The sequence below is a fragment of the Gordonia oleivorans genome (assembly GCF_040044975.1).
GTDB lineage: Bacteria > Actinomycetota > Actinomycetes > Mycobacteriales > Mycobacteriaceae > Gordonia > Gordonia oleivorans.
In genome coordinates this window covers 57672-107277 of the sequence record NZ_JBDZDI010000019.1, presented here as the reverse complement: position 1 = coordinate 107277, position 49606 = coordinate 57672, and the positions used below count along the sequence as shown (strand labels likewise).

The window sequence follows — 49606 nt, the reverse complement described above, 5'->3', positions numbered from 1 at the left end:
CGCGGACGTCGTCGTCGGACAGGACGACGATCTCGTTGGCGATGATGCGGATACGTTCCAGGGAGTGATCACCGTCCAGGAACGCCGCAGTCACCGTCGGGAGCGTCGACAGCAGAAAGCTCAACGTCATCCACGCCGTCGCTTGCGGCACCGACACTCCGAGAGCGGTGGATACCTTGCCGGTGGCACTCTTGTCGACGGCACCGGTGGTGTGCACGTTGGTCATGTGACCCGAGAGCAGCATCTCGTCGTACACGGTGTGCCCGATCCGCGCCGCGGAGAGCACCTTCCGCGCGATCACCTGCCGTTCCTGGCGCTGCAGAGATCGAGCCAGAGCGGTGGCCGCCTCGACGGGAAGGTGATCGATCATGGCTGCGTCGTCGGCGGTCATCGACAGTTCCGGAACTTGATTGGTCTGAATCATTGTGTCGGCCATGGTGTTCACCCCCTCTGCTCCGTCGGATCAACTGAACTGAGTCAAGTGTAGCGACGACCACTGACAAAACTGATCGCCGTGGAAGCGGTTGGGGGTGAACGCTGTCCGCGTCGGGAGATCTGTGTTCAGTTGGCGGCGGGCTGGTTTGGCTGTCGGGTTGCGGAGGTCTCGACACGGTCCTGCGCTATCGCTCCGGACCGGCTCGACCAGCGGGAGGGCTACTCGGGCAGAGGGACGCACGGACCGGCTCGACCAACGGAGGGTGCGTGCGCTTGACCAGCGGGCGTTGCCCACCGCTGGCCGAGTGGGGCGGAGCTTGCGGAGCCCCGTATCGAGGCCACCATGGTGAGTGGAAGCTGTTGCTTACGTGCTGTTTTCAGCTCACGGAAGTGGTCTCGACCTCGACAAGCTCGGCCCGGCGGATACGCGACGAGCTCGCTTCGCTCGCGCGGCGCACTCGGCCAGCGGGGGAAGCTGCCGCTCGAGCAGGGTCACGCCCCGCCCGACTCCGAACCCGCCGCCACCAATCCACGCCGACGCATCAACGGACCGATCTGCGGCGTGTGGCCGATCAGGTGCTCATGCGCCACAAGTGGATCCACGCTGTCGCCGCGCGACAAGGTGGAGTCGGCGAACCGTTTGCCGTTGTCGCGCAGCAGGCCACCCTCGGCGAGGAACCACTGTTCGGTCTCGGCGTCGAGGACCTCGGACCAGATGTAGGAGTAGTAGCCGGCCGAGTAGCCGCCGCCGAAGATGTGGTTGAAGTAGGCGCTGCGGTACCGCGGTGGGATCAACTCGGTACCGACGCCGGCCTCATGTAATGCGTTGGCCTCGAACACCTCCACGTTCTCGACGGCCGCGGCCTGCTCGACGGACAGCCGGTGCCAGGCCAGGTCGAGGGCGGAGGCCGCCAGGTATTCGATGGTGCCGTGCGCGGTGTCGGCGCCGGCATTGGCGCGCGCCGCGTCCGCGAGTTCGGCCGGGATGGGCTCCCCTGTCTCATGATGGCGTGCATAGTTCGCCAACACGTCGGGATGCAGCGCCCACATCTCGTTGACCTGCGACGGGAATTCGACGAAGTCCCGCGGCACCGAGGTTCCCGACTGCGAGGGGTAGTCCACCGCCGACAGCAGCCCGTGCAGCGCGTGACCGAACTCGTGGAAGAGGGTGGTGAGCTGATCGACACTCAGGAGTGCCGGCGAATCCCCATCGGGTTTGGGCACATTGAGCACGTTGACGATGATCGGCTGGGTTGCCAGGATCGTCGACTGATCGACGATGTTGCTCATCCATGCCCCGCCCCGCTTGGACGGCCGCGCGTAATAGTCGCCGAGGAACAAGCCGATGCTCGTGCCGTGCTCATCGAAGACCTCCCAGACGCGGACGTCGGGATGGTAGGCGTGCAGATCGGGTCGTTCGGTGAAGCTCAGTCCGTAGAGTTTGCCCGCCGCGTAGAACACCCCGCGGGTGATCACGGTGTCGAGGTCGCAGTAGTCGGCGAAGGCATCGAGATCGATCTCCGACGACGACCGCCGCTGACGCGCAAGCCAATACGTGACGTCGGCGGCCCCGATCTCCGCATCGGGGTCGACCGAGCGCGCGAACTCGGTCAGGGAGGTGAGTTCGGCACCACCGGCACGCATCGCAGCCGTGATCAGCTCCCCGAGCAGATCATCCACGGCCGCCGGATTCGGTGCCGTCTGTTCGGCGATGACATACCCCGCATGATCGCGGTAGCCGAGCAACTCGGCACGCCGTGCCCGCAGGCGCACGATCTCCAGAACGGTCTCGCGCGTGTCGAAGTCATTGCCACGCGAACACCGACCGACCGATGCGTCGAACACCCGCTGCCGCGTGCCGACATCACCCAACTCGGTCAGCACCGACTGACTCGTCGGGAGTTCCAACGTCAGGAGGTAACCCGATTCGTGACCGGCGTCCGCCGCGGCACGGCGGGCCGAGGCGATCGCGCCCTTCGACATCCCCGCGAGTTCGGCGACATCGGTGACGAGGACCGCCGAATCGTTGGTGTCGTCGAGGATCTTCTGCGAGAACGTGGTGCTCAGGTACGCCAGACGCGACGAGATCTGACGCATCTCATCCTGTTCGGTCCCGTTGAGTCCGGCGCCCGCCCGCACCGCGTCGCGGTAGCGGGTATCGAGCAACCGTCGCTGTGCCTCGGTCAGGCCGAGATCGTCCGCCTTCTCGTGCAGGGATGAGATCCGTTCGAACAGTTCCGGATTCATCGCGATGGAGTTCGCATGATCGGTCAGCCGGGTCGAGAGTTCCTGCGAGATCTCGTTGCGCTTCGGGTTCGTGTCCGGGCCGACGAGATTGAAGAAGATCCCCGAGGCCCGCGCCAGGTCGCGGCCGGAGAACTCCAGCGCCTCGATGGTGTTGGCGAAGGTGGGTGCCACCGGGTTGCCGGCGATCTCGGCGATCTCGTCGAGATGCGTGGCCATCGCCTCACCGAAGGCCGGCAGAAAATCGTCGTCGGTGATCGACGCGAAGTCGGGCAATCCGTGCGGCAGATCGCTATGGGCCAGAACAGGATTGACTGCAGGTCCGGCTGAGGTCATCACTTCCCCTTCGGTTTGTCACCCATCGAGTCGGTCGACAACGCCGCAACGAAAGCCTCCTGCGGCACATCCACGCGACCGATGGTCTTCATGCGCTTCTTGCCTTCTTTTTGCTTCTCGAGCAGCTTGCGCTTACGGCTGATGTCGCCGCCGTAGCACTTGGCGAGCACGTCCTTGCGGATTGCCCGGATGTTCTCGCGCGCAATGATCTTCGAGCCGATGGCGGCCTGCACCGGCACCTCGAACTGCTGCCGCGGGATGAGTTCCTTGAGTTTGGTGGCCATCTTGTTGCCGTAGGTGAACGCCGCGTCGCGGTGCACGATGGCACTGAAGGCGTCGACCGCCTCACCCTGCAACAGGATGTCGACCTTCACCAGATCGGCCTCCTGCTCGCCGGCCTCCTCGTAGTCGAGGCTGGCGTAACCGCGGGTCCGCGATTTCAGCGAGTCGAAGAAGTCGAAGATGATCTCGGCCATCGGCATCGTGTACCGCATCTCGACGCGGGTTTCCGACAGGTAATCCATGCCGCCCAGTTCACCGCGCCGCGACTGACACAGTTCCATGATCGCGCCGATGAACTCACTCGGCGCGATGATGGTGGTCTTGACGATGGGCTCGAAGATGTTGCGGGCCTTGCCGTCCGGCCAGTCCGACGGATTGGTCACGACGTGCTCTTCGCCGTCCTCCATGACCACCCGGTAGACGACGTTGGGGGCGGTGGAGATCAGGTTCAGGTCGAACTCGCGCTCGAGGCGTTCCCGGGTGATCTCCATGTGCAGCAAACCCAGGAAACCGCAACGGAATCCGAATCCGAGCGCCACGGAGGTCTCCGGCTCGTAGGTGAGCGCGGCGTCGTTGAGTTGCAGCTTGTCCAGCGCATCACGCAGCACGGGGTAGTCCGAACCGTCCACCGGGTACAGACCCGAGTAGACCATCGGACGCGGTTCCCGGTAGCCGGTCAGCGGCTCGGTGGCACCGTGCCGGGCGGTGGTCACCGTGTCACCGACCTTGGACTGACGCACGTCCTTCACGCCGGTGATGAGGTAACCGACCTCACCGACGCCGAGTCCCTTGGACGGTTTCGGCTCCGGCGAGACGATGCCCACCTCGAGCAATTCGTGGGTGGCGCCGGTCGACATCATCGCGATCTTCTCGCGAGGCACGATCTTGCCGTCGACCACACGCACGTAGGTGACCACGCCCCGGTAGGTGTCGTAGACCGAGTCGAAGATCATCGCGCGGGCCGGGGCATCGGGATCGCCCTGCGGCGCCGGTACCTGCCGGATCACCTCGTCGAGCAGCTCCGGGACGCCCACGCCGGTCTTGCCGGACACCCGCAGCACCTCGTCGGGTTCGCACCCGATGATGTGCGCGATCTCGCCGGCGTACCGGTCGGGGTCGGCGGCGGGCAGATCGATCTTGTTAAGGACCGGGATGATGGTGAGGTCGTTCTCCATCGCCAGGTACAGATTCGCCAGGGTCTGTGCCTCGATCCCCTGGGCCGCGTCGACGAGCAGCACCGCACCCTCGCACGCCTCGAGCGCCCGGGACACCTCGTAGGTGAAGTCGACGTGGCCGGGGGTGTCGATGAGGTGCAGGACGTAGTCGTCGTCGCCGACCTTCCAGGGCAGCCGGACGTTCTGCGCCTTGATGGTGATGCCGCGTTCCCGCTCGATGTCCATCCGGTCGAGGTACTGGGCACGCATCTCGCGTTCCTCGACGACGCCGGTCAACTGCAGCATGCGATCGGCCAGCGTCGACTTGCCATGGTCGATGTGGGCGATGATGCAGAAGTTCCGGATCTGCGCGGGATCGGTGAAGGTGGTGTCGGCGAAACTGGGAATGTGGATCGGCTCCTCGTTGGCTGACGGGGGGTGACCCCGACAGCTGATGCGGTCTTCGCTCCAGTTTCTCATGACCTCGCAGGTGCCCGTCGGCGACGGTGGCGCCCGGCACGCCGCCGGTGCACACCGTCGTGACCCCACGTCGTGACTAAGTTGTCATCCATGACCGTCCAGTCCCGCTCCGCCGACGGCGTCGTCGCCGATGTGCACCGACCCGACACCGAACCGATCGGCGTCGTGATCCTCGCGCACGGCGCCGGCGGCAACCGCGACGCGAAGATCCTGCACGCCTACGCCGACGAGTTCTGCCGCCGCGGCTACGCGGTGGCACGGATCGACCTGCCGTATCGGCAACGACGGCCCAAGGGCCCACCGAGTCCGTCGACGGCCGCCGCCGACCGTGACGGCATCCAAGCGGCGATCGCACTGCTGCGCGACGAGGCCGCCGGACCGCTCATCGTCGGCGGACACTCCTATGGCGGCCGCCAGGCGTCGATGGTGATCGCCGAGGACGGCGGCGGCGCTGACCTGCTGCTCCTCAGCAGCTACCCACTGCATCCGCCCGGTAAACCCGAACGGGCCCGTACCGAGCACCTGCCCGACATCACCGTCCCGACGGTGATCGTGCACGGCTCGACCGACCCGTTCGCCACCACCGACGAGATCACCGCCGCCATGGCACTGATCGGCGCGCCGCACCGGCTCGTCGAGATCGACAAGGCCGGGCACGACCTCAAACCCGACCGCAAGCCCACCGCTCCCCTGGCCGCCGACGCGGTCGCCGACCTGCTCACCAAAGGAACCCGATGACCCCGACGCCGCAGCACCGGCCCACCGCCGACCTCGCGCGCCACGTCGTCTACGCCCCCGACCTCGACGGCGCCGCCGACCCGGGCGAGATCGTGTGGACGTGGGTGGTCTACGAGGACGACCCACATCAGGGCAAGGACCGGCCGGTCCTGGTGGTGGGCCGCACTGCCCGCGCCGACGCCGCCGACATACTGCTCGGGCTGATGTTGTCGAGCCGGGACCGCCGACGCGACGACGAGAACTGGATGGAACTCGGCAGCGGCACATGGGATGCCGAGGGCCGCGACAGTTTCGTCCGCCTCGACCGCATCATCCTCGTCGCCGAAACCGGCATCCGTCGCGAGGGCGCGATCCTCGAGCGCGCGCGCTTCGATCGCATCGCCGCCCGGCTGCGCAGCGAATACGGCTGGGCCTGAGCACGGCCGGCCCTGAGGGCCCGCGGCTCAGGCCAGTCGGGTGATCTCCACGACGACGTCGAGATCGGTGGCCTGTCCACCGGTGTAGATGCCCTTGAGCGGCGACACGTCGGAGTAGTCGCGTCCGACCCCCACCGAGACATGCTGTTCGCTGATCGGGGTGTCGTTGGTCGGGTCGTACCCCCACCAACCACCGGTCCACGCCTCGATCCACGCGTGACTCTGCCCCTCGACGGTCTTGTTGATCGCCGCATTCGGCTTCGGATGCAGGTAGCCCGAGACGTATCGCGACGGGATGCCCAGGCCACGCAGCATCAGCAGGGTCAGGTGGGCGTAGTCCTGGCACACACCCTTGCGTTCGTTCCACGCGTCGACCGCGGTGGTGTGCACGCCGGTGGTGCCCGGAACGTACTCCATCTCCTGATGGACGTACCGGCAGATCGTCTCCACCGCCTCCTCCGGATCCAGCCCCTTGGTCAGGCGCCGGGCGGTAGCCACCAACGACCGGTTGCGTGGCACATAGGCGGTGTTGGACAGCATCTCGTCGTAGCGGTCCTCGACCTCCGCGTTGCGGATGCCCTCCCAATCGCGTTTGCGGTCGTCGTCGGGGCGTTCGCCGGCCTCGGTCTCCACCACCGACATCCCCGACACCTCGAGTTCCTCGTGCGGGGCGTGCAGGTCGAAGGCGGTGACCGCCGACCCCCAGTAGTCGGTGTATCGGTAGGAGCGGGTGGCGGGCACCGTCTCGACGCGGTTGACGATGACGTTCTGCCGGTTGTCGCTGCGCGGAGTCAACCGGGCCTCGTTGTACGACGAGGTCACCGGGCTCTTGTAGGCGAAGCCCGTCGAATGCACGACCCTCAGTCGCCAGCTCACAGTTCACTCTCCTCGATGACGTGCTCTTCGCCGTCGCTCACCCGGGCATCGGCCCACGACACATATGGCGACACATGGAAGTACTGGTTGGTGACGGCCTCGTTGACCGCTCGGCAGGTGTCCTGCAGGTCGAGTAGGCGGTCCTGCAGGCCGTCGAGCAGATCGCCCGGCTCCAGGAATTCCAGCGAGCTACGTGCCCGACCCAGCAGGAGCACCGCCTCGGCCTGGGCGCCGGTGCGGCTGGGGCCCTTCTCCAGGTCGGCGAGGTTGTGTTCGGCGACCGACAGGGCATGGAACACCGACCGCGGGAACAGGCGATCGAGCAACATGAACTCGACGATGTTCTCGGCGTTGAGCACGCCTCGGTAGGTGCGCAGGAAGGTGTCGTGGGCCCCCGCCGACACCAGCACGTTGACCCACGCGGGCGAACCGGCCCGGTCACCGGCACGGGCCAGCAGCATGCGGATCGTCATGTCGACGCGTTCCACCGACCGCCCCAGCAGCAGGTATCGGTAGCCGTCGTCGTGGCTGAGGGTGGCGTCCGCCAGGCCGGCGAACATCGCGGCACGATTCTTGACGTAGCTGAGGAACTCGTGCGGACCGAGGCGCCGGGCCCGGCGCTCGGAGTCGGCGAGGCCGTTGTACGTCGTGTTGAGGCACTCCCACATCTCGCTGGAGGTGACCTCCCGGGCGCCGCGGGCATTCTCGCGGGCCGACCGGATCAGATCGACGATCGATCCGACGGCATCCTTGTTGTAGGCGACCCGCTCGGTCAGCGCCCACACGTCGAGTTCGTCGTCGATGTCGGGAACCTCGAGACCGAGGACCTGGATCACCAGGCGCACGTGTTCGTCGACATCGGCCGTGGTGTCCTCGAGCAGCTGATGAATCGCCACGTCGAGGATGCGGGCCATGTCGTCGGCTCGTTCGACGTACCGTCCGATCCAGTAGAGCGACTCGGCGTTACGCGCGAGCATCATCGGAGATCACCGCCTTGTCGGGAACGCTTCTGCGACTGGGATTGGGATTGGGACTGCGACTGGGATTGCGGGTGACCCTGCCCCGACTGCTGTTGTTGCTGCGTCTGCTGGAGCAGCGGATCCGGGGCACTCTCGGCCGGGCGTGCCGCGGCCACCCCGCTCTTGTTGACCACCTTCACCCCGGCGAGTTCACGCTCCCCCTCGGAGCTGCGCGAGGCCAGCACCCAGGTGTCCTTCGATCCACCGCCCTGGCTGGAGTTGACCACCAGCGACCCCTCCGGCAGGGCGACTCGGGTCAACCCGCCGGGCAGCACCCACACCGACTCGCCGTCGTTGACCGCGAAGGGCCGCAGATCCACGTGCCGCGGGCTGAGCTGATCGCCGGCCTTCGTCGGCACCGTCGACAACTGCACCACCGGCTGCGCGATCCAGCCGCGCGGATCGCTGCGGACCTTGCGCGCCAGGGTGTCGAGTTCGGCCTTGGTGGCGTCGGGACCGAAGACGATCCCGTATCCACCGGAACCCTCCACCGGCTTGACGACGAGTTCGTCGATGCGATCGAGGACCTCCTCGCATTCCTCGGGCAACCAGCATCGCAGGGTGTCGACGTTGGAGATGATCGGTTTCTCACCGAGGTAGTAGTCGATGATCTCGGGCACATAGGTGTAGATCAGTTTGTCGTCACCGACGCCGTTGCCGACCGCCGAGGAGATCACCACGTTGCCCGCCCGTGCGGCGTTGAGCAGGCCCGCCACGCCGAGCATCGAATCCGGACGGAACTGCATCGGGTCGAGGAAGTCGTCGTCGATGCGTCGGTAGATGACGTCGACGCGTTGCTCACCCTCGGTGGTGCGCATGTAGACCACGTTGTCGCGACAGAACAGGTCTCGGCCTTCGACGAGCTCGACGCCCATGAGCCGGGCGAGCAGCGAATGCTCGAAGTAGGCGGAGTTGGCCACACCCGGGGTGAGCACGACGATGTTGGGGTCGGCCTCGTTGAAGGCCGCCGATGCGCGCAGGGCGCGCAGCAGGTGGCCTGGGTAGTCGGCCACGGCCCGGACCCGGTGGGAGGAGAACAGGTCGGGGAAAACCCGTGCCATGGTGCGCCGGTTCTCCATGACGTAGGACACGCCCGAGGGCGATCGCAGGTTGTCCTCCAGCACCCGGAAGTCGCCGTTGGCATCGCGGATCAGGTCGATGCCGGCGACGTGGATACGAACCCCGTTGGGCGGACGGATGTTTGCGGCCTGCCGATGGAAATGTTCACACGAGTGCACCAGACGTTTGGGCAGCACACCGTCACGCAGGATCTCCTGCTCTCCGTAGATGTCGTCGAGGAACAGTTCCAGTGCCTGCACCCGCTGGGTGATCCCGGCCTCGAGTTTGGACCACTCCGATGCCGAAATCACGCGTGGCACAACATCCAACGGGAAGGGACGTTCCTTTCCCGACAGCGAGAAGGTGACGCCCTGATCGATGAAGGCGCGTCCGAGCGCGTCGATACGCGCGTCGATGTCGGCGCGTTCGGATTGCGCCATGACCTTGAAGATGCCGCGGTAGGCCGGGCGGACCTCGCCGTCGGCGTCGAACATCTCGTCAAAGGCCCGGCCGAACGACTTGGCATTCTTGTAGCCCGCAAAAATCCCTGTCGCCGTGGGATTTTCGGACACCTTGACCGATTTCGACCGACCGCCCCGCCCATTCGACGCCGACTTGGCATCCGCGGACTTCGGGGTGGAGGCCTTTCCGGCGGCAGTCTTGCGCGCCTTCTTGGCCGACGAATCAGTCGATGTAGGGCTCATGGGTGACATGTTGCCTCAGATCGCCCGACTCGGCATGGTGGTCGGGCCGCGCGTCGCGGCCACCACCACCATCACGCGTCCCGCGAAACCCTCCGCAGGCCGAGCAGGCGTCGTCGGGAGCGCCGCACGACATCCTTCGCCCGCGTGCGCAGACGCCGCGCTTCGACCGGGATCGGCATGACCTTGATCACCTCGGCCAACGTGTCCAGTGCCACATCGAGGACCTCGTCGGTGGACGGTTCGAGCGTCGCCGAGTCGACGTCACGGCTCACCCCGAGATCGGTGATGCTGCCGACCACCCGATATCCCGCCGAGGTGATCGCCGCGGTCATCGCCTGGGCCTGACTGGCCGCCCACACCCGGTGCGATGCCGAGAGTCCCTGCGCCGGCCCCCGGGGTTGAGCGCCCATGATCTGCGCGACGACGATCTTCTTGACGATGTTCTCGTAGCGCTGCCACTCGATGTCCTCGGGCTGCAGCCGCAGGTTGAGCGCGCGGACGCAATCCGCCTGCGCGGCCGACAACGACAGGTTCAGCTCGGCCACCTCAACGGTCAACGGGTCGGGATCGACGCCGAGGACACCCAGGAATCGCTCCCACAGGCCGTCACCTGCCACCCCGCGGGTGCGTGGCACCGTCACCACGTGGACCCGATCGCCGCCGACCTGCGCGGCCCATCGCGCCAGGATCGCGACGTAGTCCTGGAATTCCCAGAAGGGTTCCTCCTCGACCGCCACACCGGCGGGCAGGTCGGCGGGAGCGGGTTGCCCCGGCCCCGGCCGCGAATGCGCACGCACCGACTCGACGAACTCGGTGAACGAGGCCCGGCGCTGATTCTTCACATTCTCCTGCCACGACGACGGAAGCTGGCGGGCGAGGTCACGAACGGTGGCGATCACGTGCACCTCGTCGGCGAAGGACACGTCGTCGAGCAGGGTCGCGATCTGTGCCTCGTTGGCCGTCGAAAACAACTCGTGAGAGATCAACGACGACCCCGGCCACGCCTTCATCTGAGCGACCATCGTCGGCCAGACGTCGGCGAACGCCGGATCGACCCAGTCCAGATACCGCTCGGGCTGCAGATGAACGGCGGCGTGGAAGTGATCAGCCATCGAGTTGCCCGGATACAGCAGTCCGGACTCCCGCAGCGCGAGGTCACGGTTACGCCAGAGCCGGTTCTGCACATGGGTGGTGCCGGTCTTGGGAAGTCCTACATGGATGTATACAACTGACATGATGGGAGTCACCGTAGCGGTGATTCCCCTACGTTCACTGTGCACCGCCCCGGAGGTGCTCCCGCGACGATTTGGGTGCGCCGGTTTCCGGCTGGTAAACTCGATCGCTGTCGCAGTGTCGATCCGGACCGTCCCTGGCCACCGTATCCGACCTGCTCGGGGCTGGACCCGGACGCGGCGCGCGAGCGCAACTCCGGAACCCGCCGACGAAGACCAGACACCGAACGACCAACAACACCGAACGAACAGACGAGGTAGACACGCGTGGCAAACATCAAGTCGCAGATCAAGCGTAACCGGACCAACGAGGTCCGCCGTCAGCGCAACCAGTCGGTGCGCTCGTCGCTGCGTACCGCCATCCGCGGATTCCGCGAGGCCGTCGACGCCGGCGACAAGGACAAGGCCGGCGAGCTCCTCGCCAGCACCAGCCGCAAGCTGGACAAGGCTGCCGGCAAGGGCGTCATCCACGCCAACCAGGCCGCCAACAAGAAGTCGGCGATGGCGCTGGCTCTCAACAAGCTCTGATCCTCGACTGAGCCGACAACGGCCCGCAGCGCGCCCCAACCGAGCGGCAGCGCCGGGACGTTGACACGCACCTTCCACCCCGGTGACTCCCACGCGGTCACCGGGGTGGAGTGCGTGGTGGCGCCACGACATGTCGACGCGACGCCGAGCACTGGAGCAGGTCGGGCGACGATGCGCCGGAATTCGCCTCGCTCAGCCGGCGCGGCGCCGGCCACCCGGACGCAGCGAGGCCACCCGCGCCACGGCGTCCGTCAGTGCGAAGTCCGCGTCGGCAGCCTGACCCTTCACATCCCCGTTGAGGCCGGCCACCACGACCACCGCCGCGGCGATCGACTCCGAATCCCACGCCCGGCCCTGCGCCTGGGCGTTCTTCACGCGTTTCGGTGACATGCCGAGTTCGGCGGCCGCGGAGGCGTCGACGTTGCCCAGGGCCCGGACCCGGGCGATGGCGTGCACGGCCTCGGCGAGCGCATCGGCGAGGAGCACGCGGGGGACACCGTGATGCATCGCCCAGGCCAACGACTCCAGCGCTCCCGACCGATCCCCCGCCACGGCCCTGTCGGCCACCTCGAATCCCGTCACCTCCGGCCGGCCCTGGTAGTACAGACGCACCGAGTCCTCGTCGACCTTGCCGCCGGTGTCGGCCACCAACTGACTGCACGCCGCGGCCAGTTCTCGAAGCTGAGCCCCCACCGACTCGACGATCAATTCCACGACGTCGTTGGACACCCGCACCCCCAGGGTGCGGAACTCGTTGCGTACGAAGGCAATCCGCTCCGACGGCCACCGGGGCGCGACACATTCGTGTTCGACGGCACCGGCCTTGCGCAGATCGCCGGCCAACGCCTTGGCCCGGCCGCCGCCGGTGTGGATCACCAGCAGGGTGATGCCGTCGGGCAGAGCGCGTGCCGTCTCGGCGATCAGCGCGGCCGGTTGTTTCCCCGCCTCGGCGGCGGACTCGATCACCACGATCCGCTCGTCGGCGAACAACGACGGACTGAGCAGTTCGGCCAGCTCGGGACCGGTGACATCACCGGCCCGCACCCGGGTCACGGGCACGTCGACCCCACTCGCCGCCGAGCGTTCGGCGGCGACGGCGTCGACGACGCGGCCGGTCAGGAAATCGTCGTCGCCGGTGAGCAGATGCAGACGTTCGGTCACGGCGCCCATCGTGCCAGACCGCGCCGACACCGGGCGAGGGCTCCTCGCCCCACCGCAACGCCATGCGGTGCACCGAACCGGATGAGGACCGCCGCCACCACCGTGGCCACCCCGACCCACAGCGCGCCCATCGCACCGTCGGGCACCTCGAACACCGCCCACCGCAGCCCACCGAGGTGACGCGCGCAGCCGATCAGCCACCACATCTCCGGTGCCATCGTGCGAATCAGGAACTCCGAGACCATGATCGGCAGCCCGTCGTCGACGCCGAAGGCACCGACGACCGCCGCCGACGTGCCCACCAGCCCGATCACCGCCACCACCGGCGCCACCGCCACATTGGCCACCACCGACACCACACTCACGGTCCCCGTCAGATACGCGATCATCGGCGCGGACACGAGTTGCGCGGCGATGGCCATCGCCGCCAGCTCCGCCACCCCGGCCGGAACCCGAATTCGCCGCAGTCCGTCGCGCAATCCCGGCGCCAGCACAACCAGTCCCGCGGTCGCCACCACCGACAGCACGAATCCCGGTTCCCTGGACAACTCCGGCCACCACAACACCGCACCGATCACCGCGGCACCGAGCGCCGGCAACGCCTGCGCGCGCCGCGCCGACAGCACCGCCAGCAGGCCGACGGCGCCCATGATCGCGGCACGCAGCACGCTCGGCGACGGCCGCACCAGAATCACGAATCCGAGGATCGTCACCGCCCCCGCGACGGCGACCACCCGGGGCGAACCACCCGCGAGCCGCACGGCCACGATCACCACACCCACCACCAGCGAGAAGTTGGCGCCGGAGACGGCCGTGAGATGGAGCAGTCCGGCGGCGCGGAAGTCCTCCCGCAGATCCTCGGACACCGCGCTCTCGTCTCCGAGGACGAGCCCGGGAAACAGTCCCGACGCGTCGGGGGCCAACGCACGGGACGCGCTCTGCTGCAGACGGTTCCTGATGTGGGAAGCGGCCCGCTGCAGCGGCGGCGGACGGCCGAGGAGGTGGGGCGCTCCGACCGCGTCAAGTCGGGCCACCGACAGGGTGGCGGGGCGGGGTGGACGCACCGAGACCACCACCTGCAACCGCTGTCCGGGCACCAGCCCCACCCAGTCCTCGGTTCGTCCGGTGAGTTCGGCACTCGCCCGCCGGACCGGCCGACGGGCCAGGGTCTCGATCTCGACCCGGGCCCGGATCCGTCCCGCCGCCGCCGGACCGAACGCGGTCGGATCCTCACGCAGCGTGATCACCATCGTCGTCTTGCCGTGCACGTCGGTGACGGGGTGACGATCGGACACTTCCAACCGCAACGCGATGGCAGTCGCGGCGCTCACCGCCAGTCCCGCACAGATCACCACGGGGCCGACGAGATCCCACCGCAGGGTCCCGGACCACCACAGCCCGGCCATCACGACCCCGCCGACCGCGGCGATCACGGCCACCGTCATCGCTCCGGCCGGCGAACACGACAGGCAGAGCGCCGTCACCGCCCAGACCACCACCGCGGGCCCCACCAACCGCGCATCCGCGTCCCGCATTCACACGGTGACCAGATCGCGCAGCTTGGCCAGGCGGGCCGGACCGATTCCGTCGACCTCGCCGAGCTGATCCACCGAAGAGAATCCCCCACTGCGGCTGCGCCACTCGATGATCGCCTTGGCGGTCACCGGCCCGACACCCGGCAACGCATCCAATTCGGTTTCCGACGCCGTGTTCAGATTGACCAGCCCACCACCGGACGCCGTCGCACCCGACCCACCCGCGCCGGAGCCCGGTGCCCCGCTTGATGCGGTCCCGGAATCCGTTGCGCTCGAAGCGGTTCCCGCGCCCGACACGACAGCACTGCGCATCGTCATCCGACCTTCCGGCCCGGCATACCCGACCAGCACCTGATCGCCGTCCCGCAGCACCTGCGCCAGATTGAGCGACACGGTGTCGGCACCCGCGCGCGCACCGCCCGCGGCCGCGATCGCATCGGCCACCCGGGCCGAGGAGCGCAGCGTCACCAGTCCCGGACGGTGGACGAGCCCGACGACGCTGACCACCAGGGTGGCCGTCGGCGTCGGCGGTGCCACCACCTCCGAGGATGCCGAGGCGCCCGGTGACGCCGGCGCCGGTGCCGGCGGTGAACTCGCCCCCGGTGCCGGGAAGTCCACGGCCGGGGCCGCTTCCGATGTCCGAAGAAGTCCGAATCCTGCTGCGGCACAGGCGATGATGCCGATCAGAATGATGGCGATGGCCGCCGGGGGCGCCACCGCGAACCGCCGCGCCGGCGGATCGCCGTCCGGCTCGTCATCGTCGTCCCGCCCGTCGGGATCATCGAGGTCACCGATCCCGAAACCGGTCGGACCGGGCGACGACGACAACGGCGACGACGAACGAGGCGATCCGCCGGCCGGGGTCAGCCAGGCCGGCGTCGCCACCACGGGCCACCCGTCGCCATCACCGCCCGGGCCAGGCCCCGCGTCACCATCCACATCTTCCTCGGTGGAATCATGTTCGGGCGCAACATATTCTGGAGGAACATACTCTGGAGGCACGTACTCTGGAGGCACATGGTCGGGCTCGCCGTGGTCCGGTGCACGATAGTCCGGCACTCGGGAATCCGCATCGCCCGGATCGGGGCCGTCACCTCCCGCCGCTGCGCGGCCGACCACCTGCCGGGCGGGGACCGCGGCCAATCGATCCAGCGCGGATCGGCGTCGAGGGTTGCGGTGACCGCCATCGCCGCCCGATCGAGGGATCTGTGCCGAATCGCTCATGGCGACGACGGTAGGAGATCACCCTCGCCCCGATCGTGCGGATTCCGCCCGGCCCGCCCGATCCTGTGGACGCAGGCCCGATTGTGGACAGTCGCTCGTCGCGCAACGCGGTGCCGTCGGTGTCAGGACAGGTCGTCGGCGCCCACGATCGGGTCGAGATGGCTGGTCAGCACCACCCCGACCGCGCCCGGCCCGATGTGGCTGCCGAGGATCGGTCCCAGATCGACGGTCAGCTGAGATGTCACCCCGCGGAGTCGACCGCGCAGCGTCTCGGCGACCTCGGCCGCGAGGTCGGGGGCCTGACAGTGCTGGATACCGAGGGTCATCGGGCGGCCGTCGGCGAACTCGACGGCGGCGTCGACCATCCGCGACATCGCCTTCGAGAAGGTACGCTGCCTCTCCCGCAGGACCAGCAAGCCGTCGTCGATCGCCAGGATCGGTTTGATCGACAGGGCCGATCCCAGCAGTTTGCTGGCCGCGCTGATCCGTCCGCTGTTGCGCAGATTGTCGAGATTCTGCACACAGATCATCGACTCCGTCACCGACGCCTGCCGGATCGCGGCCTCATACACCCGGTCGCGATCGTCACCGGCCGCGGCCCCCTGAGCGGCCCCGATGGCCGCGAACCCCAGTCCCAGCCCCACCGCACGCGAGTCCACCACCCGGATCTGCCCGGGATACTCCTCGGCCGCCAACCGCGCCGCACTCCAGGTGCCGGACAAGCGCCGCGACATCATCACCGCCACCACACCGTCACCTGCGCCGGCGTCCACCGCCCGGCCGAATACCTCGGTCAACTCCCGCGGATTGGCACCCGAGGTGGTCACCCCGGCACGGGTGATCAGGTCGTCGGGGATGTCGTCGACGCCCTCCCGGAAATCGTCGCCGTCGAGCGCCAAATGCAACGGCACCACCGAGATCCGGTAGTGATCGGCCACCGCTTGCGGGATCCGCGACGAGGAATCTGTGACGACAACGACAGGCACCCGTCTACGTTAGCCGGTGCATCCACACCCGCTGTCGACGGTGCAGATCACCGCGGCACCCCCGGACATGACGCACCCGCCTCATCGGCGGAGTGCGGTCTCCGCGACCGCGGCGACGGCGTCGGCGATCTGACGATGGCAGTCGAAGCCCCAGTGGATGCCGTCCGGATTCATCTCGGCCGCCGGATCGGCGAAGGCATCACGGGTGATCGGATGGAGATCGACGATCGGCAGGTCATGCTCACGAGCCCACCGTCGCATCGCCGCGGTCGTCGGGATGCGCCCCGAATGCACGTGGCCGTAGTACGGGCTGCGATGCGTCGACGGCAGACACACGACGATGGGCAGATCGGGCCGCAGATGAGACAGTGCCGCACGCGCCTTCTCGAGGTACTCGACGGTGACACGCGGCGGCAACGCCATCGGCCACCCCACGCGGGAGGCCCGCGGTTGCACCCACTGATAGCCGTCACGCACCACCTGCCGCAAGCGCGCCGGGCGCACATAGCGAATCTGCTCCCGCAGCGCCGTCGGCAGCGGCGACGGCAGACTGTCCATGCCACCCACCGCCAAGATCGCCACCCGGGCGCTCGGGACCGCCGCCCAGATGTTCGGGTCCTGCGTCAAAGCCCACCAGATGTCACGACTGGTCCAGCCGACCCGACCGAACAGGCGGGTCCGCAAGCCGAGCCGTCGCCCCACGATCGACGGCCAGATGCGCTCGTCGTCGGCGGGCAGCCCACCGGCAGGACCGTAATACGCCAAGGAATCCGACAACACCAACAGCCCGGACTCCCCGACCGGACCCGTCCGCCGGTCCCCCGTCGACACCGACGTCACTGGATCGCCGAATCGGCCACCTCGGCCGAGGCATTCCAGACATCCAGACGCCACTTCGGCGGTTCACCCGCCGGACCGTGACCCGACAGCTGCACCCAGCTCGTGTTGGCCAGGCCGCCGAGCACCGGCCACCGCGCCACCGGCAGATCCAGCAACGCCGCCGTCAACGCCGCGATGATCCCACCGTGGGCGACCAGCACCACCGGACCCTCGCCCGACTCACCCGTACCCCAATCCTGCGCTGTCGCAACCAGTTCAGCCACCACCGGCACCGACCGGGCCGCCACGTCGACGCGACTCTCCCCACCCGGCGGACGCCACGTCGCATCGTCACGCCACACCGCACGCGCACCCGGCATCGCCGCATCGACCTCCAGATGCGTCATCCCCTGCCAGTCACCGAGATGGGTTTCACGCAACCGCTCGTCGGTGCTCACCTCCAGCCCCGTCGCCCGCGCCAACGCCTCCGCCGTGTCCCGGGCACGACGCAGATCCGACGACCGGATGCTGATCGGATTCTTCTCGGCCAGAGCCGAAGCGACCGTTTTCGCCTGCTGCACACCGAGTTCGGACAAATCAGTGTCCAACTGTCCCTGCATCCGGCTCGTCGCGTTGTACCCGGTCTGGCCGTGCCGCAACAGAATCAACCGACGCACCACCGGCGTGAGTCGTTCGACCGAGGTATCCCCCTGGTCGGGATCGCCGCTCACTGTCCGGAACCGATCTCGGTTTCGGACGCCTCGGTATCGGACACCTCGGTATCGGACGCCTCGGTTTCGGACACCTCGGGATCGGACTCAGCGGTGATCTCGACCGTCGGACAGTCCTTCCACAACGCCTCGAGCGCATAGAACGCACGCTCGTCGCTGTGCTGGATGTGGACCACCACATCGATGTAATCCAAAAGCGCCCAACGACCTTCGCGGGTACCCTCGCGGCGCACCGGTTGATACCCGGCCTCGCGCATCTTGTCCTCGACCTCATCGGTGATCGCATTGACCTGCCGCTCATTGTCGGCGGATGCGATCACGAACAGATCGGTGATGACGAGTTGCTCGGACACATCGATGACCGACACGTCATGGCCGAGTTTGTCCTCGGCGGCCAACGCGGCCACCCGCGCCATCGCCAGTGCCTCCGGTGATGCAGTCACACAAGTCCTTTCACTGCGTTGCACTCCACTGCCGTCGGCGCCGAACACCCGACGACCGATACTTCCGTCACGGCGCCGACACTCTCGGCGAGTTATTCCGGAGCGGACGGTACAACCGACGTTTCGCGATGTATTGCACCACACCATCGGGCACCAGGTACCACACCGGGCGGCCTTGCGCCGCCCGCTCACGGCACTCCGTCGACGAGATGGCCAGGGCCGGGATCTCCAGCATCTGCAGGGTATCCGGCGGCAACTTCTGCAGATGCTGGGCCAGATGGCTGGCGTTGAGCTCATATCCGGGGCGGGACACACCCACGAAGTTCGCGAGCTCGAACAATTCTTCCCAGTTCTGCCAGCCCAGAATCGACTCCAACGCATCCGCACCGGTGATGAAGTACAACTCGGCATCGGGGAGAATCGCCCGCAGATCACGCAACGTGTCGACCGTGTAGGTGAAACCCTCACGATCGATGTCCACACGACTCACCGAGAACCGCGGATTCGACGCCGTGGCGATCACCGTCATGAGATACCGATCCTCGGCCGGACTCACCGACCGGCTGTGATCATCCTCGCCGGACACCGCAGACCTGCTCGCTCCGCTCCCGGCGTCGGCCTCACTCGACCCGCTCGCTCCGCTCCCGGCGTCGGTCACATGCGACCCGCTCGCTCCGCTCCCGGCGTCGGCCTCACTCGACCCGCTCGCTCCGCTCCCGGCGTCGGCCAACTTCTGCCACGGCCGCCCCGTCGGCACGAAGATCACCTCATGCAGCGAGAACCGGTGCGCCACCTCGCTCGCGGCCACCAGGTGACCGTTGTGGATGGGATCGAACGTCCCACCCATCACACCGATACGACGGCGCACCTGCGGGCGGTCGGAGGACATGAAGGGTCAGTCTAGCCGGTCGGGCGGTTCGAGCCGCCGATCACGGCGCTCATACCGGCAGCAACTCGCCGATCACCTTCGCCAACTGCATGGCGTTGCGGCACTCGAACATGTCGATGACCTCGGAATACTCATCGGCGGCGGAGTCACCGGTACCCCAGTCCCGACCCTCCTCCGGGTTGAGCCAGTACGCATGCCGGGCCCGCTCCACCAACTGTGCCAGCAACTCCACCCGCGCGAACCCGAAGTTGGTGCGGGCGTCACCGAGGATCAGCAACGCGCCACGATGGGTCAACGAATCCGCGTACTCCTCGACGAACCCGCGCAGCATGTTCCCGTAGTCGGAGTGGCCGTCGCGGGTGATCAACCGGGCGGTCGAGATCATCCGGTGCATCGCCGCCTTCGCGTCACCACCGAAGCCGACATCGGCGTCGTTGCGCGGGTCGAAGAGATCGGTCACCTCGTCGACGGTGTCGATGAAGGCGAACACCCGCACCTTGGAGAACTGCTGACGCAGCGCATACACGAGGTTGAGGGTGAACTGCGAGAACCCCGCCACTGACCCCGATACGTCACAGATCACGATCAGTTCGGGCTTACCGGGACGCGGTTTACGGTGCCGCAGGTCGATCGGCACGCCCCCGGTCGACATCGACGCACGCAACGTCGACCGCACATCCACCGCACCCCGATGGGCGCGTCGGCGGCGGATCTCCAGACGAGACGCCAACAACCGCGCCAGCGGATCGATCGTCCGACGCAACTGCGCCTGCTCCTTGGCACCCGCGGTGAGGAAGGTGATGTTCTCCGGCAACGACGGCACCGCGTACTGCCCGACCCGCTCGCGGCCGTTGCGGCCGGCCATCCGACGCTGCGTCTCCCGCTCGATCGCCGCCCGCACCGCAGCCGCCCGGTCCCGCGCGGCGCGACGGAACATCGGTTCGGTACCGACCTCGAGATCGGCCGGGGCCCCACCGGCCATGGCCGCCGCGATCCGCGCGATCAGGGTCTGCGGATCGATGGACGACAACGCCTGATAGGCCGAATATGCTTGGCCCCGAACCGATTCGTACCGCCCGAGCTGCTCGACGATCTCGGCGACCATCGCATCGAGACGGCCGTCTGAGTCGGCCTCCGGATCGGCGAGCAACGCCGCCAACGCGTCCCGCGTGGCCGCGATGTCGACCTCACCCTCCTCGGTGGTCGGTAACTCGTCGACGACGGTCCGCGCACCCGGAGCGGCGGGGAACCACAGATCGAAGAGCCGATCGAAGGCCGGACGATGCAGATGATCGTCGAGCAGGGTGGCGGCCAGGCCCTCGCGCAGACTGGTGCGGTCGAGCAGGTCGAGCACCTCCACCGCGCGCGCCGCATCGATCAGATTCGACGGACCCACCACCATCCCGCGGCGACGCAACTCGTCCACGAAGCCCGTCAGATGCGCGATGAACGGCGCGGTCTGCACCTCGGAACCCATCACCGCCTCCGATCCCGAGGTGTCACCCCAGTTTGAGTTCTTTGATCGCCGTCGTCAGATCCGGCCGATGCTTGAGCACCACGCCCAGGGTCCGCGCGATCAGTCCATTGTCCAGACCCCGCCCGGACGGGGCGCCCTCGACGCCGTCACCGACACCGAGGGCCAGCAGCGTGTTCGCCCAATCGATGGTCTCGGCGACCGACGGCTTCTTGCGGATGTCGAGGGTGCGCAGCACGCCGACGACGCGCACCAGTTCCGCCGCCAGCGAATCCGACAGCGCGGGCACCCGGGACGCGAGAATTTCCTTCTCCCGCTTGGCATCCGGGAAATCGATGTAGAGATACAGGCAGCGACGTTTGAGCGCCTCCGACAACTCACGGGTGGCATTGGAGGTCAGCAACACCACCGGACGTCGCGCCGCGACCACCGTCCCCATCTCCGGGATCGTGACGGCGAAATCGCTCAGCACCTCCAGCAGCAGACCCTCCATGTCCACGTCGGCCTTGTCGATCTCGTCGATCAACAGCACCGTCGCCCCCGGCCGCGAGATCGCGGTCAGCAGCGGCCGCGGCAACAGGAACTCCTCGGAGAAGATGTCGGTCTTCGCCTCGGCCCAGTCACGGGTGCCGGTGGCCTGGATGTGCAGGATCTGCTTGGCGTGATTCCACTCGTAGAGCGCGCGGGCCTCGTCGATACCCTCGTAGCACTGCAGGCGCACCAACTCGGCGTCGGTCGCCGCCGCGATGGCGCGGGCGAGTTCGGTCTTGCCGACGCCGGCCGGCCCCTCCACCAGCAGCGGCTTGCCCAGCCGGTCGGCCAGGAAGGTGGCGGTGGCCGTCGCGTCGTCGGCGAGATAGCCGGTGTCGCGCAACCGGGCGGCCACATCGGGAACGCCGGAAAACGACGGCTGCACAGACGATTCGGTGGCAGTCATGACGTCGACTCCCCTCACGCCGGCCGGATGTGGCCGTCGCCCCACACGACCCACTTGGTGGAGGTCAGCTCCGACAGCCCCATCGGCCCACGGGCATGCAGCTTCTGCGTGGAGATACCGATCTCGGCGCCGAAGCCGAACTGCTCACCATCGGTGAACGCGGTCGACGCGTTGACCATCACTGCGGCCGCATCCACCCGGTCGGTGAACTCTTGTGCCGCAGCCAGATCCGTGGTGATGATCGCCTCGGTGTGTCCGGTGCCGTAGGTGTCGATGTGACTGATCGCGGCGTCGATGTCGTCGACGACCTTCATCGCGATATCCAGGGACAGGTACTCCTCCGCCCAGTCGGTGTCGTCGGCGGGTTCCATGTCCGACTCGTCGCCGTGGATCACCACCCCCTGCGACCGCAGGGCCTGGGTGATCTTCGGCATCGCCTCGGCCGCGATCGTCTTGTCGATGAGCACGGTCTCGGCAGCATTGCAGACACTCGGCCGCCGCGTCTTGGCGTTGAGGACGATGCGTGTCGCGACGTCGACGTCGGCGAGGGCGTGAACGTATACGTGGCAGTTGCCGGTGCCGGTCTCGATCGTGGGCACCGTGGCACCCGCCACCACCGCCTGGATCAGGCCCGCACCGCCGCGCGGGATCACCACGTCGACGAGCCCGCGGGCGCGGATCAGTGCGGTGACGCTGGACCGATCCTCGCTGGGCAGCAACGCCACCGCATCCGGGGTCACCCCGTTGTCGCGCAACACCTCCCGCAGGATGCGCACCAGTTCGGCGTTCGACGACGCCGCCGACGACGATCCGCGCAGCAGCACCGCGTTGCCGGATTTGAAGGCAATGCCGAAGGCGTCGACGGTGACGTTGGGCCGCGCTTCGTAGACGATGCCGACCACACCGAGCGGCACGCGTTCCTGACGCAACCGCAGCCCGTTGGGAAGGGTCTTGCCGGCGATCACCTCACCGATCGGATCCGGTAGAGCCGCCACCTGCCGCAGTCCACCGGCGATGCCCGCGACGCGTTCGGGCGTCAGGCGCAGCCGGTCCAGGAGACTGTCCTCCATACCGGATTCCTGCCCGCGCTCGAGATCGTCGGCGTTGGCGGCGACGATCGACTCGGTGGCCGCCTCGATCGCATCGGCAGCGGCGATCAACGCCTCGTTCTTGGCGATCGTGGTCAGCCGGCCCAGCGATCGTGACGCGGACTTGGCGGCCTTGGCCAGCGCGGTGACCTCCTGCTCGACGTCGGTGTCGGCGGGGCTCACGGCGGGTGCGCTCATCGGTTCCTCCCGGGGGATCTCGCACGGTCGGGCGCGGACTATGTCGACCACCAGACTACGTGCGGTGTGCCCCTCACCCAACGACGACCCCGACTCCCACATTCCGGTGTCCACACCGACGCGATCGGGTCAGTCCTGCACCCGGAAGACCCGGCTGTGCCATCCGGTGGCGCCGTCGGGGATGGGCGGCACCCGATCCTCCGGTTGAGTGGCACCGGTGGCGTCGGTGGCCCGGCATTCGACGGTGTGCAGTCCCGGTGCGGCGTCCCACTCCCAGGACCATTGCCGCCACGTGTCGGTGGAGTACTCGCGGGCGAGCGTCGCCGTCTGCCACGGTCCGCCGTCGACGCGGACCTCGACCCGACGCACCCCGCGATGCTGTGCCCACGCGGTACCGGCGACAACCACCGGGCCGGGCGGCAGGACCGCCAGCGGGGCCGGCCGGTCGATGCGGGAGGCGGTCTTGATCGGCGCCCGCACGCCCCACCCGCGTCGCGTCCAGTAGGCCTGCGCCTGATCGAAGCGCGTGATCTCCCAGTCGACCACCCACTTGCATGCCGAGACATAGCCGTAGAGGCCGGGAATCACCTGCCGCACCGGATAGCCGTGTTCCAACGGCAACGGCTCACCGTTGAGTCCGATCGCCAGCATCGCGTCACGACCGTCACGGACCGCCGACAGCGGGGTGCCGCCCGTCCACCCGTCCACGCTCGTCGACAACAGCATGTCGGCGTCCGGGTGGATCCCGGCCCGCTCCAGCAGCGGCCGCATCGCGTACCCCAGCCAGCGACCGTTACCCGCCAGGTCTCCGCCGACCTCGTTGGAGACACACGTCAGGGTCACGATTCGCTCCATCGCCGGTAGTGCGGTGAGGTCCTCCCACGTCAGTGTCACCTCCTCGTCGACCATGCCGTGAATCCGCAGCGACCACTCGTCGGTGGTCAGCGACGGCACCGCGAGCGCGGTGTCGATGCGGTAGAAGTCCGCGGCCGATGTGAGGAAAGGGGTGGTGCCCGGCACACCGATGTCGACGCCGTCTCCGATCGGCGGCGCCGGGTCGGCTGCGCCGGGCAGTCGTAGTCTCATCCGTTCGGCCATCGCGCCACCGGCAGCCGAGATCGCGCGCACCGCATACTCGGTGGCCGCGATGGCCCCGGCCAGTACCACCGCCACGCCGAGGAATCGGCGCCGCGACCATCCGGCGGCAATCCTCGGATGCCCGCCACAGGTGTCATCACCGGTGTCGTGCCCGGCCGCACCCCGCGCAGACCGGATCGCCGACCGGCCGAACAGCAGCAGGACCACCGCACAGACCACCCCCGAGATCAGCGGCGGCAGCACATAAAGCCAGGTGCCGGCGGGACGCAGTACTCCGGCGGTCACTCCGACCGCGGTGAAGGCCACCACCAACCCCACCGCCACGACCGGAGCGCGGGGGTACACCAGACCGGCGACGGCGGACAGCACGACGACGGCCGCACCGACACCGATCAGCAGCGCGATCTTGTCGTGCACCCCGAACGTGTCGATGGCCCACTCGCGGGCGAACGCGGGTGCGTGGTCGACCAGCAGCGCCCCCACCACGCTGATCGGTGCGGCCCGCGGCGCGACCAGGGCCGCGAGCAGATCCCCGACCGCCAGCCCCGCGCCCACCGCCAGGACACCGGCCACCGCGGCGCGTGGCCGGCTCACCTGTCCGGCCGGCGGCCGGTCGTGCTGCGTGCCGTGCACATCGACTTGTCGGGTCATGCCCGGGCATTCGACTGCCGACACGGCTCGGATGGGTCGGGCGCCGGGCCGGCGACCCGGGCGTCGATGTCGGGAGATTCTCGTCGGTGACCCATCCGCCCGCCGCCGCCGCCCGAATCACCGTGTGAGACCGGCCAACAGGCCGGCCTCACGTCCACAGACGGGAATCTCCCATGCGTTTCACATCATCCACCCGGATCACCATGGCCGCAGCCGCTCTCGTGCTCGGCGCCGGACTCATCACCGGCTGTTCCAGCGATTCCGATTCGTCGTCGTCAACCGGCGACATGTCGTCGATGACGGGGATGTCGTCGATGCCCATGTCATCGATGCCGATGTCGGGCTCGGCGATGAGCAGCGCCGCCCCCGCCGCGGATCTCGTCGGAAGTGGTTGTGCCGCTTACGCTGAAGCCAACCCCACCGGTCCGGCGTCGGTGGACGGGATGGCGACGGCCCCGCTGGCGACCGCGGCAGCCGCCAATCCGATGCTGAAAACCCTGACACAGGCCATCTCCGGCGAGCTGAACCCACAGGTCAACCTGGTCGACACCCTCAACAACGGGCAGTACACGGTCTTCGCACCGACCGATGACGCGTTCGCCAAGCTGCCCGCCGCCACGGTCGACAGTCTCAAGACGGACTCGGCGATGTTGACCAAGATCCTGACGTATCACGTTGTGTCCGGCCAGGTTCCGCCGTCGGAGATCGACGGTACCCACAAGACCCTGGAGGGTCAGGAGGTCACCGTCACCGGGTCGGGTGACGACATCAAGGTCAACGACTCCTCCTCGGTCGTGTGTGGTGGGGTGAAGACCGCGAATGCCACGGTGTACCTGGTCGACACCGTGCTGATGCCCCCGAACTGACAAGGCCCGTCGTGGCCGGCGCACCGAGGTGGCCGCGCCGGTCACGGCTTCTTTCAACTCGATTGTGGCTCAATCGGATTCCTGCTCAACAGGAATCCGGCTCGGCGTGATCGCCGCGATCGCGCCGCAGGACGTGGTGACGCGGATCGTCGATCGGGTTGTCCGGCGGGATGTCTCCGGTCGCGACGATCCGGAACCCGGCCCGCTCACAGGCCCGCCATGATCGACGATTCGCGGCCACGACCGCGACGACGACGCATGGGGCGTCCGGGTATCTGTCGAAGGTGTCGCGGGCCGCGGCATCGATCATCGCGGCTCCGACGCCGTGACCGCGGTCGGCCGGTGCACCGACGAGATAGTCGAGGGTCCGGGCGCCCACCGGAAGGTCGGGAAGCAACCGACGGAAGTGCGCCTCGTCCTCGGGGTAGTCGCCGACACGACTGCGTTGTACGAGACCCACTGCCCGCCCGTCGATCTCGGCGACGAGGTCCTCGCCGGGCTCGTCACCGTCGACACCGGCACCGAAGTCGCGTTCGACCGCCGCGAGGTCACTGTCGTGGCACCACCAGCGCGCCACCTCGGGATCGGCCAGCCATTCGCCGAGCAGGCCGAAGTCGACGCGGGTCAGGCGGCGGAAGGTCCATCCCATGGAGAGGTTCCATCCCATGATCCCGATGGGACCAGATCATCGCCGTCGGCGACGACGTTTTGCGCCGACAGGTTCTCAGCAGTCCTCGAGTGCATCATGCAGCACCTGCACCGAGCCCGCATCCAGCGACAGTCCGTATCCGGCGGACACCTCGACGAACTGGACCGAGTAGCGGCACCGGAACCCCGAGAGTTCCGGCATCCAGCGGGCGGGTTCGGAATCGCTCTTGTCCTGGTTGGATGCGGCATCCACCGCCACCAGGTTCGCCGGGTCGTTGGCGAAGTCGGCGCGGCGTCGCGCCGGCCATGACCACGCTCCCATGTCCCAGGAATATGCCAGCGGGACAATGTGATCGATCTGCACCGCGCCGGCGGCGCGGTCACGCCGGAAGGTGACGTGGTCGCCGGTGTAGGGGCTACGGAACTCACCGGCGAGCACCGCCGCCGGGCAGCTGCGCACCGCGCCGGTGGTCTGCTCGGCCAGGTCCCGCGCCAGGATGTCGTTTCGTGTGTCGCACCCGTTACCGCCGCCGGTCACCGACACCGCATCACTCCACGCGGCCCCGAAGGCGGTGCGTTGATAGTCGTCGCGGGAGGGTCGCTGCGCGAGGATCGGCACACCGGCCAGGACGGTGAGCGCGTGCTGGGCGGCCGCGCGGAGTCCGTCGTCGGCGGGTGGTCGGTCGAGGTTCACCGTCACCGCGACCGCGACCGCGGTGCCCACCACCGCGATCAGAACGGCCCAGCGCCGAATCGGCCAGCTGATCTGCGGGGTGCTCAGCCCACTACGACTTGTCCAGGTATTCGATCTTGTCCGCCACCAGGATCGAACTGACCAGCGCAGCCATCTCGCGGTGGTGGCGCAGCGTGAGATCCTCCTCGACCACCTGCTGCGCGAGGGCCCGCGCGTCGGCGAGGACGTCGCCGTCCTCGAGCAGCGACAGGAAGTGCAGTGACGTCTTGGCGCCGGACTGCAGCGAGCCGAGGACATCACCCTCCTTTCGGTGCATCAGGTCGATCCGGGCCAGTTCGAATCCATCATTGGTCGCGGCGACGGCCTGTAACCGTTGCATCGACGGAGATTGGGGATGAATCCGGGTCATCAACAGGCACAGCCCCGGTAGTCCCCCGCGTCCGACGCGGCCACGGAGTTGGTGTAGCTGGCTGACGCCGAACCGCTCGGCGTCCATGATGACCATCGTCGTCGCGTTCGGGACGTCGACACCGACCTCGATCACCGTCGTCGACACCAGGATGTCGATCTCGCCGCGCGAGAACGCATCCATGACGGCGGCCTTGTCCTCCGACGCCATCCGGCCGTGCAGCAGCCCGATCCGGCGGGCACCGAGCGGTCCGGCGAGGAGTTCCTCGTACTGTTCGACCACCGAGATGGTGTCGTCGTCGGGGGCCGGCGCGGCCTTCTTCTTCGGTTTCGCGGGCGCGTCGGGGTCGTCACCGATCCGCGAGCACACCACGTACACCTGCCGCCCGGCGGCGACCTCCTCGTCAACCCGCTCCCAGGCGCGTGCCACCCATGCCGGTTTGTCCGCGGGTACCACGGTGCTGGTGATCGGTTGCCTGCCGGCCGGTAACTCGGCGAGCTCCGAGGTGTCGAGGTCGCCGAACGCGGTCATCGCGACGGTCCGGGGAATCGGCGTCGCGGTCATCACCAGCAGATGCGGCACGGCGCCGTCACGACCTCGCCCGCGCAACCTGTCTCGCTGTTCGACACCGAAACGATGTTGTTCGTCGACGATGACCAGGCCGAGATCGAAGTAGGTGACGTTCTCCTCGAGGAGCGCGTGGGTGCCGATGATGATGCCGATCTTCCCGGTCACCACATCGAGCAGCGTCTGCCGTTTCTCCTTGGTCTTCATCGACCCGGTGATCAGGGCGACGGCGGTGGCACCCTCCGCCGCGTCGATGCGATCCCCGTATCCGAGATCGCCGAGCATCGTGGTTATCGACCGAAAATGCTGCGCGGCAAGAACTTCGGTGGGTGCCATCAGCACGCACTGATGGCCGGAGTCGATCACCCGCAACATCGCGAGCAGCGCCACCAGCGTCTTACCCGATCCGACCTCCCCCTGAAGCAGGCGGTTCATCGGTTCGGTCCGCGCGATGTCGATGTCGATCTCGTCGGACACCGTCACCTGACCGCGGGTCAGCGTGAACGGAAGCCGTTGCCGCAGGCGGTCTTCGAGACCGCCTTCGACCTGCGGGCAGGCCGGCGCCGCGGCGTCGCGGCCCACCAGCCGACGCTGCGCGAGCACCAGCTGGATCGCCAAGGCCTCGTCGAACTTGAGTCGGTCCTGCGCCGGGACGATATCCGATTGGCGATCGGGCAGATGCACCGTGCGGATGGCCTCGTCGGTCGTCATCAGGCCACGCCGGCGCCGCTCGCCGTCGTCGAGGGCCTCCGGCAGCGGCCCCAGCATGTCCAGCACCTGCCGCACCGCCGTCCAGATCTCCCAGCTCTGGATCTTGCTGGTGGACGGGTACATCGGCATGATCGGCCGCTCGAAGATCTTCGCCGGGTTGGGTGCGCCGCCATCGTCGCCGAGACGATCCCGCTCGAATTCCCACAACTCGGTCAGCATCGCCGAGCCCCTGACCTTGCCGTCGGGATCGTCGTCGGTGGGTAGCAACAGCCACTGCGGATGTGTCAACTGTGCTTGCCCGCGAAAGAATTTCACGGTTCCGGCGAGCATCACCCGGGTTCCGGGAACCATGATGCGACCGATGAGATGAGCGTTGAAGAACGTGGCCTCGTACACCTGCCGGTCGTCCTTCACGACCACCTTCAGGAAGCTGCCGCGACGGGTCGTCATCCGCTTCGTGGTGGAACTGACGACCTCCCCGACGATCGAGAGCCATTCTCCCGCTTCGATGTCCTGCGCTTGGGACACCTGCCCGCGCCGCACCCACCGGCGCGGCGCGTACCGGACCAGCGCGCCGACGGTGGTCACTCCGATGGACGCGAGACCGGCCAGCGTCGTGGGCCCGAACACGCCGTCGAGCGGATCCGACAGATCCAGCACTATTCGATCCCGATCTGGATGAGGTCATCGGATTGACCGGTGTCGTAGGTGGCGAGTTCGACGCCGGCGAAGTTACGCCGGAGATGCGCATCGAGCGCCTCGACGACGCCCGGATCGACGTCGGCACCGACGAGGACGGTGACCAGCTCGCCACCGGTGGCGAGCATCAGATCGATCAGGGCCGTCGCCGCCCCGGTCTGATCGGGTGCGATCACCAGCACGTCGGAACCGATGAGTCCCAGGACATCCCCGACGTCACAGGTGCCGGCCAACGTCATCATCCTGACCTCGGCGCGACGCAGCGATCCCCACCGGGCTCCCGCGGCGGCCTCGGCCATCGCGTAGGCGTCGGCGTCGGCCGATTCGCTCGGGTCGTGGACGGCCAGCGCCGCCAGGCACTGCGCCATCGACGACGTCGGCAACGACACCACCGAACGCTGGCTCGATCGGACCTCGGCGGCCACCGACACCAGGTCCTGGCTGGTCATCGCCCCGTTGGCCATCACCACCACGTGTGCGGCGTCGGTGGCGCGGATGGCGTCGGTCAGCTCCTCGGCGGTGACGCCGTCGTCGGCGCGGATCACCGCGGCGCCGGCGTCGGCGAACAACGCCGCCGCGCCCTCGCCCTTGACGATGGTCACGATGGCCCGCTTGTGCCGCGGCGGCGGTTCGGCGGTGTCGACCTGGGAGCGGATGGCGTCGAGCGCGAAACAACTGATCCGGATCTCCGAACACGCGCCGGCGGCGAGCCCGGCCTCCACCGCGCGCCCCGGTTCGCAGGTGTGCACGTGTACGGAGAACCGTTCCCCGTCGCCGCCGGAACTGTCGCCGACGATGACCACCGCGTCACCGATCTCGTCGAGTTCGGCGCGCAGCACCCCGATGGACTCGCTCGCCGCGCGGTCGAGCAGGTACATCACCTCGAAATCCATCTCCGAGGATCCGGTGCACGTGTCCTGATCCGGGTGGCCGGGCAGGCCGCCACCCATCAGGGAGCCGCGGTACCGCCGCCGGCGTGCCGCCACCCCGGTGACCACCAGCACCATCGCGTCGAGGATGACGAGGAAGCCGCGGGCACCGGCGTCGACGACCCCGGCCGAGGCCAACTCGGGAAGCTGGGCGGTGGTCTCGTCGAGGGCCAGGGCGCACTCGTCGGCGACCGCACGGACGAGGTCGGCGGGCGCGTCGTCGGCATGGCGGCTCGCGGTCTCCGCCGCCACCCGGATGACGGTCAGGACGGTGCCCTCGCGGGGATCGCTGACCGCACGTCGGGCGGCCAAACCGGCCAGCCGCAGACCCGCCGTCGCCAGATACGACAGGCTCAGCTCACCGGGCGAGGCGAGTTCCACCGCGTCGGCCACGCCGACGAGGACCTGGGACAGGATGATGCCGGAGTTGCCCCGCGCCGCGGCGACCGCGGCGTCGGCGAGGGAACGGGCGACGAGCGCGAGGTCGGCGTCGGCGGGAAGATCGGCGACGGCCGCGGCGGCCGCGGCCATGGTGAAGGCCATGTTGCTGCCGGTGTCGGAGTCCGGGATGGGGAACACGTTGAGGTCGTTGATCTCGCCGCGCACCGCCTCGAGGCCGTCGGCACTGGCCTGCGCCCAGTCACGCAGCAACTGCGGACTCATCGTGTGCGTCAGGCCGCCGTCGAACGCCGCCACATCCACCTCCTCGATCCCACTGCGGATGAGGCGGACCTGCCGCCCACCGCCACGTCCGAAGAACTGTGGTCGAGGTTACTCGTGGACTGCGACGTGGCGGTTGCGGGCGCCCGGTGGCGGCCCCGGCGCCGAGCGTCACGGGTGAGGATTTGGTCGGGACATGCGATGCCCGCTATCCTTGCAGGGTTGCCTTGCCGCGAGTCGCGGTGGTCGTTTCGGTTGATGCCCCTCGGGGACGCGCCGATCGCTTCCCATACCGACGGCGGGCCGAGAAGAGAACATCATCCATTTACCCTCGAGGAGTTCGATATGGCTGCCGTCTGTGACGTCTGCGGCAAGGGTCCGGGCTTCGGCAAGTCCGTTTCGCACTCGCACCGCCGCACCAACCGTCGCTGGAACCCGAACATTCAGTCGGTCCGCGTCGAGGTCGCCCCGGGCAACCGGAAGCGCAAGAACGTGTGCACCTCCTGCCTGAAGGCCGGAAAGACCACTCTCGTCTGATCGCCTCTGGTCCTCGGACCAGTGGATATCGTCGCGCAGACCCGACCCACCGAGCAAACGCTCGGCCCGGGGTCGGGTCTTTTGCGTGCCGAGGATAAGGTGACCTGCATGACAGGGACCACCGAAGCACCGACGACGACCGACACCGCGACGACCGACACCGCGACCACCTCACCGGTGACCCAGACCGGATCGGTCCTGATGATCGCCGTGTCGAGTCCGGCCGCCGGAACCTCCCTCGATGACCGTGCCCTCGCCGACGGCACCGCCGCCCTGCACGAGGTGGCCCGCGGCGAACGTGAGGTCGGCGCCATCCTGCTGCGCGGAACCGGTGCGAACTTCTGCGCCGGCGGCAATGTCCGTGCCTTCGCCGCCGCCGAGCACCGCCCGACCTACCTGCGGGGCCTCGCCGACAACTTCCACGCCTTCGTCCTCGCACTGGCCGCCGCCGACCGCCCGGTGGTCGCCGCGGTGAGCGGCTGGGCGGCCGGCGCGGGCATGAGCATCGTCCTGCACGCCGACATCGCCATCGGCGGTCCCGCCACCAAACTCCGGCCGGCCTATCCGGGTATCGGTCTCACCCCGGACGGCGGGATGTCGTGGATGCTGCCCCGCGTCGTCGGTCTGGCGCGCGCACGCGACATCATCCTCACCGACCGTGTGATCGACGCCGAGGAGGCCCTCGCGATCGGCATCCTCTCGCGCATCGTCGACGACACCGAGGTGGCCGCCGAGGCCACCGCCGTCGCCGAGAAACTCGCCGCCGGCCCCCGCTCGGCGCTGTCGGCCACCCGTCGGCTGCTGACCGCGTCGACCACCGATTCCCTCGCCGAACATCTCGTGGCCGAAGCGGCGTCGATCTCGGCGCGCAGCGGCGAACCGGAGGGCACCGAGGGTGTCGACGCCTTCATCGGGAAGCGACGTCCGGATTTCGGTGCCGCCCGCGGACACTGACGCCGAGACCGGCTTCGGACCCGACTTCCTCGCCGAGCTCGACGTACTGCTCCGGTTGCGTCGCGACGTTCGTCGTTTCCGAGTCGATCCGCTCGATCCGGAACTGCTCGAGTCGATTCTCGAGCGCGCCGAACTCGCACCCTCGGTGGGCAATTCGCAGCCCTGGCGATGGGTCGAGGTCTCCTCGGCGTCGGCTCGTGCGCAGATCCGCGCGAACTTTGTCGCGGCCAACGCCGACGCCCTCGCCGGCTATCACGGGGACCGGGCCCGCTCCTACGCCGACCTCAAACTCGCCGGCCTCGACGAGGCGCCCACCCACCTTGCGGTGTTCACCGACGAGGCCTGCCTGCAGGGTCATGGTCTCGGCCGCGCCACCATGCCGGAGACACTCGCCTACTCGTCCGTCGCGGCGATCCAAACACTGTGGCTCGCGGCGCGGGCCCGTGGGATCGGTCTGGGATGGGTGTCGATCCTCGACGCCGACGCCGCGACAACGACATTGGCGGTGCCCGACTCGTGGCGATTGACCGCCTACCTCTGCCTCGGATATCCCGAAACCACCGGCGAGGTACCCGAACTCGAACGCGTCGGATGGCAGGCCCGTACCGACCCGCACGCGCGCAGGTTCGTCCGCTGAACAACCGGCCCCGGGCGACCGGCGCCGGTCAGGGCAGCCGCCAGTCGACGGGATCGCCACCGAGGTCGGCGAGTTCGTCGTTGGCGCGGCTGAACGGCCGCGATCCGAAGAATCCCCGACTCGCCGACAGCGGCGACGGGTGCGCGGAGATGATCGTGGGAACGTCGGGCATCCACTGCGCCAGATCGGCGGCATCGCGCCCCCACAGGATCGCGACGAGAGGCTCGTCACGATCCACCAGCGCCTTGATCGCGCATTCGGTGACCGCCTCCCACCCCTTGCGTCGATGCGATGCCGACTGCCCCGGGGCGACGGTGAGGACGCGGTTGAGCAGCAGCACTCCCGCCCGGGACCACGGCGTGAGGTCACCGTTGCTCGGACGCGGGTACCCGAGGTCGTCGCAATACTCGGTGTAGATGTTGGCAAGTGACCGCGGAATCGGCGAGACATCGGGCGCGACAGAGAAACTCAGCCCCACCGCGTGTCCGGGTGTGGGGTACGGATCCTGCCCGACGATGAGCACCCTGACCTCGTCGAAGGGTTGGGTGAACGCGCGCAACACATTCTGCCCGGCGGGCAGATAGCCACGGCCCGCGGCATTCTCGTCACGCAGGAACTGTCCCATCGCGGTGATCACGTCGGCCACCGGTTCCAGTGCCCGGGCCCAGCCCGGATCGATCAGTTCGGCAAGGGATTTGGGCGCCATGGTCAGTCGATCCTCCGCAGCGCGGTCCGGTAGTGCGTCGCGTTGTGGAAGTACATGTCCACGTTCAGGTCGATGTGCCCGACCGGAACCCGGTATCCCTCCCGCACCCGAGCCGGAACCCCCAGCGCCATGCAGTGTTCGCCGATCTCGGCGTTGAACGGCACCACCGCGCCGGCGCCGACGATGGAACCCTCCCCGATGCGGGATCCGTTGAGCACCACCGATCCCGACGCGATCAGGCAGTGATCACCGATCGTGGCGCCCTCGATGTGCGCGTTGTGGCCGACCACACATCCCGCACCGATCACCGTCGGGTCGACCGGTGTGCAATGGATGACGGTGCCGTCCTGGATGTTGGTGCGGCTCCCGATGGTGATCGTGCCGTAGTCACCACGTAGGACCGCACCCGGCCACACCGACACCCCGTCGGCCAGTGTCACCGCACCGATGACGGTCGCGTCGGGGTGGACGTAGACGTCCTCTCCCAGATCGGGTACTCGGTCGTCGAGTGCGTAAATCGCCATACCGAGGATCTAATCACCCGGCGAGCGGGGCCTCGCCCACCCCACCCCGGGGTGAGCTCAGCCGAAGGCCTGCCAGCCGTGCATCGTGTCGGCCCGCCGACCGTCGACGGTGACCGACGCCGGCCCCGGCGACACCTCGCCGATCACCACCCAGCCGGATGGCACGGCCGCGGGCGGCAGCGCCGCCAGCAACTGGTGGTCCTCCCCTCCGGTGAGCACCCACTCGTCGGCGTCGGCACCGAGCAGCGCGGCCACGTCGGTCACCGCCGGCAGCCGCGGAATCAGTTCACTGCGGACCGCGAGAGCAACCCCCGACGACACCGACATGGTCACCAGCTCTTCGACGAGGCCGTCGGAGATGTCGGTCATGGCGTGCGCGCCGGCGCGTGCCGCCCGGATCCCCTCGCCGAGATCGGGTGCGGGAACCAGGAATGCCTCGGTGACCGTGGCCCGGGGATCGGCGTCGCGACGCCAGCGCGCCAACGGGGCCGGCCCGGACCGGCCGATCACCGCCAGACCCGCGGCCGCCGCACCCAATGGTCCACTGACGGCCAGCACATCCCCGGCGCGGGCCCCCGACAGCGTGACCGGGGCCAGTCCGTCGAGTGCTCCCACCGACGTGATACCCACCACGATCTCGTCGGCGCCGACCAGATCACCGCCCAGCACACGGGCACCGAGCGCGTGGGCGGCGTCGACGATCCCCCCGTTGAGGTCGAGCAACCATCCCACCCCGATGTCCGCCGGACAGGCCAGCGAGACGACGACGCCGACGGTGCGACCACCCATCGCGGCGATGTCGGCGGCACTCTGCACCACCGCGCGCGCACCGATCTGGGCCGGAGTGGACCACTCGAGCCGGAAATGGCGCCCCTGCACCACCGTGTCGGTGCTGATCACCGTCGGTCCCACATCGAGGACGGCGGCGTCGTCACCCGACCCGATGACGATGTCCGGACCACCGTCGGCGGCCGCTGTGGTGAACATCGCGATGATCGCGCGCTCACCGACCTCAGCCAGCGTCTTGGCGCGGTCGGGTCCGGGTACATCGGGGTCGCGGACGGCGTCGGACGGCACGATGAGCCCCTTCGATTCTGCTGCCGACTCGCCTCCCGCGAGGTTGTCAGCGACAATGTGTGCCAGCAGTGTAGTGGTCCGCGGGTCTGTCTCCCCCGATCGCCACCGCACCGCGGCGGGGTCATCAGCCCGATTCCCGCGACGTGGCAGACATCGAGAGGATGGCCGTGGTTCAGGCATACATACTGATCCAGACCGAGGTCGGACGGGCGGCACTGGCCGCAGCGACCATCGCAGAGATCTCGGGGGTCGCCTCGTCCGAGGAGGTCAGCGGACCTTACGACGTGATCGTCCGTGTGGATGCTGCCGACGCCGCGCACCTGAGCAACGACGTGGTCCCCCAGATCCAGAAGGTCGACGGCATCACCCGGACCCTGACCTGCCCGGTGGTGACCACCGGCCACTGAGCGCCACGAGGCCCGGCGTCGGGGCGGTGCGATGCAGATCCCGGGTCGATCCGGACCGGAACAGTGTGTACGGAGACATGCCCTAGGGTGGGCTGGTGAGTTCTCCCGACACCGGGTCCGGTCCCCGCTTGAGTCCGGCACTGATCGCCACCCTCGTCGCCGTCCCGGTGATGGTCATCGTCGGATTCATCACGTTCGCGGCGATGAAATCGGCCCAGTCGAGCGACACACCCATCGCCTCCTACGCCTCCGCCGAGTCGGCGGTGAGCGCTGATTGTGCGAAACTGCTTGCCGCGCTGCCCAACACCTTCGAGGGATTCGGGTCGAAGTCGGTCAACGGCGACACCGCGACCTGGTCCGGCACCGACGACGGTGACCCGGTGACGGTGCGTTGCGGGGTCGATCGTCCCGCCGAACTCGCCCCGTCGAGCCGCCTGCAGACGGTCAACGGCGTCCAGTGGTTCATCACCGACACCATCGACGGACGGGGCCAGGCCTACGTGTGCGTCGACCATCGTCCCTACGTGGCCCTGTGGGTGCCGGTCAGCGGCGGCAACGCCTCGATCACCGATGTCTCCGCGGCGATCGGCAAGGTGTTGCCGTCGGGCCCACTCGATTTCGGCTGACGCAGACAGGGCACCGCGAGGCGGCGGCACCAGGGTCAGCGGCACCAGGGTCAGTCCCGGTACACCTCGGGTTTGGTGGTGCGCCCCAACAGTGACGCCACCGCATCGGCCACCGACACCCCGGAGTGGCACACCCCGTGCACCGCATCGGTCAGCGGCATCGACACTCCGTGCTTCTCGGCGAGGGCACGCACCGACGTACACGACTTCACGCCCTCGGCGACCTGACCGTGGGTGGCCTCCTGGGCCTCCTCCATCGTCGCCCCCTCACCGAGGCGGGCACCGAAGGTCCGGTTGCGCGACAACGGCGACGAGCACGTCGCCACCAGGTCACCGATTCCGGCCAACCCGGCGAGTGTCTCGATCTCGGCGCCGAGCGCCGCACCGAGCCGGATGACCTCCGCCAGCCCGCGGGTGATGATGGTGGCCAGGGTGTTCTGGCCGAAACCGACACCGCTGGCCATCCCGCACGCCAGCGCGATGACGTTCTTGGCGGCCCCGCCGATCTCACAGCCGACGACGTCGGTGTTGGTGTACGGACGGAAATACCCGGTGGCGAAGGCGGATTGGAGGGTGGTGGCACGCGCCTCGTCGACGCACCCGATCACCGTCGCCGCCGGCTGCCCCTCGGCGATCTCCCGCGCCAGATTGGGCCCGGTGAGCACCGCGATCTGGGCCTCGTCGAATCCGGTGACCTCCGCGATGACCTCACTCATCCGCATCAGCGTGTGGGTCTCGATACCCTTCGCCAACGACACCAGGGTGGCATCCGATCGCAGATGCGGGGTCCAGTCGCTCAGATTGTCCCGCAACGACTGTGAGGGCACCGCGCACACGACGATGTCGGCGTCGGGCAACACCTCGGCGATGACGCTGGACGCGCGCAGTTGTTCGGGCAACGAGATACCGGGGAGGTAATCGGGATTGGTGTGCTCGGCGTTGATCCGCTCGGCCAGTTCGGCCCGCCGTGCCCAGATCGTCGTATCGGTGCCGGCGTCGACGAGGACCTTCGCCGCCGCCGTACCCCAGGAACCGGCACCCATCACCACCGCGCGCACGTGTCACATCCTTCGCTGCTCACCGAACGTCGCTCTCACCCTAGTGTCCCGCCGCCGCCGCGTCGTGAACTTTCCGTCGAATCCCGATCCCGGCGCCCCGGCCCGGGTTGCCCACACCCGCTCGTCGGGCTCGTCGCCCGTCGTCCATCATGGTGACGTGAGACCCGAAGGCGTGGTGCGTGGCGACAGCGCGGCACCGCATGCCCTCGGCGGCGCGATCGGCAATGGGGTCGGCGGTGGGATCGGCGCGGTGTTGGTGGTCAAGAACCTCGACGCGGCCAAGACCCGACTCGCGGCGTCGCTGCCGATCGCGGGCATCGGGCGGGGACCGGTGGATCACCGTGCCCTGGTGCTGGCGATGCTCCTGGACACCATGACCGCCGTCCACCTCGCCGGTCTGGACCCGATCGTCGTGGTGAGCCCCGATGCCGAGGTGCTGGGTGAGGTCACCGCCGCCGGCGCCCACGCGGTCCGCGAGGTTCCGCGCACCGATCCGTCGCTCAACCACGCCTACGCCGAGGGCATCGATTGGATCCGCCGTCATCGACCCGAGTGCCCACGGGTGCTGCTGGTGCAGGCGGACCTGCCGGCGGCCGACGCACACAGCATCCGGCAGGTCATCGACGCCGCCGGTGCCCTGCCGCAGGCCCTGGTCACCGACGCCGCGGGCGACGGCACCGCGATGCTGTTGCGCCCGGTCGAACTGAACGTGTTGCCGCGCTTCGGAATCGACTCGGCGGCCGCGCACCGCGCCGACGGGGCCGTCGATCTCGACGCCACCCGGAGCCGCTGGGCGGATCTGCGCACCGACGTCGACACCGCCGCGGATCTGCGTCGCGCCTGGACGCTGGGACTCGGGCGGCACACCCGGGCGGCGCTGGGGATCGACCCGTCCCACGATGCCGGCGGACGTGGGTGAAGCACCGAAGGTGACAGGTGCGGCTGCGCGAGAATCCGATGATGCGTCATCATTGACCGGTGACCCCAGCAGACGACACCGGGACGCAGACCGTGACGGCGATCCCCGGCGCCCCACCCGCAGCGACGTTGACGCCGGAAGAATCGGCCGATCTGCCCGAAGACCGGTACCTGAACCGGGAACTGAGTTGGCTGGACTTCAATTCGCGGGTGTTGGCACTCGCCGAGGACACCTCCCTTCCGCTGCTCGAGCGGGCCAAGTTCCTGGCGATCTTCGCCTCGAACCTCGACGAGTTCTTCATGGTGCGGGTCGCCGGCCTCAAACGGCGTGACGAGACGGGCCTGTCGGTCCGCTCCGCCGACGGCCTGTCGCCGCGCGAGCAGCTGCTGCGCATCGCCGGCCGCACCCAGACGCTGGCCGACCGGCATGCCCGCGTCTTCCTCGACTCGGTGCGGCCCTCCTTGGTGGCCAACGGAATTCATGTGGTCACCTGGGCCGAACTCGATGACGATCAGCAGACGCGGATGGTCGAGTACTTCCACGAGCAGGTGTTCCCCGTCCTGACCCCGCTGGCCGTCGACCCCGCCCACCCCTTCCCCTACATCTCGGGGTTGTCGCTGAACCTGGCGGTCACCGTCAAGGATGCACACGAGGGCGGCGAGCACTTCGCGCGAGTCAAGGTGCCCGACAACGTCAATCGGTTCGTGCGTGTCGACCAACTCGCGCCGGGCTCGGCCGAGACCGACGCGCGCGGACATCATCCCGCGGTGCTCCTGCCGATGGAAAACCTGATCGCGGCCAACCTCGAGCATCTGTTCCCCGAGATGCAGATCGTCGACCACCACGTCTTCCGGATCACCCGCAACGCCGATTTCGAGGTGGAGGAGGATCGCGACGAGGACCTCCTGCAGGCACTCGAACGAGAACTCGCCCGTCGGCGGTTCGGGTCACCGGTCCGTCTCGAGGTGGCCGACGACATGAGCGAGCACATGCTCGAGTTGTTGCTGCGCGAACTCGACGTCAACCCGGCCGACGTCATCCAGGTACCCGGATTGCTGGATCTGTCGGCATTGTTCGAGGTGTACGCGCTCGACCGACCCCACCTCAAGGACCGGCCCTTCGTCCCCGGAACGCATCCGGCCTTCGGCGAACGGGAAACCCCCAAGAGTGTGTTCTCCACGCTGCGCGAGGGTGACGTCCTCGTCCATCACCCCTACGACTCGTTCTCCACGAGCGTGCAGCGGTTCATCGAGCAGGCCGCCGCCGACCCGCAGGTCCTCGCGATCAAGCAGACGCTGTATCGCACCTCCGGCGATTCGCCGATCGTCAACGCGTTGATCGACGCCGCCGAGGCCGGCAAGCAGGTGGTCGCCCTCGTGGAGATCAAGGCGCGTTTCGACGAGCAGGCCAACATCAAGTGGGCCCGGCAACTCGAGCAGGCCGGCGTGCACGTGGTCTACGGCCTGGTGGGCCTCAAGACGCACTGCAAGACATGTCTGGTGGTCCGTCGCGAGGGCTCGACGATCAAGCGGTACTGCCACATCGGCACCGGCAACTACAACCCGAAGACCGCGCGGCTCTACGAGGACGTGGGTCTGCTCACCGCCGCACCGGACATCGGCGCGGACCTGACCGACCTGTTCAACACGCTCACCGGATACTCGCGGAAGAAGGAGTACCGCAACATCCTGGTGGCCCCGAACGGGATTCGTTCCGGCATCATCGAACGTATCGACCGGGAGATCACCGCCCTTCACGAGGGCAACGAGCGTGCCCGAATTCGTTTGAAGGCCAACGCACTTGTCGACGAGCAGGTGATCGACGCGCTTTATCGGGCGTCGCAGAACGGGGTGCCCGTCGAGATCGTGGTCCGTGGGATCTGCGCGTTGCGACCCGCCATGCCGGGCGTCAGCGACAACATCACGGTGCGCTCGATCCTGGGCCAGTTCCTCGAGCACTCCCGCATCCTGCACTTCGGTGCCGCCGACGAGTACTGGATCGGCAGCGCAGACATGATGCACCGCAACCTCGATCGACGGATCGAGGTGATGGTGCAGGTGCGTGACGAACGGCTGACCGGAGAACTCAACGACATCTTCTCCTCCGCCCTCGATCCCCGCACCCGCTGCTGGGTGCTGCACTCCGACGGCAGCTGGGTGGCGTCGCCGGCGGCCGGCGAGGAGGTCCGTGATCACCAGCGACAGATGATGCGGCGCAATCACCGTCGGGATCAGGGTGCGTGAGTACGCCCGGGCGAGGGCGCACCGCGTCACCCGTCGACACCTGCCGATAACCCGCGCGTACTAGTATCTGCGGCGATGTCGAAGTCACAGGGATCATCCGCAGACCGGGAACGCACGTCCGGATCGTCCCCGGGCACGAAGACGGCGGGCACCAAGACGACGGGCACCAAGACGATCTGGGCGGCGGGCGGTGTGTTGTGGCGCCACAGCGGTGAGTCCGTGGAGATCGGGCTGGTCCACCGCCCGCGCTACGACGACTGGACGCTACCCAAGGGCAAGACGGATGACGGCGAGACCCTGGTCGACACCGCGGTGCGCGAGATCGCCGAAGAGACCGGTCACCACACCCGGTTGGGTCGCCTGTTGTCCACGGTGTCCTACGATCTCCCCAACGGGCGCAAGCACGTCCGCTACTGGTCGGCGGAGTCGACGAGCGGTCGATTCGAGCCCAACCACGAGGTGGATGCCATCGAGTGGTTGCCGGTGGATCGGGCGGATCACCTGCTCAGCTATCGACTCGACCGCAAGGTGCTCCGCGAGTTCGCCCGCCTGCCGGTGGATCTGACGACCTTCGTGATCATCCGTCATGCCCGCGCGGGCCGCCGGTCGAAGTACCGCGGAGACGATCGGCTACGCCCGCTGGACACACTGGGCCGCGCGCAGGCCGCGTCACTGGCGCCGCTGCTGAATGCGTACGGCGTCACCGAACTGCACAGCGCCGACCGGGTGCGGTGCGTGCAGACCCTCGAACCCACGAGCACCGCGACCGGACTGCCGATCGTCGACGAGCCGGCCCTGTCCGAGGAGGCCTACGCCGCCGATCCGGAATCGACCCGCCGTCGGTTCCGCGAACTCGCCACCACGTCGGGTCCGGGCCAGGTGCGGGCAGTGTGCAGTCAGGGCAAGGTGATTGAGCCGCTCCTCGCGTGGTGGGCCGGGCTCGACGACGTCGAACTGCCGCCGGCGCGCAACCGCAAGGGCAGCGCGTGGGTGCTGTCCTTCGACGACGGCCGGCTGGTGGCCGCCGACCACGTCGACAGTCCGCTTCCGCTGCAGACCGGCTGAGTCGTCCGGGGGTATCGGCCGGCATCGACCGCCCGGGTCCGCTCCGCCGCCGGAAGTGCCGTCTCCACACAGCAACTCACCCCTGACGAGGGAAGGGCGTCAGGGGTGAGTTGTGCGGTATGTCGAGTCGCCGACGCGAACGTCAGCGGCGCGTGGTCTTCTTGGCCGGAGCCTTCTTGGCCGCAGTCTTCTTGGCGGGAGCCTTCTTTGCCGGGGCCTTCTTGGCCGCGGTGGTCTTGGCGGGAGCCTTCTTTGCCGGGGCCTTCTTGGCCGCGGTGGTCTTGGCGGGAGCCTTCTTTGCCGGGGCCCTCTTGGCCGCGGTGGTCTTGGCCGGGGCCTTCTTCGCCGGAGCCTTCTTGGCCGGTGCCTTCTTGGCGGCCGTGGTGGTCTTCTTCGCCGCGGTCTTCTTGGCCGGGGCGGCGGCGGCACCGGCGCCACGCTTCACCGCGGGGCCCGAGGCCGACAGCTTCTGCTTGCCGGCGACGACGGCCTTGAACTGCGCGCCCGGGCGGAACGCCGGAACCGAAGTGGCACGCACCTTCACGGTCTCGCCGGTGCGCGGGTTACGGGCGACGCGCGGTGCGCGGCGACGCTTCTCGAAGACACCGAATCCGGTGATGGTCACACTCTCGCCGCGGTTGACCGCGCGGACGATGGTGTCGACGACGAGCTCGACGGCTTCGGTCGCAGTCTTGCGATCCGCGTCGAGCTTCTTGGTCAGCTCATCAATGAGCTCTGCCTTGTTCATGGGAATACCTCCGCAAGCTGTTCTGACCGATCGGTTGAGGCCAGCTAACCCCACACGGTAAACGTCGAAGACGAAAACGTCCATCTTCCACGCCAATCGACGGGCCGTGTTGCGAAAATGTGAGGTGCGCAACCACGTTCCGTCGATGGCCTCGCGGGGTTGTGCCGCGGGCAGATCCCGAACTCTACATGGTCACCGGCTTGAAAGACGGACGGCCGCTTTCGTACTCGGAAATGGCTTCTACCTGCCGCAATGTCAGTCCGATGTCGTCGAGACCCTCCATCAGACGCCAGCGGGTGTAGTCGTCAATTGTCAACGGCACCACGAGGTCTCCGGCGGTCACGGTCCGCTCCGGAAGGCTCACCGTCAATTCCAGACCCGGCTGCTCCTCGAGTCGCTTCCACAGCAGTTCGACGTCGGATTGCTCGACCTGCGCGGCGACCAGGCCGGCCTTGCCGGCGTTGCCGCGGAAGATGTCGGCGAACCGGGACGAGATGACGACCCGAAAACCGAAGTCGGACAGCGCCCAGACGGCATGCTCGCGCGACGATCCGGTTCCGAAGTCCGGTCCGGCCACCAGAACCGAGCCGTGGCTCCAGGGCTCGGCGTTGAGGATGAAGTCCGGGTCGCTACGCCATCCGGCGAAGAGTCCGTCCTCGAAACCCGTTCGCGTCACCCGCTTGAGGTAGACGGCAGGGATGATCTGATCGGTGTCGACGTTGCTGCGGCGCAACGGCACCCCGATCCCGGTGTGGGAGATGAAGGGTTCCATGGGGGTGGCTCCGCTCTGTGAGGTGAGGTATGCCTGAGGCAGGGTTGATCTGGAGTTGAGAAGCGCCTGAACGAATCCGGAGCTTCGGACCGCTAGCCGCCCTAAAGGTCGGCCGGGGAGGACAGGGTTCCGCGGACGGCGGTCGCGGCCGCCACGGCCGGCGAGACCAGGTGCGTCCGACCGCCCTTGCCCTGTCGGCCTTCGAAATTCCGGTTCGACGTCGAGGCGCAGCGCTCGCCGGGAGCGAGCTGATCGGGGTTCATTCCCAGGCACATCGAGCATCCCGCCTGCCGCCATTCGGCTCCCGCCGCGGTGAAGATGTCGCCGAGCCCTTCGTCGTCGGCCTGCGCCCGCACCCGCATCGAACCCGGGACGACGAGCATCCGCATACCGTCGGCGATCTTGCGGCCCTTGAGGATCTCGGCGACCGCACGCAGATCCTCGATGCGGCCATTGGTGCACGATCCGACGAAGACGGTGTCGACGGAGACCTCGCGCAGCGGGGTTCCGGGGGCCAGATCCATGTACTGCAAGGCCTTCGCCGCGGCGGTGGCGGCGTTCTCGTCACCGAAGTCGGCGGGGTCGGGCACCACCGAGCCGAGCGGCGCGCCCTGTCCGGGGTTGGTACCCCAGGTGACGAACGGCGACAACCGTGTGGCGTCGATGTGCACCTCGGCGTCGAACTGCGCCCCGTCGTCGGTGCGCAGCGAATCCCAGTAGGCCACTGCGGCATCCCAGTCGTCGCCCTGCGGCGCGTTCGGACGTCCCTTGAGGAAGTCGTAGGTGATGGCGTCGGGCGCGATCATGCCGGCGCGCGCACCCGCCTCGATCGACATGTTGCAGATGGTCATCCGGGCTTCCATCGACAGTTTCTCGATGGCCGGGCCGCGGTACTCGAGCACATAACCCTGTCCGCCACCGGTTCCGATCTCGGCGATGACCGCGAGGATCAGGTCCTTGCTCGTGACGCCGGGGGGCAACTCACCGTCGACGGTGATCGCCATCGTCCGGAACGGACGCAGCGACAGCGTCTGCGTGGCGAGCACATGCTCGACCTCGGAGGTGCCGATGCCCATCGCCAGCGCCCCGAACGCGCCGTGCGTGGAGGTGTGGGAATCGCCACACACCACCGTCATTCCCGGTTGCGTCAGCCCCAGTTGCGGGCCGACCACGTGCACGATGCCCTGCTCGGCATCGCCCATCGGATGCAGCCGGATGCCGAATTCCTCGCAGTTACGGCGCAGGGTCTCCACCTGGGTGCGCGAGACCGGATCGGCGATCAGGTCGGTCTTGATGGTCGGGACGTTGTGGTCCTCGGTGGCGATCGTCAGGTCGCGGCGCCGCACCGGACGCCCGGCGAGGCGCAGACCGTCGAAGGCCTGCGGACTGGTCACCTCGTGCACGAGGTGCAGGTCGATGTAGATGAGGTCGGGTTGATCGCCGTTCCCGCGAACGACAACGTGGTCGTCCCACACCTTTTCGGCAAGCGTGCGCGGTGCGCCGTGCTGCGCGGCGCCGGTCGGGCTGTTCGTCATGGCTGCACTCACATCCATCTCGGTCACGTCGGGGCGGCGACCGAAGTGGGCTGAAATCGGCCATCGACGTGCATCTCACTATTTGGACAGTTAGTATCGTCCTATGGGAAAGGATAGCGCATCGGAACCGACCAGCGGAATCGGAGTCCTCGACAAGTCGGTGACCGTGCTGCGCGCCATCGCCGAAACACCGTGCAATCTCACCGAGTTGTGTGACCGCACCGCACTGCCCCGGGCCACCGCCCATCGTCTCGCGGTCGGCCTGGAGACCCATCGCCTGCTCGCACGCAACGCCGCGGGGCGCTGGTACCCGGGTCCCGCACTCAACGAACTGGCCTCCTCCGCACACGATCTCGTCCGCGAGGCATCCCTGATGGTGCTGCCACGCCTGCGCGAGATCACCGGCGAATCGGTACAGGTCTATCGCCGCGAGGGCTCCGAACGCGTCTGCATCGCCGCGATGGAACCACCGACCGGACTGCGCGACACCGTGCCGGTGGGTACCCGGTTCCCGATGAGCGCGGGGTCGGCGGCCAAGGTCTTGCTCGCCTGGGCCGACCCGCACACCCAGCGTTCACTGTTGGCCGACAGCGTGTTCAGCGACCGTGCGCTGCACGAGATCCGGCGGCGTGGGTGGGCGCAGAGCGCGGGCGAACGGGCCGCCGGCGTGGCCAGCGTCTCGGCCCCGGTGCGCGACGCCGACGGCGAGGTGATCGCGGCGATCTCGGTGTCGGGCCCGATCGACCGGATGGGCCGCCGCCCCGGGGCCCGGTGGGCCGCCGACCTTCTCGCGGCCGCCGACGCGATCCACAAACGCCTCGTCACCCAGGGCTGAGTTCGCGCCAGAAACGTGATCTGGGTTACCACACCCGGATTCGACCCACTAGCGTCAACGGGCATGGGAACCAATCAGAGACAGCAGATCGTCATGTCCGACGACGAGATCACCGACTTCATCGCCCGCAGCCGCACCGCGACCCTGGCCACCACCGGCCCGCAGGGCCAGATCCATCTGGTCGCCATGTGGTACGGCGTCGTCGACGGTGAGATCTGGTTCGAGACCAAGGCCAAGTCGCAGAAGGCGGTCAATCTGCGCCGCAGTCCCGCGTGCTCGGTGATGATCGAGGACGGCGACACCTACGACACGTTGCGCGGCATCGCGATCGAGGGCACCGCGGAGATCCTCGACGATCCGGACTCCTGCCTGAAGGTCGGGATCTCGGTGTGGGAGCGCTACACCGCGCCCTACACCGAGGAGTCCAAACCCTTCGTCGAGCAGATGATGAACAAGCGGGTGGCGGTGCGCTTCATCCCGAACCGGACCCGGTCCTGGGATCACCGCAAGTTGGGTATCCCGGCCATGCCGGCGTCGGGGTCGACCGCCGAATACCTCTGACCCCGTCGAGTGGGCGTCCGAATGCGTCGAGTGTGCGCCCGAACGCGTTCACCGTGCGTTGCTCGCACAGCACACCGCGCTCACTCCTCCGGGAAACCGGGACCGCAGAAGGGGATGACCTCGTCGACGCGCCGCCAGAGCAGTGACTCGGCGAAGGTCACCTCGTCGGCGGTGACCCGAACCCAGGTGATCTGGCCGTCCTAATGCAGGAGCACCAGGTCGAGTCCATGCCGCCAGGTCTTCTCGGCGGCGATGATTCGCTGCAGATCGGTGAGAATCTCTTCGCGCGGGCCGTCGTAGAACTTCTTCTCCGACCGACTTGCCAGGGGCAGGCCCGGCCGACCGTCCCGGTCGTGGCCGAAGTGATACTGCTCACGCCACTTGAGCACGAACCATTCGGGCAACCCGAGGGGGAGGTCTTCGGACATCAGCAGTGACCGATACCCCACAGGTCCCCCTCTGATCGGCGCGCCGCATGCGCGAACGCGTAAGAAAAAGGCCCCCTCCCCGGTGTTCCGGGAAGGGGGCCTTCTTGTAGCCCCGACGGGATTCGAACCCGCGCTACCGCCTTGAGAGGGCGGCGTCCTAGGCCGCTAGACGACGGGGCCATGGACCTTGTGTGGTCGCTGGGGTACCAGGACTCGAACCTAGAATGGCTGAACCAGAATCAGCTGTGTTGCCAATTACACCATACCCCAAGGTTTTCTCTTTTCCTCTCGGAAAAGAACCTGCGATAGATTAGCAGAGGTCTACCGGGCAACCACAAATCGGCTGGTCAGGGCCTATTTTCCGGCCAGTTCGCGGGCCGCTCGCAGCCGGGCCAGGCTGACCTCGCGGCCCAGCAACTCCATCGACTCGAACAGCGGCGGGCTCACCGCGGAGCCCGTCACGGCCACCCGCACCGGCCCGAACGCCTTGCGTGGCTTGAGGCCCAGATCGTCGATCAGCGCGGCGTTGAGGGCATCGTGCAGCGCCGTCGTCTGCCACGAGTCCAACGACTCCGTCGCCGCGATGGTGGCGTCGAGGACCTCGACGGCGTCGGCACCGAGATTCTTGGCCGCGGCCTTCTCGTCGATGGTGAAGTCCGCCTCGTCGACGTAGAGGAACGAGATCAGTCCCCACGCATCGCCGAGGACCTGGATGCGGGTCTGCACCAGCTCCGCGACGACGGCGAACGCCGCGTCATCGACGCGGGCCGGCAGGTGCCCGTGCTCGGTCAGGTAGCTCTTGAGGCGCGCGGTGAAGTCGCTGAGTTCGAGCATCCGGATGTGTTCGGCGTTGATCGCGTCGGCCTTCTTCTGGTCGAAGCGGGCCGGGTTGGAGTTGACGTCGCCGACCTCGAACGCGCCGATCATCTGCTCGAGGGTGAACACGTCGGTCTCGTGGGAGTATCCCCACCCGAGCAGCGCCAGGTAGTTGAGCAGGCCCTCGGGCAGGAAGCCGCGATCGCGGTGGTGGAACAGGCTGGATTGCGGGTCCCGCTTGGAGAGCTTCTTGTTGCCCTCCCCCATCACGAACGGCAGGTGTCCGAACTCGGGAACACGCTCGGCGACACCGATACCCATCAACGCCTCGTAGAGCGCGATCTGACGCGGCGTGGAACTGAGCAGGTCCTCACCGCGCAGGACGTGGGTGATCTTCATCATCGCGTCGTCGACGGGATTGACCAGGGTATAGAGCGGATCCCCGTTGGCGCGGGTGAGCGCAAAGTCGGGCACCGTGCCGGCCTTGATGGTGGTGGTGCCGCGCACCAGATCGTCCCACGCGATGTCGCGATCCGGCATGCGAAGTCGCACAACGGGATTGCGTCCCTCGGCGCGGTAGGCGGCGCGCTGCTCGTCGGTCAGTTCCCGATCGAAGTTGTCGTAGCCGAGCTTGGGGTCACGGCCGGCGGCACGGTGGCGGGCCTCGACCTCCTCGGGGCTGGAGTACGCCTCGTAGGCCGCACCGGATTCCAGGAGGCGACGCACCACGTCGAGGTGGATGTCGCGTCGCTGCGATTGGCGGTACGGACCGTAGGGACCGCCGACCTCGGGGCCCTCGTCCCAGTCCAGACCGAGCCACCGCAGCGACTCCAGGATGGCGTCGTAGGACTCCTGGGAGTCACGTGCGGCGTCGGTGTCCTCGATGCGAAAGACGAAGGTGCCCTTGTGGTGACGCGCCGCGGCGAAGTTGAACAATGCGGTGCGCACCATGCCGACGTGGGGCGTACCCGTGGGCGACGGGCAGAAACGAACCCGGAAGGCGTCGGTGCTGACTGGATCGGTACTGGCCATGGCGCTCAGCGTATCGAATGCGCCGATGCCGAGGTCAGTCCCGGTGGCGGTCGCAGAAGTCGACGATGAGCTTGTTCACCTCGGCGGGTTGCTCGAGATAGCCGAAGTGGCCGGCCCGGGCGACCTCGGCATACTCGGCGCCGGGGATCGCCTCGGCGACCTCGCGGGCCAGTTTCGCCGGCAGGGTGCGGTCGTCGGCGAAACCCACCACCAGGGCCGGCCGGGAGATCTGGCGGTAGGCGGCCAGACGGTTGAGCTCGCCGTGGTGCAACTCGAGCTGCGCCCGCACCCCCGGCGTCACCGTCTGCGGGGAGAACCCGATGATGTCGAGCCAGTCGCGGGCGGCGCGATCGTCGTCGAGGGTGTGCGGTGAGAGGTTGAGGTGCGCGGTGATCGCGGCCGCGTAGTCCGGCGGCAGGGTGATGCCCTGGTCGTAGAGCGCGCGCTCCCCCGCCGAAATCGCTTCCTGCAGTGGAGTATTGCGGCCATAGGTGGCCAGCATGACCGCACCGCGGACGAGATCGGGGCGAGCCAGGGCCAGTTCCTGGGCGATCCGGGCACCCAGTGACGTCCCGACGACCAACGCCGGTCCGCCGAGATGCTCGATCAGCGCCGCGGTGTCGGCGACCATGTCGTCGAGGGTGAAGCCCTCGGCGCACTCCGACGACGGCGCGATACCCCGGTTGTCGAAGAGCGCCACGCGATAGCCGGCCTTGCGCAGCGCCGGTTCCTGATTGGCCTTCCACACCCGGCCCGGACTTCCGGTGCCCATCACCATCACGACCAGTGGACCGGTTCCCGCGACCTCGTAGGCGATGTCGATCCCGTTGACTCGCACGGTCTGCGCGGGCGCGGTCACGGCTTGTCCACCACCGGATTGGTCAGGGTGCCCAGGCCTTCGACGCTGACCGACACCCGTTGTCCGGCCACCATCGGACCGACCCCGTCGGGTGTGCCGGTCAGGATGACGTCGCCGGGCAGCAGCGTCATCACCCGGGAGATCCATTCGATGATCGCCCCCACGTCGTGCAGCATCAGTGAGGTGCGGCTGCGCTGACGGACCTCACCGTCGAGTTCGGTGGTGATCTGGGCGTCGGCGGGATCGAAGTCGGTGTCGATCCACGGGCCGAGCGGGCAGAAGGTGTCATAACCCTTGGCCCGGGTCCACTGACCGTCGATCGACTGCTGATCACGCGCGGTGACGTC

47 protein-coding genes, 2 tRNA genes and 1 pseudogene (1 of these 50 running past the window's edge) are annotated in these 49606 nt (G+C 68.1%); 14 read left to right on the top strand and 36 right to left on the bottom strand.

All coding sequences use genetic code 11. The annotated features are described in order from the left end of the window. The 3 genes and pseudogenes from ABLE92_RS21035 to lepA all read right to left on the bottom strand — a co-directional run. A pseudogene (locus ABLE92_RS21035) lies at positions 1 to 436 on the bottom strand (hypothetical protein); the annotation flags it as partial. Between the two features lie 491 nt (positions 437 to 927). Next, positions 928 to 3015: a M3 family metallopeptidase gene (locus ABLE92_RS21030; protein ID WP_348806732.1), complete on the bottom strand. Its 2088-nt coding sequence runs from the start codon at positions 3013 to 3015 to the stop codon at positions 928 to 930. Next, entirely contained in the window at positions 3015 to 4931 is a 1917-nt protein-coding gene (gene lepA, locus ABLE92_RS21025; RefSeq protein ID WP_348806731.1) for a translation elongation factor 4, read from the bottom strand. The genes ABLE92_RS21030 and lepA overlap by 1 nt, the downstream gene beginning before the upstream one ends. A gap of 90 nt (positions 4932 to 5021) precedes the next feature. Between lepA and ABLE92_RS21020 the strand changes: the two genes are divergently transcribed. Next, the gene (locus ABLE92_RS21020) at positions 5022 to 5669 is read left to right on the top strand and encodes an alpha/beta hydrolase family protein (protein WP_348806730.1); all 648 of its coding nucleotides are present in this window, start codon (positions 5022 to 5024) and stop codon (positions 5667 to 5669) included. Continuing rightward, positions 5666 to 6085: a type II toxin-antitoxin system PemK/MazF family toxin gene (locus ABLE92_RS21015; protein ID WP_348806729.1), complete on the top strand. Its 420-nt coding sequence runs from the start codon at positions 5666 to 5668 to the stop codon at positions 6083 to 6085. The genes ABLE92_RS21020 and ABLE92_RS21015 overlap by 4 nt, the downstream gene beginning before the upstream one ends. A 27-nt stretch (positions 6086 to 6112) precedes the next feature. Here the strand turns inward: ABLE92_RS21015 and ABLE92_RS21010 are convergent, their stop codons facing one another. From ABLE92_RS21010 to ABLE92_RS20995, 4 genes are all read right to left on the bottom strand, one after another. Further along, positions 6113 to 6961: a transglutaminase family protein gene (locus tag ABLE92_RS21010; protein ID WP_348806728.1), complete on the bottom strand. Its 849-nt coding sequence runs from the start codon at positions 6959 to 6961 to the stop codon at positions 6113 to 6115. Further along, entirely contained in the window at positions 6958 to 7941 is a 984-nt protein-coding gene (locus ABLE92_RS21005; protein ID WP_348806727.1) for an alpha-E domain-containing protein, read from the bottom strand. Before ABLE92_RS21005 ends, ABLE92_RS21010 begins: the two co-directional genes overlap by 4 nt. Beyond that, positions 7938 to 9743: a circularly permuted type 2 ATP-grasp protein gene (locus tag ABLE92_RS21000; RefSeq protein ID WP_348806726.1), complete on the bottom strand. Its 1806-nt coding sequence runs from the start codon at positions 9741 to 9743 to the stop codon at positions 7938 to 7940. Before ABLE92_RS21000 ends, ABLE92_RS21005 begins: the two co-directional genes overlap by 4 nt. A 71-nt stretch (positions 9744 to 9814) precedes the next feature. Next, on the bottom strand, positions 9815 to 10978 hold the full coding sequence (locus ABLE92_RS20995; protein WP_348806725.1) for a sulfotransferase family protein: 1164 nt from the start codon (positions 10976 to 10978) through the stop codon (positions 9815 to 9817). A gap of 264 nt (positions 10979 to 11242) precedes the next feature. Between ABLE92_RS20995 and rpsT the strand changes: the two genes are divergently transcribed. Next, on the top strand, positions 11243 to 11503 hold the full coding sequence (rpsT, locus tag ABLE92_RS20990) for a 30S ribosomal protein S20 (RefSeq protein WP_348806724.1): 261 nt from the start codon (positions 11243 to 11245) through the stop codon (positions 11501 to 11503). A 192-nt stretch (positions 11504 to 11695) separates the two neighbouring features. On the opposite strand, the gene holA is transcribed toward rpsT, so the two are convergent. From holA to ABLE92_RS20930, 12 genes are all read right to left on the bottom strand, one after another. Beyond that, complete coding sequence (gene holA / locus ABLE92_RS20985) at positions 11696 to 12673, bottom strand: DNA polymerase III subunit delta (protein ID WP_348806723.1); 978 nt, start codon at positions 12671 to 12673, stop codon at positions 11696 to 11698. Continuing rightward, positions 12661 to 14199: a ComEC/Rec2 family competence protein gene (locus ABLE92_RS20980; protein WP_348806722.1), complete on the bottom strand. Its 1539-nt coding sequence runs from the start codon at positions 14197 to 14199 to the stop codon at positions 12661 to 12663. The genes holA and ABLE92_RS20980 overlap by 13 nt, the downstream gene beginning before the upstream one ends. After that, positions 14200 to 15423 carry a ComEA family DNA-binding protein gene (locus ABLE92_RS26225; protein ID WP_425476118.1) on the bottom strand — a complete coding sequence of 408 codons (1224 nt, stop codon included), beginning with the start codon at positions 15421 to 15423 and terminating at the stop codon, positions 14200 to 14202. A gap of 122 nt (positions 15424 to 15545) precedes the next feature. Next, on the bottom strand, positions 15546 to 16409 hold the full coding sequence (locus ABLE92_RS20970) for a DegV family protein (RefSeq protein WP_348806721.1): 864 nt from the start codon (positions 16407 to 16409) through the stop codon (positions 15546 to 15548). A gap of 81 nt (positions 16410 to 16490) precedes the next feature. Next, on the bottom strand, positions 16491 to 17240 hold the full coding sequence (octT, locus tag ABLE92_RS20965) for a diglucosylglycerate octanoyltransferase (RefSeq protein ID WP_348806720.1): 750 nt from the start codon (positions 17238 to 17240) through the stop codon (positions 16491 to 16493). A 5-nt stretch (positions 17241 to 17245) separates the two neighbouring features. After that, complete coding sequence (locus ABLE92_RS20960) at positions 17246 to 17959, bottom strand: histidine phosphatase family protein (protein WP_348806719.1); 714 nt, start codon at positions 17957 to 17959, stop codon at positions 17246 to 17248. Continuing rightward, positions 17956 to 18402 (bottom strand): ribosome silencing factor, encoded by a 447-nt coding sequence (gene rsfS, locus ABLE92_RS20955; protein WP_348806718.1) that lies wholly within the window; start codon positions 18400 to 18402, stop codon positions 17956 to 17958. The genes ABLE92_RS20960 and rsfS overlap by 4 nt, the downstream gene beginning before the upstream one ends. Positions 18403 to 18469: 67 nt before the next feature. Further along, the gene (gene nadD, locus ABLE92_RS20950; protein WP_348806717.1) at positions 18470 to 19291 is read right to left on the bottom strand and encodes a nicotinate-nucleotide adenylyltransferase; all 822 of its coding nucleotides are present in this window, start codon (positions 19289 to 19291) and stop codon (positions 18470 to 18472) included. Between the two features lie 49 nt (positions 19292 to 19340). Continuing rightward, complete coding sequence (locus ABLE92_RS20945) at positions 19341 to 20768, bottom strand: vWA domain-containing protein (RefSeq protein WP_348806716.1); 1428 nt, start codon at positions 20766 to 20768, stop codon at positions 19341 to 19343. A gap of 22 nt (positions 20769 to 20790) precedes the next feature. Continuing rightward, positions 20791 to 21702: an AAA family ATPase gene (locus ABLE92_RS20940; protein WP_348806715.1), complete on the bottom strand. Its 912-nt coding sequence runs from the start codon at positions 21700 to 21702 to the stop codon at positions 20791 to 20793. A gap of 14 nt (positions 21703 to 21716) precedes the next feature. Further along, a complete protein-coding gene (locus ABLE92_RS20935) occupies positions 21717 to 22988 on the bottom strand; it encodes a glutamate-5-semialdehyde dehydrogenase (protein WP_348806714.1) in 1272 nt (423 codons plus the stop codon). A 129-nt stretch (positions 22989 to 23117) separates the two neighbouring features. Continuing rightward, positions 23118 to 24737, bottom strand: coding sequence for a molybdopterin-dependent oxidoreductase (locus ABLE92_RS20930; protein WP_348806713.1), 1620 nt, complete (start codon positions 24735 to 24737; stop codon positions 23118 to 23120). A 173-nt stretch (positions 24738 to 24910) separates the two neighbouring features. Here ABLE92_RS20930 and ABLE92_RS20925 point away from each other — a divergent pair, with 173 nt between their 5' ends. Beyond that, positions 24911 to 25603: a fasciclin domain-containing protein gene (locus tag ABLE92_RS20925; protein WP_348806712.1), complete on the top strand. Its 693-nt coding sequence runs from the start codon at positions 24911 to 24913 to the stop codon at positions 25601 to 25603. 85 nt (positions 25604 to 25688) lie between these two features. Here the strand turns inward: ABLE92_RS20925 and ABLE92_RS20920 are convergent, their stop codons facing one another. Genes ABLE92_RS20920 through ABLE92_RS20905 form a run of 4 tightly spaced genes read right to left on the bottom strand, consistent with a single transcriptional unit; the run spans position 25689 to position 30923 of the window. Further along, the gene (locus tag ABLE92_RS20920) at positions 25689 to 26270 is read right to left on the bottom strand and encodes a GNAT family N-acetyltransferase (RefSeq protein ID WP_348806711.1); all 582 of its coding nucleotides are present in this window, start codon (positions 26268 to 26270) and stop codon (positions 25689 to 25691) included. A gap of 57 nt (positions 26271 to 26327) precedes the next feature. Then, entirely contained in the window at positions 26328 to 27032 is a 705-nt protein-coding gene (locus ABLE92_RS20915) for an HNH endonuclease family protein (RefSeq protein ID WP_348806740.1), read from the bottom strand. Between the two features lie 4 nt (positions 27033 to 27036). After that, positions 27037 to 29292, bottom strand: coding sequence for an ATP-dependent DNA helicase RecG (gene recG, locus ABLE92_RS20910; protein ID WP_348806710.1), 2256 nt, complete (start codon positions 29290 to 29292; stop codon positions 27037 to 27039). Further along, complete coding sequence (locus tag ABLE92_RS20905) at positions 29292 to 30923, bottom strand: DAK2 domain-containing protein (RefSeq protein WP_348806739.1); 1632 nt, start codon at positions 30921 to 30923, stop codon at positions 29292 to 29294. Before ABLE92_RS20905 ends, recG begins: the two co-directional genes overlap by 1 nt. A gap of 342 nt (positions 30924 to 31265) precedes the next feature. On the opposite strand from ABLE92_RS20905, the gene rpmB reads away from it, so the two are divergent. The 3 genes from rpmB (at position 31266) to bluB (ending at position 33048) form a co-directional block, all read left to right on the top strand. Beyond that, positions 31266 to 31457 carry a 50S ribosomal protein L28 gene (rpmB, locus tag ABLE92_RS20900; RefSeq protein ID WP_020792652.1) on the top strand — a complete coding sequence of 64 codons (192 nt, stop codon included), beginning with the start codon at positions 31266 to 31268 and terminating at the stop codon, positions 31455 to 31457. Between the two features lie 108 nt (positions 31458 to 31565). Beyond that, the gene (locus ABLE92_RS20895; protein WP_348806709.1) at positions 31566 to 32411 is read left to right on the top strand and encodes an enoyl-CoA hydratase-related protein; all 846 of its coding nucleotides are present in this window, start codon (positions 31566 to 31568) and stop codon (positions 32409 to 32411) included. After that, positions 32392 to 33048 (top strand): 5,6-dimethylbenzimidazole synthase, encoded by a 657-nt coding sequence (gene bluB / locus ABLE92_RS20890; RefSeq protein WP_348806708.1) that lies wholly within the window; start codon positions 32392 to 32394, stop codon positions 33046 to 33048. Before ABLE92_RS20895 ends, bluB begins: the two co-directional genes overlap by 20 nt. A gap of 28 nt (positions 33049 to 33076) precedes the next feature. Here bluB and ABLE92_RS20885 read toward each other — a convergent pair whose 3' ends face one another. Genes ABLE92_RS20885 through ABLE92_RS20875 form a run of 3 tightly spaced genes read right to left on the bottom strand, consistent with a single transcriptional unit; the run spans position 33077 to position 35358 of the window. Continuing rightward, complete coding sequence (locus ABLE92_RS20885) at positions 33077 to 33754, bottom strand: uracil-DNA glycosylase (protein WP_348806707.1); 678 nt, start codon at positions 33752 to 33754, stop codon at positions 33077 to 33079. Positions 33755 to 33756: 2 nt separating this feature from the next. After that, positions 33757 to 34278, bottom strand: coding sequence for a gamma carbonic anhydrase family protein (locus ABLE92_RS20880; RefSeq protein WP_348806706.1), 522 nt, complete (start codon positions 34276 to 34278; stop codon positions 33757 to 33759). Between the two features lie 57 nt (positions 34279 to 34335). Further along, positions 34336 to 35358 carry a thiamine-phosphate kinase gene (locus tag ABLE92_RS20875; RefSeq protein WP_425476130.1) on the bottom strand — a complete coding sequence of 341 codons (1023 nt, stop codon included), beginning with the start codon at positions 35356 to 35358 and terminating at the stop codon, positions 34336 to 34338. A gap of 158 nt (positions 35359 to 35516) precedes the next feature. Here ABLE92_RS20875 and ABLE92_RS20870 point away from each other — a divergent pair, with 158 nt between their 5' ends. Next, entirely contained in the window at positions 35517 to 35762 is a 246-nt protein-coding gene (locus tag ABLE92_RS20870) for an Lrp/AsnC ligand binding domain-containing protein (RefSeq protein WP_348806738.1), read from the top strand. 92 nt (positions 35763 to 35854) lie between these two features. Then, positions 35855 to 36388 (top strand): DUF3515 domain-containing protein, encoded by a 534-nt coding sequence (locus tag ABLE92_RS20865; RefSeq protein ID WP_425476129.1) that lies wholly within the window; start codon positions 35855 to 35857, stop codon positions 36386 to 36388. 50 nt (positions 36389 to 36438) lie between these two features. On the opposite strand, the gene ABLE92_RS20860 is transcribed toward ABLE92_RS20865, so the two are convergent. Continuing rightward, the gene (locus ABLE92_RS20860; protein WP_348806703.1) at positions 36439 to 37446 is read right to left on the bottom strand and encodes an NAD(P)H-dependent glycerol-3-phosphate dehydrogenase; all 1008 of its coding nucleotides are present in this window, start codon (positions 37444 to 37446) and stop codon (positions 36439 to 36441) included. Between the two features lie 157 nt (positions 37447 to 37603). Between ABLE92_RS20860 and cofC the strand changes: the two genes are divergently transcribed. The 3 genes from cofC (at position 37604) to ABLE92_RS20845 (ending at position 41673) form a co-directional block, all read left to right on the top strand. Beyond that, positions 37604 to 38365 (top strand): 2-phospho-L-lactate guanylyltransferase, encoded by a 762-nt coding sequence (gene cofC, locus ABLE92_RS20855; RefSeq protein WP_348806702.1) that lies wholly within the window; start codon positions 37604 to 37606, stop codon positions 38363 to 38365. A 59-nt stretch (positions 38366 to 38424) separates the two neighbouring features. After that, a complete protein-coding gene (locus ABLE92_RS20850; RefSeq protein ID WP_348806701.1) occupies positions 38425 to 40608 on the top strand; it encodes an RNA degradosome polyphosphate kinase in 2184 nt (727 codons plus the stop codon). A 75-nt stretch (positions 40609 to 40683) separates the two neighbouring features. After that, positions 40684 to 41673 carry an NUDIX hydrolase gene (locus ABLE92_RS20845; protein WP_348806700.1) on the top strand — a complete coding sequence of 330 codons (990 nt, stop codon included), beginning with the start codon at positions 40684 to 40686 and terminating at the stop codon, positions 41671 to 41673. Positions 41674 to 41815: 142 nt separating this feature from the next. Here the strand turns inward: ABLE92_RS20845 and ABLE92_RS20840 are convergent, their stop codons facing one another. The 3 genes from ABLE92_RS20840 to leuC form a co-directional block, all read right to left on the bottom strand. Beyond that, the gene (locus ABLE92_RS20840; RefSeq protein ID WP_348806699.1) at positions 41816 to 42421 is read right to left on the bottom strand and encodes an HU family DNA-binding protein; all 606 of its coding nucleotides are present in this window, start codon (positions 42419 to 42421) and stop codon (positions 41816 to 41818) included. A 184-nt stretch (positions 42422 to 42605) separates the two neighbouring features. Then, positions 42606 to 43193 carry a 3-isopropylmalate dehydratase small subunit gene (leuD, locus tag ABLE92_RS20835; RefSeq protein WP_348806698.1) on the bottom strand — a complete coding sequence of 196 codons (588 nt, stop codon included), beginning with the start codon at positions 43191 to 43193 and terminating at the stop codon, positions 42606 to 42608. Between the two features lie 101 nt (positions 43194 to 43294). Further along, positions 43295 to 44728 carry a 3-isopropylmalate dehydratase large subunit gene (gene leuC, locus ABLE92_RS20830; RefSeq protein WP_425476117.1) on the bottom strand — a complete coding sequence of 478 codons (1434 nt, stop codon included), beginning with the start codon at positions 44726 to 44728 and terminating at the stop codon, positions 43295 to 43297. Positions 44729 to 44831: 103 nt separating this feature from the next. Between leuC and ABLE92_RS20825 the strand changes: the two genes are divergently transcribed. After that, positions 44832 to 45563: an IclR family transcriptional regulator gene (locus tag ABLE92_RS20825; RefSeq protein ID WP_348806696.1), complete on the top strand. Its 732-nt coding sequence runs from the start codon at positions 44832 to 44834 to the stop codon at positions 45561 to 45563. A gap of 63 nt (positions 45564 to 45626) precedes the next feature. Next, entirely contained in the window at positions 45627 to 46124 is a 498-nt protein-coding gene (locus ABLE92_RS20820) for a PPOX class F420-dependent oxidoreductase (RefSeq protein ID WP_348806695.1), read from the top strand. A gap of 200 nt (positions 46125 to 46324) precedes the next feature. Here the strand turns inward: ABLE92_RS20820 and ABLE92_RS20815 are convergent, their stop codons facing one another. From ABLE92_RS20815 to ABLE92_RS20790, 6 genes are all read right to left on the bottom strand, one after another. After that, the gene (locus ABLE92_RS20815) at positions 46325 to 46552 is read right to left on the bottom strand and encodes a hypothetical protein (RefSeq protein ID WP_348806694.1); all 228 of its coding nucleotides are present in this window, start codon (positions 46550 to 46552) and stop codon (positions 46325 to 46327) included. A gap of 107 nt (positions 46553 to 46659) precedes the next feature. Next, positions 46660 to 46732: transfer RNA gene (locus ABLE92_RS20810), tRNA-Glu, on the bottom strand. Between the two features lie 18 nt (positions 46733 to 46750). Continuing rightward, a tRNA-Gln gene (locus tag ABLE92_RS20805) sits at positions 46751 to 46822 on the bottom strand. Between the two features lie 84 nt (positions 46823 to 46906). Beyond that, positions 46907 to 48400 (bottom strand): glutamate--tRNA ligase, encoded by a 1494-nt coding sequence (gltX, locus tag ABLE92_RS20800; RefSeq protein WP_348806693.1) that lies wholly within the window; start codon positions 48398 to 48400, stop codon positions 46907 to 46909. A 34-nt stretch (positions 48401 to 48434) separates the two neighbouring features. After that, positions 48435 to 49259, bottom strand: coding sequence for an alpha/beta fold hydrolase (locus ABLE92_RS20795; protein ID WP_348806692.1), 825 nt, complete (start codon positions 49257 to 49259; stop codon positions 48435 to 48437). Beyond that, on the bottom strand, positions 49256 to 49606 hold the final stretch of the coding sequence (locus tag ABLE92_RS20790) for a fumarylacetoacetate hydrolase family protein (protein WP_348806691.1). The gene runs 423 nt beyond the window's last position; only the last 351 of its 774 coding nucleotides appear in the window; its start codon lies off the right edge, out of view — the gene reads right to left on this strand; the stop codon is at positions 49256 to 49258. Before ABLE92_RS20790 ends, ABLE92_RS20795 begins: the two co-directional genes overlap by 4 nt.

Bases quoted from the DNA above. Each gene is read 5' to 3' on its own strand.
- ABLE92_RS21030 (WP_348806732.1), bottom strand. From the start codon at position 3,015: ATGACCTCAGCCGGACCTGCAGTCAATCCTGTTCTGGCCCATAGCGAT.
- lepA (WP_348806731.1), bottom strand. From the start codon at position 4,931: ATGAGAAACTGGAGCGAAGACCGCATCAGCTGTCGGGGTCACCCCCCG.
- ABLE92_RS21020 (WP_348806730.1), top strand. From the start codon at position 5,022: ATGACCGTCCAGTCCCGCTCCGCCGACGGCGTCGTCGCCGATGTGCAC.
- ABLE92_RS21015 (WP_348806729.1), top strand. From the start codon at position 5,666: ATGACCCCGACGCCGCAGCACCGGCCCACCGCCGACCTCGCGCGCCAC.
- ABLE92_RS21005 (WP_348806727.1), bottom strand. From the start codon at position 7,941: ATGATGCTCGCGCGTAACGCCGAGTCGCTCTACTGGATCGGACGGTAC.
- ABLE92_RS21000 (WP_348806726.1), bottom strand. From the start codon at position 9,743: ATGAGCCCTACATCGACTGATTCGTCGGCCAAGAAGGCGCGCAAGACT.
- ABLE92_RS20995 (WP_348806725.1), bottom strand. From the start codon at position 10,978: ATGTCAGTTGTATACATCCATGTAGGACTTCCCAAGACCGGCACCACC.
- holA (WP_348806723.1), bottom strand. From the start codon at position 12,673: ATGGGCGCCGTGACCGAACGTCTGCATCTGCTCACCGGCGACGACGAT.
- ABLE92_RS20980 (WP_348806722.1), bottom strand. From the start codon at position 14,199: ATGCGGGACGCGGATGCGCGGTTGGTGGGGCCCGCGGTGGTGGTCTGG.
- ABLE92_RS26225 (WP_425476118.1), bottom strand. From the start codon at position 15,423: ATGAGCGATTCGGCACAGATCCCTCGATCGGGCGGCGATGGCGGTCAC.
- nadD (WP_348806717.1), bottom strand. From the start codon at position 19,291: ATGTCCTCCGACCGCCCGCAGGTGCGCCGTCGTATCGGTGTGATGGGT.
- ABLE92_RS20945 (WP_348806716.1), bottom strand. From the start codon at position 20,768: ATGGGTTCCGAGGTGCAGACCGCGCCGTTCATCGCGCATCTGACGGGC.
- ABLE92_RS20940 (WP_348806715.1), bottom strand. From the start codon at position 21,702: ATGACTGCCACCGAATCGTCTGTGCAGCCGTCGTTTTCCGGCGTTCCC.
- ABLE92_RS20935 (WP_348806714.1), bottom strand. From the start codon at position 22,988: ATGAGCGCACCCGCCGTGAGCCCCGCCGACACCGACGTCGAGCAGGAG.
- ABLE92_RS20930 (WP_348806713.1), bottom strand. From the start codon at position 24,737: ATGACCCGACAAGTCGATGTGCACGGCACGCAGCACGACCGGCCGCCG.
- ABLE92_RS20925 (WP_348806712.1), top strand. From the start codon at position 24,911: ATGCGTTTCACATCATCCACCCGGATCACCATGGCCGCAGCCGCTCTC.
- ABLE92_RS20920 (WP_348806711.1), bottom strand. From the start codon at position 26,270: ATGGGATGGAACCTCTCCATGGGATGGACCTTCCGCCGCCTGACCCGC.
- ABLE92_RS20905 (WP_348806739.1), bottom strand. From the start codon at position 30,923: ATGAGTCCGCAGTTGCTGCGTGACTGGGCGCAGGCCAGTGCCGACGGC.
- rpmB (WP_020792652.1), top strand. From the start codon at position 31,266: ATGGCTGCCGTCTGTGACGTCTGCGGCAAGGGTCCGGGCTTCGGCAAG.
- ABLE92_RS20895 (WP_348806709.1), top strand. From the start codon at position 31,566: ATGACAGGGACCACCGAAGCACCGACGACGACCGACACCGCGACGACC.
- ABLE92_RS20885 (WP_348806707.1), bottom strand. From the start codon at position 33,754: ATGGCGCCCAAATCCCTTGCCGAACTGATCGATCCGGGCTGGGCCCGG.
- ABLE92_RS20880 (WP_348806706.1), bottom strand. From the start codon at position 34,278: ATGGCGATTTACGCACTCGACGACCGAGTACCCGATCTGGGAGAGGAC.
- ABLE92_RS20870 (WP_348806738.1), top strand. From the start codon at position 35,517: ATGGCCGTGGTTCAGGCATACATACTGATCCAGACCGAGGTCGGACGG.
- ABLE92_RS20845 (WP_348806700.1), top strand. From the start codon at position 40,684: ATGTCGAAGTCACAGGGATCATCCGCAGACCGGGAACGCACGTCCGGA.
- ABLE92_RS20840 (WP_348806699.1), bottom strand. From the start codon at position 42,421: ATGAACAAGGCAGAGCTCATTGATGAGCTGACCAAGAAGCTCGACGCG.
- leuD (WP_348806698.1), bottom strand. From the start codon at position 43,193: ATGGAACCCTTCATCTCCCACACCGGGATCGGGGTGCCGTTGCGCCGC.
- leuC (WP_425476117.1), bottom strand. From the start codon at position 44,728: ATGACGAACAGCCCGACCGGCGCCGCGCAGCACGGCGCACCGCGCACG.
- ABLE92_RS20825 (WP_348806696.1), top strand. From the start codon at position 44,832: ATGGGAAAGGATAGCGCATCGGAACCGACCAGCGGAATCGGAGTCCTC.
- ABLE92_RS20820 (WP_348806695.1), top strand. From the start codon at position 45,627: ATGGGAACCAATCAGAGACAGCAGATCGTCATGTCCGACGACGAGATC.
- ABLE92_RS20815 (WP_348806694.1), bottom strand. From the start codon at position 46,552: ATGTCCGAAGACCTCCCCCTCGGGTTGCCCGAATGGTTCGTGCTCAAG.
- gltX (WP_348806693.1), bottom strand. From the start codon at position 48,400: ATGGCCAGTACCGATCCAGTCAGCACCGACGCCTTCCGGGTTCGTTTC.